At 71.3% G+C, this 43,807-nt stretch carries 36 protein-coding genes and 1 pseudogene (1 of these 37 cut by a window edge); 22 read left to right on the top strand and 15 right to left on the bottom strand.

Annotated features, from left to right (window positions below; all coding sequences use genetic code 11):
- Together ACWD26_RS35570 and ACWD26_RS35565 are read right to left on the bottom strand one after the other, a co-directional pair.
- A partial coding sequence (locus tag ACWD26_RS35570; protein WP_451276382.1) for a transposase occupies positions 1-94 on the bottom strand: 94 nt, incomplete at its 3' end.
- Between the two features lie 786 nt (positions 95-880).
- A complete protein-coding gene (locus ACWD26_RS35565; protein WP_451276370.1) occupies positions 881-1,165 on the bottom strand; it encodes a hypothetical protein in 285 nt (94 codons plus the stop codon).
- A 362-nt stretch (positions 1,166-1,527) separates the two neighbouring features.
- Here ACWD26_RS35565 and ACWD26_RS35560 point away from each other — a divergent pair, with 362 nt between their 5' ends.
- From ACWD26_RS35560 to ACWD26_RS35535, 6 genes are all read left to right on the top strand, one after another.
- Positions 1,528-2,172 carry a choice-of-anchor M domain-containing protein gene (locus ACWD26_RS35560; protein ID WP_451276368.1) on the top strand — a complete coding sequence of 215 codons (645 nt, stop codon included), beginning with the start codon at positions 1,528-1,530 and terminating at the stop codon, positions 2,170-2,172.
- Positions 2,172-3,842, top strand: coding sequence for a choice-of-anchor M domain-containing protein (locus ACWD26_RS35555; RefSeq protein ID WP_451276380.1), 1,671 nt, complete (start codon positions 2,172-2,174; stop codon positions 3,840-3,842). The genes ACWD26_RS35560 and ACWD26_RS35555 overlap by 1 nt, the downstream gene beginning before the upstream one ends.
- Positions 3,843-3,938: 96 nt before the next feature.
- A complete protein-coding gene (locus ACWD26_RS35550) occupies positions 3,939-5,474 on the top strand; it encodes an anchored repeat ABC transporter, substrate-binding protein (RefSeq protein ID WP_451276366.1) in 1,536 nt (511 codons plus the stop codon).
- An 8-nt stretch (positions 5,475-5,482) separates the two neighbouring features.
- Positions 5,483-7,006, top strand: coding sequence for a TIGR03773 family transporter-associated surface protein (locus ACWD26_RS35545; protein ID WP_451276364.1), 1,524 nt, complete (start codon positions 5,483-5,485; stop codon positions 7,004-7,006).
- Entirely contained in the window at positions 6,999-7,760 is a 762-nt protein-coding gene (locus tag ACWD26_RS35540; protein WP_451276363.1) for an anchored repeat-type ABC transporter ATP-binding subunit, read from the top strand. Before ACWD26_RS35545 ends, ACWD26_RS35540 begins: the two co-directional genes overlap by 8 nt.
- The gene (locus ACWD26_RS35535) at positions 7,757-8,638 is read left to right on the top strand and encodes an anchored repeat-type ABC transporter permease subunit (protein ID WP_451276361.1); all 882 of its coding nucleotides are present in this window, start codon (positions 7,757-7,759) and stop codon (positions 8,636-8,638) included. The genes ACWD26_RS35540 and ACWD26_RS35535 overlap by 4 nt, the downstream gene beginning before the upstream one ends.
- A 353-nt stretch (positions 8,639-8,991) precedes the next feature.
- Here the strand turns inward: ACWD26_RS35535 and ACWD26_RS35530 are convergent, their stop codons facing one another.
- Positions 8,992-9,330 carry a hypothetical protein gene (locus ACWD26_RS35530; RefSeq protein ID WP_451276359.1) on the bottom strand — a complete coding sequence of 113 codons (339 nt, stop codon included), beginning with the start codon at positions 9,328-9,330 and terminating at the stop codon, positions 8,992-8,994.
- Between the two features lie 16 nt (positions 9,331-9,346).
- Complete coding sequence (locus ACWD26_RS35525; protein WP_451276357.1) at positions 9,347-9,505, bottom strand: hypothetical protein; 159 nt, start codon at positions 9,503-9,505, stop codon at positions 9,347-9,349.
- A 402-nt stretch (positions 9,506-9,907) separates the two neighbouring features.
- Here ACWD26_RS35525 and ACWD26_RS35520 point away from each other — a divergent pair, with 402 nt between their 5' ends.
- Genes ACWD26_RS35520 through ACWD26_RS35480 form a run of 9 tightly spaced genes read left to right on the top strand, consistent with a single transcriptional unit; the run spans position 9,908 to position 24,595 of the window.
- Complete coding sequence (locus tag ACWD26_RS35520) at positions 9,908-11,695, top strand: non-ribosomal peptide synthetase (protein ID WP_451276355.1); 1,788 nt, start codon at positions 9,908-9,910, stop codon at positions 11,693-11,695.
- Positions 11,692-16,134, top strand: a complete 4,443-nt coding sequence (locus ACWD26_RS35515) for an SDR family NAD(P)-dependent oxidoreductase (RefSeq protein ID WP_451276353.1) — start codon at positions 11,692-11,694, stop codon at positions 16,132-16,134. Before ACWD26_RS35520 ends, ACWD26_RS35515 begins: the two co-directional genes overlap by 4 nt.
- Positions 16,131-16,655, top strand: coding sequence for a 6-pyruvoyl trahydropterin synthase family protein (locus ACWD26_RS35510; RefSeq protein WP_451276351.1), 525 nt, complete (start codon positions 16,131-16,133; stop codon positions 16,653-16,655). The genes ACWD26_RS35515 and ACWD26_RS35510 overlap by 4 nt, the downstream gene beginning before the upstream one ends.
- Complete coding sequence (locus ACWD26_RS35505; protein WP_451276349.1) at positions 16,652-17,491, top strand: alpha/beta fold hydrolase; 840 nt, start codon at positions 16,652-16,654, stop codon at positions 17,489-17,491. Before ACWD26_RS35510 ends, ACWD26_RS35505 begins: the two co-directional genes overlap by 4 nt.
- A 25-nt stretch (positions 17,492-17,516) precedes the next feature.
- A complete protein-coding gene (folE, locus tag ACWD26_RS35500) occupies positions 17,517-18,128 on the top strand; it encodes a GTP cyclohydrolase I FolE (RefSeq protein ID WP_451276378.1) in 612 nt (203 codons plus the stop codon).
- A gap of 12 nt (positions 18,129-18,140) precedes the next feature.
- On the top strand, positions 18,141-19,835 hold the full coding sequence (locus ACWD26_RS35495; RefSeq protein WP_451276347.1) for an ABC transporter transmembrane domain-containing protein: 1,695 nt from the start codon (positions 18,141-18,143) through the stop codon (positions 19,833-19,835).
- On the top strand, positions 19,832-21,580 hold the full coding sequence (locus tag ACWD26_RS35490; RefSeq protein ID WP_451276345.1) for an ABC transporter ATP-binding protein: 1,749 nt from the start codon (positions 19,832-19,834) through the stop codon (positions 21,578-21,580). The genes ACWD26_RS35495 and ACWD26_RS35490 overlap by 4 nt, the downstream gene beginning before the upstream one ends.
- 19 nt (positions 21,581-21,599) lie before the next feature.
- Entirely contained in the window at positions 21,600-23,441 is a 1,842-nt protein-coding gene (locus ACWD26_RS35485; RefSeq protein ID WP_451276343.1) for a condensation domain-containing protein, read from the top strand.
- A complete protein-coding gene (locus ACWD26_RS35480; protein WP_451276341.1) occupies positions 23,438-24,595 on the top strand; it encodes a tetratricopeptide repeat protein in 1,158 nt (385 codons plus the stop codon). The genes ACWD26_RS35485 and ACWD26_RS35480 overlap by 4 nt, the downstream gene beginning before the upstream one ends.
- 214 nt (positions 24,596-24,809) lie before the next feature.
- Here ACWD26_RS35480 and ACWD26_RS35475 read toward each other — a convergent pair whose 3' ends face one another.
- Both ACWD26_RS35475 and ACWD26_RS35470 read right to left on the bottom strand, forming a co-directional pair.
- A complete protein-coding gene (locus ACWD26_RS35475) occupies positions 24,810-25,148 on the bottom strand; it encodes a thioredoxin family protein (protein WP_451276339.1) in 339 nt (112 codons plus the stop codon).
- Positions 25,149-25,390: 242 nt separating this feature from the next.
- Positions 25,391-26,530, bottom strand: a complete 1,140-nt coding sequence (locus ACWD26_RS35470; RefSeq protein WP_451276337.1) for a PucR family transcriptional regulator — start codon at positions 26,528-26,530, stop codon at positions 25,391-25,393.
- An 87-nt stretch (positions 26,531-26,617) separates the two neighbouring features.
- Between ACWD26_RS35470 and ACWD26_RS35465 the strand changes: the two genes are divergently transcribed.
- The 5 genes and pseudogenes from ACWD26_RS35465 to ACWD26_RS35445 all read left to right on the top strand — a co-directional run bounded on the left by ACWD26_RS35465 (position 26,618) and on the right by ACWD26_RS35445 (position 30,261).
- A complete protein-coding gene (locus ACWD26_RS35465; protein ID WP_451276335.1) occupies positions 26,618-27,673 on the top strand; it encodes a ferredoxin reductase in 1,056 nt (351 codons plus the stop codon).
- Positions 27,674-27,680: 7 nt separating this feature from the next.
- Positions 27,681-28,799, top strand: a complete 1,119-nt coding sequence (locus ACWD26_RS35460) for a fatty acid desaturase family protein (RefSeq protein WP_451276333.1) — start codon at positions 27,681-27,683, stop codon at positions 28,797-28,799.
- 2 nt (positions 28,800-28,801) lie between these two features.
- Positions 28,802-29,063 (top strand): annotated as a pseudogene (locus tag ACWD26_RS35455) (IS256 family transposase); the annotation flags it as partial.
- Positions 29,064-29,188: 125 nt separating this feature from the next.
- Positions 29,189-29,500, top strand: a complete 312-nt coding sequence (locus tag ACWD26_RS35450; protein WP_451276331.1) for a DUF2332 family protein — start codon at positions 29,189-29,191, stop codon at positions 29,498-29,500.
- A 32-nt stretch (positions 29,501-29,532) separates the two neighbouring features.
- Entirely contained in the window at positions 29,533-30,261 is a 729-nt protein-coding gene (locus ACWD26_RS35445; RefSeq protein ID WP_451276329.1) for a DUF2332 family protein, read from the top strand.
- A gap of 191 nt (positions 30,262-30,452) precedes the next feature.
- Here the strand turns inward: ACWD26_RS35445 and ACWD26_RS35440 are convergent, their stop codons facing one another.
- Both ACWD26_RS35440 and ACWD26_RS35435 read right to left on the bottom strand, forming a co-directional pair.
- Complete coding sequence (locus ACWD26_RS35440) at positions 30,453-31,286, bottom strand: hypothetical protein (RefSeq protein ID WP_451276327.1); 834 nt, start codon at positions 31,284-31,286, stop codon at positions 30,453-30,455.
- 790 nt (positions 31,287-32,076) lie between these two features.
- Positions 32,077-34,050 (bottom strand): hypothetical protein, encoded by a 1,974-nt coding sequence (locus ACWD26_RS35435; RefSeq protein ID WP_451276325.1) that lies wholly within the window; start codon positions 34,048-34,050, stop codon positions 32,077-32,079.
- Between the two features lie 432 nt (positions 34,051-34,482).
- Between ACWD26_RS35435 and ACWD26_RS35430 the strand changes: the two genes are divergently transcribed.
- Entirely contained in the window at positions 34,483-36,546 is a 2,064-nt protein-coding gene (locus ACWD26_RS35430; protein ID WP_451276323.1) for a SpoIIE family protein phosphatase, read from the top strand.
- 74 nt (positions 36,547-36,620) lie between these two features.
- On the opposite strand, the gene ACWD26_RS35425 is transcribed toward ACWD26_RS35430, so the two are convergent.
- The gene (locus ACWD26_RS35425) at positions 36,621-38,222 is read right to left on the bottom strand and encodes a TROVE domain-containing protein (protein ID WP_451276321.1); all 1,602 of its coding nucleotides are present in this window, start codon (positions 38,220-38,222) and stop codon (positions 36,621-36,623) included.
- 403 nt (positions 38,223-38,625) lie between these two features.
- Between ACWD26_RS35425 and ACWD26_RS35420 the strand changes: the two genes are divergently transcribed.
- Complete coding sequence (locus ACWD26_RS35420) at positions 38,626-39,561, top strand: alpha/beta hydrolase (RefSeq protein WP_451276319.1); 936 nt, start codon at positions 38,626-38,628, stop codon at positions 39,559-39,561.
- Here ACWD26_RS35420 and ACWD26_RS35415 read toward each other — a convergent pair.
- The 6 genes in view from ACWD26_RS35415 to ACWD26_RS35390 are tightly spaced (at most 45 nt apart) and all read right to left on the bottom strand, a layout consistent with a single transcriptional unit that may run on beyond the window.
- Positions 39,506-40,357, bottom strand: a complete 852-nt coding sequence (locus ACWD26_RS35415; protein WP_451276317.1) for a class I SAM-dependent methyltransferase — start codon at positions 40,355-40,357, stop codon at positions 39,506-39,508. The two genes, ACWD26_RS35420 and ACWD26_RS35415, sit on opposite strands and share 56 nt — an antisense overlap.
- On the bottom strand, positions 40,354-40,545 hold the full coding sequence (locus ACWD26_RS35410) for a hypothetical protein (protein ID WP_451276315.1): 192 nt from the start codon (positions 40,543-40,545) through the stop codon (positions 40,354-40,356). The genes ACWD26_RS35415 and ACWD26_RS35410 overlap by 4 nt, the downstream gene beginning before the upstream one ends.
- A gap of 45 nt (positions 40,546-40,590) precedes the next feature.
- Positions 40,591-42,384, bottom strand: a complete 1,794-nt coding sequence (locus ACWD26_RS35405) for an ABC transporter ATP-binding protein (RefSeq protein ID WP_451276313.1) — start codon at positions 42,382-42,384, stop codon at positions 40,591-40,593.
- 38 nt (positions 42,385-42,422) lie between these two features.
- Complete coding sequence (locus ACWD26_RS35400) at positions 42,423-42,548, bottom strand: hypothetical protein (RefSeq protein ID WP_451276311.1); 126 nt, start codon at positions 42,546-42,548, stop codon at positions 42,423-42,425.
- Between the two features lie 2 nt (positions 42,549-42,550).
- Complete coding sequence (locus ACWD26_RS35395; protein ID WP_451276309.1) at positions 42,551-43,180, bottom strand: hypothetical protein; 630 nt, start codon at positions 43,178-43,180, stop codon at positions 42,551-42,553.
- Positions 43,177-43,807 carry the final stretch of an alpha/beta fold hydrolase gene (locus ACWD26_RS35390; RefSeq protein ID WP_451276307.1) on the bottom strand. Its footprint extends 1,289 nt past the window's final position, so 631 of the gene's 1,920 nt are visible here — the last part of the coding sequence; its start codon lies beyond the right edge, outside the window; it ends in the stop codon at positions 43,177-43,179. The genes ACWD26_RS35395 and ACWD26_RS35390 overlap by 4 nt, the downstream gene beginning before the upstream one ends.

The raw sequence follows: 43,807 nt of genomic DNA, 5'->3' as shown, positions 1-43,807 counted from the left end.
CCCGGGAGACCCAGCTCGCCAGGGTGGTCTCGTTGATCCCCAGGTCCTCGGCGACCTCGGCGATCGTCTTGCCGGTCTCCGTGACGATCCGCACAACCCCTCACGGAACTCCGGATCGAACTTCCGTCGCTTCTCCGCCATGACTCCCAACTTCCCCTGCAGTCACGGTCTTCACGCTACGAGGGGAGGGACAGGAGGGTCACTTGCCGCAATGCCTCCAAGTTTGATGGCTGCTTCGCCCAACGTCCCGTGTACTTGGCTCCAGCCTTCGGCGAAGGCCAGGTAGGCACTCTTGCGCGATCGCGAAGAGCACGAGTCCGTTCAGCATCTATCTGAAGGCGGGCTTGCCCTAACTGCGTCTCAGACTGGATCTTGGCCTGTTGCTCTGCTTTCCTTCCGGTGATCCACGCGGATGCCGTAGCGCCGACGGCGCCGACGGCGGCGCCGATGACACCACCGAGGAGTCCTGCAAGTCCTGCGTCCATGGCGTGATTCTGCTGGCCAAGCGGTGCGTGTTACCAGTAGGGCGCGATTGTTGTGCCTGGTCACCGGCGCCACTCAGTCAGGTCGCTGACTCAGTCAGGTCGCATGGGCCTCTGCTGCTGACATCGGCTGCGTAGGCGGCCCAGTCCCCGGGCGGCAGTTGTTGCAGCGGGGGCCGTCGGGCAGTCGTGTCGCGACGGGGCATGCGTCGGCCGCAGTCGACGCACTCCTCCAGGTTCGAGGGCTGTCTGATCATGCAGTTCGGGCACAACGGCCGGCCCTCGGCGTCGCGGGTGGCGGGCTCACGCACGGCTCCGCAGCCGAAGCAGGGGACGGCCGCGTGGCGGGCGAAGCAGGCTCGGCAGATCCTCTTGCCCTCCAGCAGTTTGGACAGCCTTCACTCCGTGCAGCGCGCGCAGGCAGGCCGGACCACCTTGGTCGCCCCGGCCTCGACGAGCTCATTGATGAACCGCAGGGCAGGCGCTGGTGGTTGTCCGGTCCGCAGCAGCGGCGTCGCGTCGTGCAGGGCCTGGGCGGGGCTTCGGCGGCCTGCTCGTGCGCGTACGACCGTGAGGACGATGTCGCGGATGTGCTCGGCGGGTAGATGCTTTTCGACATTGCCGACCCGGCGCACGACCAGGCCGACTGGATCCGCAAGGACCTCGTCGGCGAGACCAGTCACCGGTCGGCTCCGGTGATCCGGGCCCTCCGGGGACGCAGGCCGCCGACTCCTTCGGAGATTGAAGTCCCACCTGCGGCGGCCTTCTTCGGCTTCGTTGCGGAGCTGGCCACGGCGATGGGCTCAATGAGGTCGTCCATGGTGCAGTCGAGGACGTCCCCGCCTGGAACGCGGTGCTGAGCGTGCCGCCGAAGAGCCGTACCTGCAAGTGCGTGCCTGCGCTGCCGCGCTGGAGTGCCGCCGGTCAGTCGCAGGTGTGCTTGCCCCCGGATGCTGCGGCAATCTCATTGCAAACGCTTGATGAAAACGATTATCGTATTGATCTGTGCCCGAGCGGGCATGAACATGACCCATGGGGGTTTCTCTTGCGTACCCACAGACGCCTGCTGACCGTCACCGGCCTCGCCGCCGCCGCGCTCGCAACCGCCGGTCTCAACACGTCGGCCTTCGCCGCCACCACGCTGACCAGCGGTCACGTCGACGTCCTCGACGCCGAGTGGGACGGCGCCGACCTGCACCTGCACGTCCATGACGAGGAGAGCGAAACCGAGTACGAGCCGGCGGACGTGACGCTGTCCGTGCCGGCGGCCGCCAAGGTCACCAACCCCGGCTTCGGCTTCCTCGGCTCCGGCAGCCAGATCTGGCTGCTGCCGGACACCGAGGCCGAGGCCGACGCGGCAGGTGTGCTGTTCCCGGGCATCTCCACCGAGCACCTCACGACCGGCGTCTTCGCGAACAACAACGTCACCTACCGACTGGTCAGCGCCACCCGTAACGGCGCCGCCACCGAGGACTTCAGCATCTACGCGGGCAGCGGCAGCCGCTGGTTCGACAGCAACACCGCCACCACGAACTTCAAGTCCCGGACCTTCGCCGTCGCCACCCACAACCACGCCAACTGGGCCTTCGAGGAGGCCGGTACCTACCAGCTCACGTTCAGGGTCCAGGGCACGGTCGGCGGAGTGACCGAGTCGGCCACCGAGACCTACACCGTCGTCGTCAGCTCGTGATGCGAGCCCTGACGCGCGACAGACGCGCCTTCACGGCCGCGGTTCTCGCCGCGGTGACCGCGGTGCTCCTGGGCGCGGCAGGGCTGGTCGCCGGCGGCAGCGGGGCAGCCCGCGCCGCCGGCGGTGCCATCGTCCTCGACGAGGGGGAACTCGACTTCACGCCCCGGCTGGTCAACGGGAAGCTCCAACTGCAGATCGACGACCGGAGCGGCGCCTCGGCGGTGGTGCGCGAGCCGAAGGACGTGGTGCTGCACGCCGTGCAGGCGTCCCTGCAGACCACCCTCGACCCGGTGGCCACCGCGCTCGGTACCACGAACATGGACTCCTGGCAGCTCAACGGCTGGGAGGCGGAGAACATCTTCGCGCCGGAGCCCGGCTGGAACGGCTCCGAGGCGGGAGGGGACACCGAGGTCACGCTGTCCGGGTACGACGGGCCCGGGGACTTCGGTCTGGCCGCGTACACCCGCGAGATGGACAACGAGGACGCCTCGGCGATCCCGTACCTCGGCAGTGTCGCCTCCGTCCAGCGCGCCTTCACCCTGCCGGCCGACGAGGAACGGCTGCTGCCCATCTGGCAGTTCACGGCGGAGGGCGTCTACCGGCTGACGTTCACGGTGACCGGCGGCGGTCTCACCGACACCGAGACGCTGGCCGTGGTCGTCGGCGACGACGTCGACCCGGCCGACGTGCTGCCGGGCGACGGTACGACCCCGACCGCCTCTCCGCCGGACAGCGGCACGCCCACCGCGAGCACCCCCGCCGCACACGTCATCGACAACGGGCATCTCGACCTGGCCGCCCGGCCCGTGGACGGTTCGCTGCGGTTCCAGATCAAGGAGGGCACCGCACAGTCGTACAAGTGGTACGAGCCCGACGAGGTCGTGCTGCATGTGAAGCCGGCGGCCCGGCGGAAGATCACCGAGGGGCACGAGTTCCTCGGCAGGCCGGGTGGCCCCGTGTGGTGGCTGCCCATCCAGCAGATCGACGGTCTCGTCTGGCCGGGCTGGAGCACCGACCAGTTCAAGAGCTCCGAGATCGACGGCCGCGTGGCGTTCCGGCTCGACGCGCTGCGGGGCCCGGGAGGGTTGAGCATCTTCACGGAGGGCTCGGTCGGCTCCGTGAACATGCACGCCCACAGCGGGGACGGGCTGCCGGACAGCTTCGACCTGTCCGTGCCGACCCACCGCCACACCGTCTGGGCCTTCGCGGCCGAGGGCGTCTACCGCACGACCTTCACCGTCAGTGCCACCCTCGCCGACGGCACGAAGGTCAGTGACACGGAGACCCTCGCCTGGGTGGTCGGGGACGACGCGGACCCGTCGACCGTGAAGCCGGGTGAGGGGGACGAAGCCACGGCGACGCCGACGACCACCCCTTCACCGTCGGACTCGGTCTCCGGGGCGCCGACCGCGACGGCGTCCCCGTCGGACACGGTGAGCGCGCCTGCATCGGCGACGGGCTCGGGCTCCAACACCTCCGGTTCCGGCGGAACCTCGTCGACCGGCAGCAGCGGCGGCAACGGGGGCAACGGCGGCACCGCGCCGACCGGCAGCCTCGCCTCCACCGGTGCGCAGAGTGCCGTGCTCGCGGGCGTCGCCCTGGTCGCGGTGGTGCTGGGGGGCGCCGCGGTGCTCCTCGTACGGGTACGGCGTCGCCGTACCGCCCAGTGAGAGCTCCGCGTACGACGGACCGGCGCCTGGCAGCCCCCCCGGTCCGTCGTACGCGGCATTTCGTGTCCGGTCGTGTTCGAGAGAAGGAGGAGCCCCATGCGGGGCCACCCCAGACGCACCACCACCATCGCCGCGCTGGTCGCGGCGAGCGCCGCTCTGCTCTCCGGGTGCAGCGGGATGCAGACCGGCTCGTCCGACGCCGAGTTGACCGTGTCGACGACGACCGCGATCATCGCCGACCTCGTCGAGCAGGTGGGCGGCGACCGCGTCGACGTGACGTCGATCGTGCCCCACCACGGCGACCCCCACTCCTACGAGCCGAGCCCGGGCGACGCGGCCAAGGTCGCCAAGGCCGACATCGTCTTCAGCAACGGCCTGCTGCTCGAAGAGCCCGGGATCATGAAAATGGTCCACACCAATGCCAAGAAGTCCGCCCCGAAGATCGAGATCGCCGAGAAGCTGGAGCAGTACGGCGGCACGGTCATCAAGCTGGAGGAGGACCTCGGGCTCGACGTGCTGTGGCTCGGCTGGGCCGTCGAGGGCGAGGTCGCGGGAGACGGCTCCCAGGTGCGTACGACCGCCACGAAGGTGGAGGGCCCCGGCGAGCTGCGCGTCTATCTCACCGACACCCTCGGCAGGCCCAAGGTGTACATCGACTCCGCCGACGGACTCGACGACACCGACTCCTTCACCCTGCCCCCGGAAGCGCACACGCACGTCAACTGGGCGTTCAGCGAGCCCGGCACATACCGCCTGACCGTGGCGGGCCGGACCGAGACCCTCGACGGCAGGACCGAGGAGATCGGCAGCGGCACCTTCACCTTCACCGTCGGCGACGACACCGAACCGCCCCAGGGAGCGACGGTGCTCGACAGCGGCCACGCCGACGTCGCGCTCAACGCCGAGACCGGGAAGGTGTACGTCCGCGCCGACGACGACAAGAGCGGCGAACCGGCACGCCTCGCGGCCGACGACGTGGTGCTGAACGTGCCCGACCTGGCCAAGGAGGCCGTGCCCGGGGAGAAGCCGTACTCCTTCCTCGGCGAGGCGGGCGACGACGTGTGGGTCCTGCCGCAGGCCGTGATCGGCAAGCACGTGCACGGCGACATGGACCCGCACGCCTGGGCGGACGTCGCCAACGCCGAGGCGTACGTACGGCGGATCGAGGCCGAGCTGAGCAAGGCCGATCCGGAGGGGAAGGCCACGTACGAGAAGAACACCGCCGCGTACCTGAAGACGCTCGGCGCTCTCGACGAGGAGGTCGCCAAGAAGCTCGCGACCGTACCGGAGAAGAACCGCAAGCTGATCACCACGCACGACGCCTTCGGGTACCTCGCGAAGGCGTACGGCATGGAGATCGCGGGCTTCGTCGTGCCCGTGCCGAACCAGGAGCCGAGCGCGGCCGAGGTCGAGAAGCTCGGCGACACCATCCGGGAGAAACGGGTCCCGTCGGTGTTCCTGGAGCCCAACCTCGCGGCGCGCGCCGACGTGCTGCGCCGGGTCGCCGAGGACGAGGGGGTCGGCATCTGCACGATCTACGGCGACTCGTTCGACGACAAGGTCGACGACTACGTATCGATGATGCGGCACAACGCGACGGAGCTCGCCGAGTGCCTGGGGGAGGACGCCTGATGAGAGGCATGCGGAGAGTCCAACGGGTCGCTGTCGGGGTGGTCCTCGCAGTCACCCTGGCGGGGGGCGGGGTCGCCGTCGCGGACGACGGTACGGCCACCGGGCCCGGCCTCGGACGTATCGCCTACGTGGACGGGGTGTTGACCCTGGACGCGGCCGACGGCGCCCATGTGATCGAGGTCGGCGACGCGGGGGTGACGGACGCGTCGGCGCCCGGGTGGGACACCACGGGCGTGCCCTCGGGTGCCGTCGACGGGGACACCGTGCGGTGGTCGCTGACCGGGCTGGACGGGCCGGGCGAGCTGAGGGTGTACTCGGACGTGAAGGAGGACGACGGCGCCGGCGAGGCGCTGCTGTTCGACAGCGCGGACGAACTGCCCGACGAGCAGAGGCTGCCCGTCGGGCAACGGGCCGGTACGCGCTGGGAGTTCAGTGAAGAGGGCACGTACCAGGTCATCTTCACCGCCGAAGCCACGACGGCGGACGGGCGGGAGCTGTCCGTCGGGACCGTGTACACGGTCGTGGTCGGGGACACGGCGGACGGCGAGGACCCGGCTGGGGACGAGCCCGTCGCCGAGGAGACTCCCGCCGGGCGAACGGTCGAGGACGAGCAGGCCCCGACGACGGGCACCAAGGCTGTGACGGAGTCGGCCCAGGGCGAACGGCGCACCGCCCTGGCCGCCACCACGGTCTCCGCCGACGTCGCGTCCGACAAGAAGGTCCTCGACGAGGGCCACGTCGACTTCGCCGCCCGCGTCGTCGACGGCAAGCTGCAGCTCCACATCAAGGACGGCACTGTCTCGGGGAAGACCACGTGGCGCGAACCTTCCTCCGTGGTCCTGCACATCAAGCCCGCGGCCAAGAACACCCTGCCGGACAGTGACGAGTTCGCCTTCCTCGGCAAGGGCGGCGACCCGGTGTGGCTGCTCGACCAGGTGCAGCAAGAGGGGCTGCTGTGGCCCGGCTGGTCGACCGACAACATGGCGGCGGGCGCGACCAAGGGGGGCGTGAAGTTCTCACTCACCAAGGTCGAGGGTCCGGGACTCTACGCGCTCTACACATATGACGCGATGTCGGGCGCGAACGTGCTGTTCAACAGCAAGGACGGTGTGCCGGACTCCTTCGACGTCGCCCCGAACACGCACGCGCACGGCGGGTGGGCGTTCACCGAGGAGGGGACGTACCGGCTCACTTTCCAGATGAGCGGGAAGCTCGCCGACGGCAAGGCGGTGAGCGACACGGAGACGGTGACGTTCGTGGTGGGGGACACCGACCCCGGCTCGGTGACGCCGGGCGACGGTTCGGGGGGCGGTTCGGGCGACGACTCGGGGAACGGCGGATCCTCCGACTCGGGGGGCTCCTCCTCCGACTCCGGCTCCGGCAGCGACTCCTCCTCGGGCGATTCCGGCGGTTCGATGGCCTCCACCGGCGCCGGTCAGGCCGTGCTCCTGGGTTCGGCGGCCGCCGTGCTCACCGCCGTGGGCGCCGTGTCCTTCCTGGCCGCCCGGCGCAGGAGAGCCGCACATGACTGACGGTCTGCCCGAGGGCACGCACCCGCTGCTGCGGGTCACCGGCGCGACCGTCGTCCTCGGCGGGAGACCCGCCCTGGAGAAGGCCGACCTGTCCGTCGGCTCGGGCGAGCTGGTCGGCCTCATCGGCCCGAACGGCGCCGGGAAAACGACCCTCCTGCGGGCCGTCCTCGGCCTGGTTCCGCTGACGGCGGGCGAGGTGGCCGTCGAGGGCCGGACCGGCCGGCGGGCAGGTCAGCGCATCGGGTACGTGCCACAACGGCACGAGTTCGCCTGGGACTTCCCCATCGACATCGCGGGCGCGGTCCTCACCGGCCGCACCCGGCGGATGGGCTGGCTGCGCCGCCCGGCCGCGGCCGACCGGGCGGCGGTCGACGAGGCGCTGGAGCTCACCGGGCTCGCCGAGCTACGGCGACGCCCCATCGGTGAGCTGTCCGGTGGTCAGCGACAGCGCGTCCTGGTGGCCCGCGCCCTGGCCGCCGGTCCGCGCATCCTGCTCCTGGACGAGCCGTTCACCGGAGTCGACGTCCCCACCCAGGAGTTGTTGAACGAGCTGTTCGGCCGGCTGGCCGCGGAAGGCAAGGCGCTGCTGATGACCACCCATGACCTGGCGGCCGCCGCCCGCACCTGTCACCGGGTGGCGCTGATCAACCGCACGGTCGTCGCCGAGGGCGGCCCCGAACTCCTCGCCGACCCCGACCAGATGCTGCGCGCCTTCGGCCTCGACCGCGCGATCGGCACGGTGACCGCGTCATGAGCGACCTGATCGCCCTCCTCACCGATCCCTGGCAACTGCCCTTCATGCAACGGGCCTTCGCCGTGGCGGCGATCATCGGCCTGGTGTGCGGGGTGATCGGCGTGTACGTCGTGCTGCGCGGCATGGCGTTCATCGGCGACGCCGTCGCCCACTCCGCGTTCCCGGGTGTCGCGCTCGCCTACGCCTTCGAAGGCAACCTCCTCCTCGGCGGAGCCGCGGCCGGCATCACCACCGCCGTGCTCATCGCCTTCGTCTCGCAGAACAGACGGCTGAAGGAGGACACCGTCATCGGTGTGTTCTTCGCGTTCGCCTTCGGGCTCGGCATCGTGCTGGTGTCCACACGCGACAGCTGGACGACGGATCTGTCGTCGTTCCTGTTCGGGCAGGTGCTGGCGGTGAGCGCGGCGGACGTGTGGACCGTGGCCGGTATCGGGGCCGTCCTGGTCCTCGTCGTCCTGCTGATCGGCAAGGAACTGGTCGCCGTCAGTCTGGACCGCGAGACGGCACGAGCCGCGGGCCTGCCGGTGTTCCGCCTCGACCTGACCCTGTACGTCCTCGTCACCACGACGATCGTGATGTCGCTGGAGGCAGTCGGCAACATTCTCGTCCTCGCCCTGCTCATCACCCCCGCCGCCACCGCCCGCATGCTCACCGAGCGACTGTGGGCCATGACCCTGCTGGCCTCCCTCATCGGCTGCGCCGGAAGCGTCGCGGGCCTGTACGTCTCGTACACCTACGACCTCGCCGCAGGCGGCTCCGTCGTCGTCGTCCTCACCGCCCTGTTCGCCCTCACCTGGTGCCTGGCACCCCGCCACGGACTGCTCGCGAAACGCATCAGACGCCCCGATCCCACGGCGCTCGCGCCCGCCGACCGATAATCGCCCTTTGGGGCCGGCGGCCCCAAAGGGCGCGGGTATGGGCGGCACATCGCCGCGCTGTCGGCGACAGAGCGGCCGCCGCGATCAAGGAGCTCGGAGTATCGGATCGACTCACCTTCGCGGAAGCCGGACGGCACGATGACCCAGGGCTCGGTTCACGTCGCTGGTGATCCAGCGGCTCCAGCCGCGGGCCCCGCCCAGTGCCCGAGCTGCATGCCGGGCCCGAACGAGCCATGGTTTGGCCAGGTCGGTGTGGAGTTCCCTGTCGAACCGGCGAAAGTCCCGAGTGACGGTGAACAGTGTCAGTTGCGTTGATGTCGTGATCACGCGAGGCGGTTCGGGAAGCGGCGGCTTCAGCACGCGCCGCCTTGCCTTGCCGACCCGGGCCCGCCGTTCTTGGGCCGCTGGAGGTTCGCGAAGAACAGCTGCCGGCAGATCACCCGCCGTAGGTACGGCTCGATCACCGAAGCCTTGCCGCTGGCCTTGATCGCCCAGGTCGCCTGGGCCCGGCAGAGACGGCAGTAGCCGTATTTGTCGTCGACCGGGACCTGTCGTCGGCAGCCGACGCAATCGCCGACGGCGTGTTGCCGGCCGTAGGTGTAGCAGCCGCGGCAGAACCGGCCGGGCAGCTGCCCCCAGGCGAAACACCCCGAGCAGGAGGCCGCCGGCTTGTTCTCGCTGATCTTCCCCATGGTGGCGGTGACCAGGTCACATCGGCGGTAGCTCCAGGAACAGCAAGTACGTGGTCAGCGCCTGCGCGCGAGCCAGTCGGGTGCCGCTCGGCGAGCCCCGCAGCACCTTCCCGAAGTACCCGTCGGCGTCGGTCGGCTCCATGTCCCACAGCGGCCGGCCGAACCAGGCCCGCATGCCCTGAAGTTACGTCACGAGCTTGAAGAACACCCCAAGGAGACACAACACCCTGGCCACAGGGACAAAGACTCAGTAGGGCTCAGGGAGCTCGCGGGATGTCGCACAGTTAGCCCTGCGGCCAGAGTCCGCCGGACAGGGCCCCGGCGGCATTGCGTCGGGTTCTTGATCGACCTCAACTCTTGACACGTCTTTCACTCTGACACACCATCGTCGAAGCGCTTCGATCATTGGATCCGAAGATTTGAGTGTCCAGGGGGAGGGCAAAGGGGACAGGCGCAGCATTCCGCGCGAAGCACGGCATCCTCTGAAGCGCTTCATATTCGAAGCGCTTCACTCGGTGAGGTTCGTCAGAACACGTCCGAAACCCGGCTGAGGAGTTCCGTAATTTCCAACGACTTATTGGCACTCTGTCTGGGGCTGCCCCTCGAAAGCCCCGCGGCGTCGCCGGAGGCGACGGCTCTGACGGATGGAGAGACGAACCTCACCTACGCCAGGCTCCACGACCTGGTCGTCCAAGAGGCCGCCGCACTGCGCCGGAGCGGCGTGGGGCCCGGCTCCCTCGTACCGCTGTCCTTGCCGGAGCGGCGCACCGCCCGCACTATCGTGTCCCTGCTGGCGATCCTGGCCGCTGGCGCGGCGTTCACCCCGGTTCCGGCGGGAGCGGAGAGCGAGCCGGTGGTCCGCGCGATCATGTCGGACCGTTCCGCCTGGCCCGACCATCTCTCGCCGCTCTCCGCCCCGGCCTACATCCTGTCCACCTCCGGCAGCACCGGCCCGGCCAAGCACACGGTGGTCACCAGGGAAGGCCTTCGGGCGGTCTTCGCCGGCCTGTACGCCCGGTTCCGCGACCACCTGCCGCCACTGGCCACCTGGACGCAACTGCATCCGTTGACCTTCGGGTTCAGTGTCTGCGAGGTGCTCGGGTGCCTGACGTTCGGCGGGACGCTCGTCCTCGTCGAACGCGAGGAGCCGGTGACGTTCACGGCCCTGTCCCGGATGCTGTCCGAGGAGACCGGCCCACACGTGGTGTGTCTGACCCCGTCGGAACTGTCGGTCCTGGTCAGTGCGGAGAACGCGCCGCTTCCCTCGCATCTGCTCCTCAGCGGCGAACCGGCCCACCGGGCACCGCTGCGTGACGTCTTCAGACGTACGAGGGGCGTGCCGCCGGTCGTGGTGAACACCTACGCCGCCACGGAGACATCCGGACAGATCACCGCGGACCTCGTCACCGCCGAGCGGCTCGACGCGGTCCTCGCGGGCCATGCCGGGCGTCCGCTCCCGGGAGTCGAGGTCGTGCTGCTCGGCCGGGACGACGAGCCGGTTCCCCCGGGTGACACCGTCACCGAGGGGGAGATCGAGGTGCGGGGCGCCACGGTGTCGGCGGGGTATCTGGACGCCGCCGCACACGGGGCGAAGTTCGCCGCCACCGACGCGCGACGGGCGTTCCGTACGGGTGACCGGGGGCGCTGGGCCCTCGACGGCGGGCTGGTGGTCACCGGGCGCAGCGAGCGCCGGGTGAAGCTCGCCGGACGCTGGACGGCCCTCGACGAGATCGAGCGGGCTCTCACCGAAGACGGCCTCGTGGCCGAGGCGGTCGCGGCCGTCGAGGAGTACCCCGTCGACGACGACGCCTCGGCCGGACGCCTTCTGGTGGCCGTCGTCCCCGCAGGGGCGACGCCCGCCGAGACGGCGGCTCAGGTGCGGCGGCGGGTGTTGCGGCTGCTCGACGGCCCGGTCACCGTCCGTACCGTCGTGCACGAGACGATCTCCCGCACCGCCCACGGCAAGACGGACCTGGCCGCGCTGCGGCGGACGCCGCGGGCGTCGGACCGGGGCGCCGGGCTCGCCGCCACGGTGATGGGCGTGTGGACGGAGCTGCTGGGGAGCGGGTTCTCCGCCGACGCAAACCTCTTCGAGAGCGGTGTGGACTCCCTCGGCGTGGTCGCCGCGGCGGCCCGGCTCACCCGGGAGCTGGGGCGAGAGATCTCCCCGTCGTTCCTCCTTGACCACCCCCGGATCACCCTCCAGATCAAGGCTCTCTCCGACCAGTCGGACCAGGCCGCGCAAGCAGAGTCACGAGTACGTCAGGCAAGCCCCCGGGGCAGCGTCGCCGACCGACGGCGGGCGGCCCGACGCCCGGACGGCGCCCCTGTGCCGCCCGTCCCTACACAAGGAGTGATGCAGTGAACGACCGCGATGTCGTGGTCCTCGGATACGCGTGCCGGGTTCCCGGCGCATCGGACGTCGCCGCGCTGTGGAAACTTGTCGCGGAGGGCAGGGACGTGGTCACCCGTGCCGCGACCAACGTCGGCGCCACCGCTGGCGGCCGCGTCCACGCCTATGGGTTGGTGGAGGGAACGGAGCAGTTCGACGAGGACTTCTTCGGCTACTCGCCGAAGGACGCGGCCGAGATCGACCCCCAGCAGCGCCTGCTCCTCCTGTGCGCCGTGGAAACGCTGGAGGCGGCCGGGCTGAGGCCCTCCGCGTTCGACTACGACATCGGGGTGTGGGCCGCCGCCGGCCTCAGCTCCTATTTGCTCCAGACATGGGACCCGGCCCTGAACGGCACGGAGGGAATGTCGGCCCTGATGGGCGGCGACCCGCACTACGCCGCCACCCGCATCGCCTACAAGCTGGGCCTGACCGGACCGGCGATCTCGATCGGTTCCGCCTGCTCCTCCTCGCTGCTGGCGATCCACTCCGCGTCGCAGGCCATCCGGGCCGGGGAGTGTGATCTGGCCCTGGCCGGCGGAATGGACATCGAGCATCCGCAGCCCATGAGCTACCTCCACCAGGAGGGCGGCATCCTCGCCAGCGACGGCGTCTGCCGGCCTTTCGACCGGGACGCCACCGGCACGGTGTTCGGCTCCGGCGGCGGCCTGGTGCTGCTGGCCGACAGGAGCCTGGCCGAGCGGGAGGGCTGGCCGATCAGGGCGGTGCTGCTCGGGTCGGCCGCCAACAACGACGGGGCTGCCAAGGCGTCGTTCACCGCCCCGAAGTCCTCCCGTCAGGCCGATGTGATCCGGCAGGCGCTCGCCGCCGGCGGCGTGGAGCCGGGCGAGGTCACCTACGTGGAGTGCCACGGAACCGGCACCAGACTGGGCGACCGCAGCGAGCTGGACGCCATGACCGCCGCCTACGGCCCGGGGTCCCGGATCGCGCTCGGCTCGGTCAAGGCGAACGTCGGGCATCTGCGCGTCGGCGCCGGTGTGGTGGGCTTCATCAAGGCGTGCGAGATGCTGCGTCACCGGACCCTGCCGCCGGTCGCCAACCTTGCCGAGCCGTCCGGGTCGGTGGACGAGGCGGGCTTCGTCGTACCGGCCGGGGCGACCCCCATGCCCGATCCCGACTCCGCGGTCATAGGCGTCAGTTCCTTCGGCTTCGGCGGCACGAACGTCCACGCCGTCGTCGGCGGTGTCCCGGCCATGGCGGGCGGGGCCACGGACGCCCAGGAGGCCGAACACACCGAGAACACCGACAGCGCCGAGCACACTGACCACGTGGTGCTCCAGGTCTCCGCCGCCACTCCGGACTCCTGCCTCGCCACCTCCGTACGGCTGGCCGATCACCTCCGAGCCGAGCCACGGGTCCGGCTGGACGCGGTGGCCGGGACCCTGCGCCGGGGCCGGGAGCCCAAGCCGTACCGGCTGGCCGTGGTCGCCCGGGACCGGGAGGCCGCGCTCTCGGGTCTGGAGGGCGACTCCGCCTTCGCCGTCGAGGGCTGGGCCTCCGCGGCGGTGACCCCCGTCGTCCTCGTCCCGGGACAGGGCTCCGACCTCGGCCCCCTCGCCCGCGCGCTGTGGCAGTGGGAACCGGTGTTCACGGACGCGTTGTGCCGCCACTGGTCCCGGCTGGGCGAACTCCGCCCCTGCACCGCGGACGTCGAGACGGCGCTCGCCGACCCCGAGCGGCTGCCCCGGGGACAGCGTCATGCCTGGCACACCGCGGTCGCGCTGGCGGTCGTCGAGCAGTTACGGCACCGGGGGCTGCCGGACGGCCCCTGCGCCGGATACTCCCTGGGCGAGTACGCCGCGGCGGTCGCCGCCGCGGCCGTCGACGCCGACCGGGCCCTGGCCCTGCTGATCGACCGGGGCGAGGAACTCGACCGCACCGCTCCGGACGGCCGGATGCTGGTGGTCCAGGCGGGCCCGGAGCAGGCCGCCGAAGTACTCCCGGACCTGGTCCCGGCGGCCGTGCTCTCCGACGAGCGTACGGTGTTCGCGGTCGCCGCCGACGCGGCCGACGAACTGCGCGACCGGCTTGCCGCGGCCGGTCTGGCCAGCCGTGACGCCCACGTCGACCTCCCGTACCACTCGCCGCTGCTCGGCGAGTCCGCGGCCGCCTTCGCGACCCCGGCACGGTCGGCCGCGCCCGGGGAGGCGAGCCGCTGGATACCCACGCTCGGCTCCGACGGACAACTGTCCTCGTACTGGGAGCGGCACCTCGTCCAGCCGGTAGATCTTCGAGCGGTCGCCCGCTCGGTGGGCGACCTGGCGAAGGAGACCCGTCCGGCGCTCGTCGACCTGAGCCCCGACGGCTTCCTCGGACGCGCGGTGCTCACCGGCGCGTCGGACGTCGTCACCGTCCACCCCTGTCGGTCCGCCGACGACCACCGCGCCGCCTATCTGCGCGCGCTGGCCGGGCTGTGGGCGGCCGGGATCGAGCTCGACCTGAGCCGGCCCGACGAGGCCGCGACCACGGTCGACCTGCCCTCGCGGGTCTGGGATCTCCGTCCCCACCTGAAGGAACGTCCGGAGGGCAGCGAGCCGGCCGCGGTCCGCAAGGGCAAGCGCATGGTGGTGCGGGAGCGGTCCCTCGACCGCTGGATGTACCACCCCAGCTGGCGCATGCGCCGACGCTCTCCGCAGCCGGAGGACGTGGCGGGTCAGCGCTGGCTGGTGTTCGCGGGACGCGACGGGTTCAGCGACCGGGTCGTCACCGAACTGCGCGCGCTCGGCGTCGAATGCGTCCTGCTGCGCCCCTTCGACGACGTCGTCCCGGGCGACGAAGAATCCGTCAAGGCCGCACTCGCCGGGCTGGACCTGCGCTCCCGGCCCGTGCAGCGGGTCGTGCACCTGTGGTGCGCGGACGCATTGACGGACTCCGGAGAACTCGACGGCCGGCTCGCCGCTCTGGACACCGAACTGTCGCACGGCTTCTACACCCTGCTGTTCGGTTTCCAGGCCCTCACCTCCCACCAGGGCGCAGCGCCGGTGCGGCTCGACATCGTCGCCCACGGTGTGCATCCGCTCGACGGCACCGGCCCGGCCGTGTCGCCGGAGCGTTCCCTGCTCGCCGGTCCCGCGCTGGTCATCCCGCAGGACTTCCCCTTCGTCACCGCCCGCTCCATCGACATCAGTGCGGCTCCCGATGTCGCCGAGACGGTGGCGGAACTGTGCGCCCCCGCCGGGGACCACGCGGTCGCCCTCGCCCCGGGCGGGCGCTGGGTGCGCGCCTACGAACGCGACCACCTGCCCGAGGTCGAGGCGGGACAGCTGCCGCTGCGGCTGCGCGAGCGCGGCGTCTACCTGATCACCGGCGGGCTCGGCGGCATCGGCATGACCCTGGCTGACTACCTGGTCCGCACCTGCCGTGCCCGGCTGGTCCTCACCGGACTGGATGCGGTGCCGCCCACCGAGCCCGGCGCGGTCCCGCCCGACGACGATCCGGGGCTCGCGGAACGGGCCGAACGGATCCGTAAGCTGGAGGCGCTCGGCGGCGAGGTGCTCGCCGTGCGTTGTGACGCGGCCGACCGGGAACAGACGGCCGCCCTGTTCGAGGAGATCGACCGCCGCTTCGGCGGACTCGACGGAGTCGTCCACGCCGCCGGTGTCTTCGAGACCCGACGGGCCTTCCGCAGTCTGGCCGAGACCGGCCGGGAGGACTGCGAGCGGCGGCTGCGCCCCAAGGTGCAGGGCACCCTGATGCTGGCCGAGTTCCTGCGGGGCCGCCGACTGGACTTCGTCCTCATGCAGTCCTCCCTCTCCTCGCACCTGGGCGGCCTCGGCTTCTACGCCTACACCGCGGGCAACGCGTACATGGACGCGTTCGCCGAACGGCACCGCGGCGACGACATCCCGTGGATGACGGTGAACTGGGACGGCTGGATCTTCCGGGAGCGCGACGACGACGCCCCCCGCGAGTCCGTGGTCTCGCCGTCCTTCGCCTCCCCCGATTTCGGCGTCGTCGCCGAGATCGCGATCCGGCCCAGCGAGGGCGCCGAGATCTACGGCCGGTTGATGAACCTGACCACGCCCCATCAGGTCCTCGTCTCCACCGCCGACTTCGACGCCCGCATCGACCAGTGGATACGCGGCGCCGAGTCCGGTCCCTCGACCGAGCCGGCTCCCGAGCCCGCCGACATCGCCTGGGCCGACCCGGTCGCGGCACAGGTGGCCCGGGCCTGGGCCGACCTCTTGGGCGCCGACGACCTGCACCCGGACTCCAACTTCTTCGCGCTCGGCGGCGACTCGCTGCTCGGTGTCTCGCTCGCCCACCGGCTCAGCCAGGAGTTCGACACGGTGCTCAGCGCCATCACCCTGTTCGAGAACCCCACCATCACGCAGATGGCGAAGGAGATCGCCCGGGCCACCGCTCACGGCCAGGACCACGAGGGGGAAGCATGACCGACCACGCCGTACGACCGGCCACGCGGATCGACGAGTCCGGCCCGCTCCACCACGCGCCGGCCAGGTTCTCCGTCACCAAGCTCTTCGACGACCTGCCCTGCACCCACCGCTCCTGGGCGCACGACGGCAAGTGCGCCTTCCTGCACGGCTACGAGCGGAGCTTCGAGATCGAGTTCGGGTGCAGCGAACTCGAACCGAAGACCGGCTTCGTGGTCGACTTCGGCGACCTGAAGGAGGTCCGTGCGCTGCTCCAGCAGCAGTTCGACCACACGACCCTGATCGCCGTCGACGATCCTCAGCGGGAGTTGTTCGAGGAGCTCAGGCGCTCCGGGGTCATCGACCTTCGGATCATGGACCACACCGGCATGGAGGGAGCCGCCGAGTGGGTGCACGAGCGCGTCGACCGCCTGGTCCGCGAACGCACCTCCGGCCGGGTACGGGTACTGCGCGTCGTCGCTCGCGAATCACGGAAGAACGCGGTGGTCTTCCACGCTCCGGACGCCCGGGGACCGATGTGAGCGGCCGGGACGGTGCCTTCGGCGACGTGGCCGCGGCGGGCTCACTGATCACGGCGGTCGTGCCGCGGCCTGGCGGAACCACCTGGCTGCTGCTGCCCGGATGGCAGCAGTCCGCCGCGCACTGGACACCGGTCGCCCGCTGGTTGACGGGCTCGCGGATCACGCTCCTCGCGGCCGATCTGGCCGGTGCCGCGGCCGGCTGTGCCGCCCCGCGCGGCACCGCGGCGCGCACCGAGGAACTGGTGGACCGTCTGCTCGGCGAACCGGTGACCGCCGAGGTGGCGATCGTGGTGGGTCATTCGGCCGGGGCTCCGCTGGCCGCGCTCGTCGCCGCGGCCCTGCCCGGCACCCGGGGCGTGATCATGGTCGAACCCGTCGCCTCCCACTTCGGCGCCACCGAGCCGCGCCCCGCCGTCCGGGGGCCGGCCGGTGCCCTTGGCGGGCCGCGCGGCCTGCGCGAGCAGTACCCCATGGCGTCCGAGGCCACGCTCCGCAGCATCGACGCCGCGGCACGCAGGCTGCCGCACGGCGGACCGGAACCCCCCGGGCGGACGCCGTCGGACGCCGACGCCGAACGCGCGGTGCTCGCGGGCCGGGCGCTGGCCGCGACCCGCGCACCCGTCCTGGTGCTGCGCGGCCAGGCGTCGGCGCTGCTCACCGCCGAGGACGCCCGGACCCTCGCCGCCATGGCGCCCTCAGGGCGGTGCGTCACCCTCCCGGACACCGGCCACTCACCCCACATCGACCGGCCCCGGGCCACGGCGGCGCACCTGACCGCCTTCGCCACCGAGGTGACCGACCACTCCCCGACCTACGCAGGAGCATCCCGTGAGTGATCACAAGGACGTAGCGGCCGCCCGGCTGGTGAGCAGCCGGGACACGGACGTGCGCACCCGGGGCACGGTCGACCTCGCCCGTATCGAGGACGCCGTCCGCGACATCCTCGTGGCGGTGGGGGAGGACCCCGACCGCCACGGGCTGAAGGAGACCCCCAGACGGGTGGCCCACGCCTACGCGGAGCTCTTCGCCGGACTGCGCGTCGACCCGGCCGACGCGCTGGGCACCACCTTCGAGGAGGGCCACCAAGAGCTGATCATGGTGTGCGACATCGAGGTTCAGTCCTTCTGCGAGCACCATCTGCTGCCCTTCGTCGGCAAGGCCCACCTCGGCTACGTGCCGGGACCGAGCGGCTGTGTCGCGGGACTGTCCAAGCTCGCCCGGCTCGTGGAGATCTACGCCCGCCGGCCGCAGGTCCAGGAGCGGCTGACCTCGCAGATCGCCGACTGTCTGCACGCGGCGCTCGACGCCGCCGGGGTCATGGTGGTGATCGAGTGCGAACACACCTGCATGACGATGCGCGGGATACGCAAAGCGGGCGCCCGAACCGTCACCTCGGCGGTCCGGGGCACGCTGCAGAGCGACCCACGCACCCGTAACGAAGCCATGGAACTGCTGCGGCGCGGCGCGGCCTGACGGGGGAGAGCGGTGCCCGTTCCGTACCACGACACGGCGGACCTGTCCTCCGCCACGACGCCCTGGGGACTGATCGGCCGGGTCCTGCGCCCCGGGGCCGCACGCATGGTCCTGGCTGTCGTCGCCCTGGGCGCGGCGGCGGTCGTCCACATGGTGCTGCCCTGGTTCCTCGCCCGGATCGTCGACGAGGGGCTGGTCGCCAGGGACCGGGGCGCCCTGCTCGCCTGGTCGCTCGGCATGTTCGCCGTCTCCCTGATCAACCCGCTCACCTACGTCATCGGCTACCGGCAGATGGCGCTGGCCGAGGCCGAGGCCCAGCGGCGTACCGCCGACCGCCTGACCGAACGGCTCGGCGAGCGGGCCGGCCGGGAAGGGCGGCGGATCCCGGCCGGCGACATGGTCAATCTGGTCACCGGGGACAACCAGGCCACCGCGTCGATGTACTCCACGGTCGGGCACGGCGCGATGAACCTGATCGCGTTCGTGCTCGGCACGGTCCTCGTCTGGCGCATCCACCCGTGGCTCGGTGTCACCATCGGCCTGGGCGTGGTCGCCACGACGCTGATCGCCGGGCCGCTGCTGGGCCGGCTGCAGCGACGGCAGCGCGACTACCGCGACGAGCTGGCCGACCTCACCGGCCAGGCCGCCGACGTGACGGCCGGACTGCGGGTCCTGCGCGGGATCGGCGGCGAGGAGCGGTTCCTGCAGCGCTACCGCCGGCAGTCGCGGCGGCTGCGGGACTCCGCCTACCGGGTCACCGATCCCAGCTCCTGGGTGCAGGCCCTGCAACAGGCGGTGCCGCTCGGCTATCTCGCCGCGGTCACCTGGCTCGGCGCCCGGCTGGCGCTGTCCGGTGCCATCAGCGTCGGTGAGCTCAGCGCCGCCTTCGGCTACGCCACGGGGCTGATCATGTACTCCGGTTCCCTCCTGGGCAACGCGCACGCGGTGGTCGCCGCGCACGTCGGCGCCGCCCGGCTCGTGGCGGCGCTCGCCGTCGCGGACGATGCCGCAGGGGGGAGCGGTGAGCCGACCCCGTACGGCGATCTGCGCGACGCCCGTACGGGGCTGGTGATCCCTGCGGGGAGGCTCACCGTCGTCGTGGCCGACCGGACCGAGCAGGCCGCCGCGGCGCTGGAGCGGCTGGCCGGCTACGGCGGCCCGGACGCCGACGTCACCTGGGACGGGCGGCCGCTGAGCGGGGTCGAACCGCAGGAGATGCGTCGGGGGGTGATGCTGGTCGCCGACGACGACTACCTGTTCGCCGGGCCGCTCCGCGACGTGCTCAACGCCCCCGACGACGAGACGGCCCTGGCCGCCCTCGACACAGCCTCCGCCGACGACGTCCTGGCCCAGCTCGGCGGCACCCTGGAGGGCGCGGTCGCCGACCGGGGCCGCAACCTCTCCGGCGGCCAGCGCCAACGGCTCATCCTGGCCCGTGCGATCGCCGCCCGCCCCCAGGTCCTGCTGGTTGTGGAGCCCACCTCGGCCGTCGACGCGACCACGGAGTCGCGGATCGCCGAGCGCCTCGCGGCGGCGAGGCGGCACAGCACCACCGTAGTGGTCAGCTCGTCCCCGCTCTGGCTGGCCAGGGCCGATCACGTGGTGCGGCTCACCGGCGACGAGCACACCGGCGGCGACGGGCACGTGGGCGAGGCCGCGCGGTCCGGCGGGCTCGTCGCCACCCGAACGAGGAAGGGAGCACCGTGAGCGTCACGGAGTCGTTCCGGTTGCCCGTCGCCGAACCGCGCGACGTCCGCCGTACCGTCTACCGGCTGCTCGGGCACGAGAAGGGCACGGTCGCGGCGGTCGGCCTGCTCTATCTGGCCGCCGCTGGGGCTGGCGCCGCCCTGCCCGTGATGCTCGGCGGCGTCGTCGACGGCATCCGGGACGACTGGGACGCCACCCGCGTGGACGCAGTCTGCGCGGCGCTGTTCGGGTGTGTCGTGGCACAGATGACGCTGACCAGGCTCGGTCGGCGTCTCGGCCACCGCTTCGGCGACCGCTCCTCCGCCCGCATCAGGGAGCAGGCCCTCGAACGGGTCCTGAGGCTTCCGCTGCGCACCGTGGAGCGCGCGGGGACCGGAGATCTGTCCACGCGGACCACCGGGGACGTCGACACCGTCGCCGGTCTGCTGCGCTCCACCGGGCCCGAGGTGCTCGCGGCAGTCATCGAGGTGCTGGTCGTCGTCACCGCGGCGTTCTTCGTCGACCCGCTGCTCGCGCTCATGCTGGCCGTCGTACTGCCACCGCTGCTGCTGGCCGCACGGGCGTACGTACGGCAGGCGCGCCCGGCCTTCCTCGCGGAACGCGCGGCGCTCGGCGACCTCACCGAGGCCCTCACGGCGTCGGCCGTCGGCGCGCGCACGGTCGCCGCCCACGGGCTGGGGGACCGGCGCACGGCCGTCGGACACCGACTGGCGGACGCCCGGTACCGGCAGCAGCGGCGCATCATCCGGATGCAGAGCTGGTTCCTGCCCACCCTCGACCTCGCCTACGCCCTTCCGGTGTCCGTGATCCTCTGCGCGGGAGGACTCACGGCGCTCGGCGGCGGGGCCAGCGTGGGGGCGGTCGTCGCCTGCGCGATGCTCGCCTACCGGCTCTCCGGGCCGCTGGACCGGATCATGTACTCGCTCACCGAGTTCCAGGAGGCCGCCGCCGCCCTGGCCCGTGTGGAGGGCATCGGCGCGGTCGAGCCGGAGTCGCGCACTGCACGGACGGAGGGCAGCGATGTCGCCCTGCGCCAGGTCACGTTCGGCTACGGCGACGCGCCCGACATCCTCCACGGGCTCGACCTGTACGTCCGGCCCGGCGAACGTCTCGCCGTCGTCGGACCGTCCGGGGCCGGCAAGTCGACCGTGGCCTGGCTCGTCGCAGGCGTTGAGCGGCCCCGCGGCGGAACCGCGTCGATCGGAGACGTACCGAGCGCGGACATCGCGCTGGAGGACCTGCGCCGCACGGTCGTCCTGGTGACCCAGGAGCACCATGTGTTCGCCGCCAGCCTGCGTGACAACCTCGCGCTCGCTCGGGAGGAGGCCGACGACGCGGCCCTGCGGGACGTACTCGACCGCGTGGGCGCCACCTGGTTCGAGGACCTCGCCGATGGCCTCGACACCGTGCTCGGGGAGAACAACCACCCCCTCACCCTCGCCCATACCCAGCAACTGGCGTTGGCCAGAGTGCTCCTCGCCGACCCCGACGTCGTGATCCTCGACGAGGCGACCGTCGGGCTCGACACGCGTTCCGCCGGTGCGGCAGAGGCCGCCCTGGCCGCGGCCCTGGCCGGTCGGACCCTCATCACCATCACCCACCAGTTGCAGGCGGCCGAGGGAGCCGACCGCATCGCGGTGGTCGAGAAGGGCCGCGTCACTGAACTGGGCACCCACGCCGAACTCGTCGAGTCCCGGGGCACCTACGCGGAGCTGTGGGAGGCGTGGAGCGGTGGCCGTGTCTGACGACGACAGGAGTGTGTGCATGGACGTCATTCGTTCCGGCCCGGTGGGCTGGGCGCAGCACTGGTATTGGCTGCTGGACAGCGATCCGGTACGGGGCGACCGGCCGTTGGACGCCTACGCCAAGCGCATCGCCGTTCCCGCCGGGGTGACGGTCGACGAGGTGCGGCATGCGCTGCGGGCTCTGCTGGAGAGATACGAGGCACTGCGCACCACCTACGACAGCGACGCCTCCGGCGCGCCGCGCCAGCTCGTGCACGCGGGGTGCGAGCCGCAGCTGGTCGTCATGCCCTCGGACGGCACCGGGGACGACGCCTCGCTGGAACGATCCGTCCCCACGACCGGGGTGTTCGAGCGTTCCTCCTGCTTCGCCGTCGTCGGCGTGGCGGAGGAACGGGTGACGGACCTGCTCGTGGTGTTCCGGCAGATCTCCGTTGACGGGGTCGCGATCGAGAAGGTCCGCGGCGAACTGGAGCTGCTCCTGCGCCAACCGGGCACTCCGTTGCCCGCGGGTGGGCCCGGGCCGCATCCGCTGGACCATGCCGAGTGGGAGAACGCGGAAGAGCAGCGGAAGGCCAACCGGCGGGCGCTCGCCTACTGGCAGCGGCAGTTGAGGCGCGGTCCGCACACCTCGATCCCCTTCTCCTGGCCGGCGCCCGAGGGGTCCGTCAGCTACGAGACGACGGTGGTCTCCCGGCGCGGCGCCGAGCTGTGCGCCCGTATCGCGCAGACCTGCCAGGTGACCGAACCCACCGTCGTGCAGGGCGTGCTCGCGCTGCTCGTGGCGGGATGGACCGAGCACGACGTGTGCGTGCTGCTCTCGGTGTTCGCGAACCGATGGAACGAGGAGACCCAGGAGAGCGTGTGCCGCTTGGCCGGGGGCGGCCGGATCGTCTTCGACCTGCCCCGCGACCTGACGGTTCGCAAGACCCTGCGCACCTGCCATCTCTCCTTGATGGAGATGTACATGAACGCCAGGTACCACGTGGGGGACCTGGTGATGCACGAGTCACGCGAGGCACTGCGGCAGGGCGCCAAGACCGAACCCGGCATCATCTTCGAGTACCACTACGCCAACCAGGAGCCGCTGTTCGCCGACCGGTCGGCCGAGCCGGAGCGCATCACGCAGACGAGGATGGACTGGCGCGTGGCCGGCATGCTCGTGGACGCGTCCCTGTCGGACCGAGGGCTGGAGATCGCGATCAAGGCACCCACGGAAGTACTGCCGGAGAGCTCCGGAGTGCCGTGGGTGGAGACCTTCCTCGGGCTGCTGGAACGGATCGCCGAGAACCCCGACGTCGGCGTGGGTGAACTGGTCGCCGGTGTCCGGCTCGACGCCCCGTGGAAGCAGCGCGGGTGGGTGTCACTGGACAACGCCTGGGTCCACCTCGACAAGATCGCGACGCTGCTGACCGAACACCCCGGCATCGCCGACGCCGTGGTGTTCACCTCCCCCCGGGAGGACACCGACGAGCTCGTCGCACGGGTCGTGGCGAAGAGCCCGGACCTGACCGAACAGGACATCGCGGAGTACCTGCGGGACATGGCCACCGATTTCCCCTCGATCGTCCAACCGCACCGCTATGTCGTCGAGCACATCGGAACCGCCACGGCCCCGGCCCCCGGGGAGAACACCGAGAGCGCGGCGATGAGGGCGTTGAGGGAGGCCTTCGAGGCCGTCCACCCCGAGGTCGCACTCAAGACGTCCCGGACGTACGCGGAGAACGGCGGCGAATTCCTGCGCGTACCGTCCCTCATGGCGGAGGTGCGGAAGCGCGGATACTCCGGCCTCCGGCACGCCGACTTCGTTGGTACGGCACCGCTGCGCCGTGTGGCGCTCAAGATGACCAGGGCGGCGGAATGATCGTCTCCACCACCGCGTTCCTGAGAAGGAACAACGGCCACGCGATTCTTCCCGAGAGCAGGCCGTACGCGTTCAATTACCGGAGCCCGGCGGATTCCGCGAGTTCCGTGGATCCCCAGGAACTGCTCACCTCGATATTCGCCCTCGGATTCTCGGGACAGGCCCGGGCGGCGGCGCGGCTCGCGGAGGAGCGGGCGGCTGAGCTCGTGAACTCGGGGCCCGAGCACACCGGTGCCACCCCCCACCTCGCACGGGCCGGGGCGTTCTGGCTGGGTGTCGTGGGAGATGCCGAGAAGGCCGCCGATCGCCTTCAGGATCTGCTGGAGCGGCGCCGCGACGCCCTCGACGACCGCGAGGTGTTCGAACTCCGCAGCGACATCGCGTACTGGCGTGGGGAGTCCGGTGACACGGGCGGTGCCCTGGCGTCGTTCGAACAGTTGCTGGCCGATGTGGTCGCGATGCTGGGCCGCGAGGATTTCTACGCCTTGCAGGCCCGGAACAACGTCGCGTACTGGCGCGGGGTCAACGGCGACGTCAAGCGGGCCCTGGACGACTACCGCGGGCTCGTGACGGACTGCGAGAGCGTTCTCGGAGCCGACGACCGCGAAACGCTGATGATCCGCAACAACCTCGCGTACTGGCGTGGGGAGTCCGGTGACGCGGGCGGTGCCCTGGCGTCGTTCGAACAGTTGCTGGCCGATGTGGTCGCGATGCTGGGCCGCGAGGATTTCTACGCCTTGCAGGCCCGGAACAACGTCGCGTACTGGCGGGGGTTCAACGGCGACGTCCGAGGAGCCCTGGAGCAGTACCGGACCCTCCTGGAGGACTGCGTGCGCATCCTCGGCGAGCGGGACTACCACACCTTGTCCACGCGGCTCCAACTCGGGCTATGGAGCGGGGTCGCAGGAGATCTCGCCGACGCGACAGAGGCACTTGGCGAGCTGCTGCCCGACGTGGAGGACGAGTTGGGCGCCACCCATGAGCTGGGCTTCTCGGTCCGTCACCAACTGGGCCGCTGGCATGGCGCCCGTGGGAACACCCAGGACGCCGTCTCGATCCTCGCACCCCTCGTGGCCGACCAGCGACGTGTGCTCGGCGACAACGACTACCGCACCCTGGCATCCCAAGGCCTCCTGACCCGTTACACCAGATGAACCCGACCCACTGCCGGTCCCGGTACTACACGAGCCCGTCCGGGGCCGGCAGAGCGTCGACGAGCCGGCATTCGAGGGACGTCAGGAAGCTGACGAAGTTCGGCGAGAGAGGACGGCGGTGTCCGTCCTCAGGGCGAGGACGAACTCGTCGCGGTCCTGGAAGGCCTTCAGACGAGACGTGAGGGCCGCTGCGGCCATGTGCCGCAGCGGCCGCTCAGAGGTGGCCGTCCAGGAACTTCCGTAGCTCGGCGATGGTCATGGGCCCCGTGCCGTGCGCCACCGCCTCTCCCTCCTTCAGCAGGACGTAGGACGGGGCTCCGGTGATCCCGTATCGCTCGGTTGCGGCCGGACAACGCGTGATGTCGGCGCGGACGGCCGTCAGGCGGCCCGTGTAGTCGTCGGCGATGTCACCCACGACGAGGTCCATCGCCCGGCAGGGCTCGATCGCCTTGGGCCATGTCCCGGTGAAGTATGCGAGGACCGGAACTGCGCTCATCCCGAGGATGAAACTGAACTCCGCGTCCTCACGGGGTCGGTGAACCCGCTTCGCCATGCAAGCTCCTGACCTCACGTTCCGTCATTCCAGCCCCATCATCCCTCGCGCGGTGTGCCAGGCCGGCCCGGTCGGTCGTCCGGTTGACCTGTCGGAAGGGAGGCACGGGGCCGCTCCTGGTGACCCGGCCTGGCCGCCCCGCCGGTCACCCGGCTGCAGCCCGCCGCGCGCCCGGGCAGCGCCCCCGACGGGAACGATTCCGGACCGCTCACGGACGCGGTCGTGGACGGTCGAAGTACGCGTCAACTGCCCCGAAGACCGACCGCCAGCGTCAGTTCAAGGACCCGGTGCGGCGATGCGAGATCCGGAAACAGCTCCCGCAGCTGCGACATCCGGTACCGGACGGTCTGGGGATGGACGAACAACGCCGCCGCCACCTCCTCCCGCCTGCCCTGGTGCAGCAGCCACGCCCGCAACGTCTCCTCCAGCCGCCGTGCGGTCGCGACAGGCAAGGTCCGCAACGGTGCGAGGGCTCGGGCACGCAGGTCTGCGAACGCGTCCACGTCGGCGCTCAGCACCAGCTCGGGCAGGTGGTCCTCGGTGTCGCGGATATCGGAGGAGAGGGAGCGGGCGCGTACGGCTCGTGCGTACGAGGCGGACGCACGAGTCCATGGCCGGGCCGGGCCGACCACGGCGGTGCGGTCGGTCAGCTGCCGCAGGAGATGTGGTCGGTCGGCGTCGGGGACGAGCAGCACACCGGTGGCGTCCGGCAGATCGTCGAGGACGAGGGTGCTCGGGTCGAGCGCGCGGTAGGCGGGCCGGGCCTGGGCGGCGGGCAGCAGGACCGCGGTCAGCGAAACCGGAGGCTGCCACCCGGCCCGTTGAACAGAGGCCAGCAGCACGTCCGGGCTCGCGCCTGCGAGGAGGTCGCGGGCCAGGTGTTCCAGGTGGCGCTCGTGGTCCCTGCCCCGGGCGGCCAGTTCGTCGGCGTGGCCCGCGGCGCTCGCGGCGGAGAGCTCGTCGATGTAGGCGAAGGTCAGCTCGGCGAACTTGGCGACCTCGGCGGCGGGCAGACCTGCCGGTACGGCACCGGCTGCCAGGCAGCGCCAGGCCACGCGGGCGCCGACGCGGTAGGCGCTGAGGAGGGCGTCCATCGAACGGCCGTCGCGGACCTCGCCACGGCCCAGCTCGTAGGCTGCGTCACCGGCGTCGCCGCCTGTGGCGTTCCCGCTCGCGAGGTCCAGGTAGTGCCCCAGGGCGGTGCGGACGGCTCGGCGGATGGTGGCGCCCATGTGGCCCGACAGCGCGTTGGCGTAGGAAGGGACCTCGTCGATGATCGCCTGGACGACCTCGTCGGCGGTGGTCCTCAGCGCGGCCCGAAGTGCGGTGACCGTCGTCTCATCCAGGGCCAGTTCGCTGGCCCTCCGGATTGCATGGCTCACGTTTCTGTTCCCTGCGAACAATTCAGTCGACCAGATTCACGTCCTGCGGTCAGGACTTTACGCCCTGCGGCGCAGCAAGCTGGAGTCATGACGAGTGCAGCCCTCCGCAGCAGGGCGTGGAAAATGTTGGAGATGGTCACGACGCCGCTGCTGCCGTCGGACTACCTCGACCTGGTCAGCCCGCTGCGTGCGGGCGCTGAGCTGCGTGGACGCATCGAGGCCGTGCACGCCGAGACGGGTGACGCCGCGACCATCGTGATCAGGCCGGGACGGGGCTGGCGCGGCCACACAGCCGGTCAGTACGTGCGGATGGGGGTCGACGTCGACGGGGTGCGCCTGTGGCGTGCCTACTCCATCACCTCGCCGACAAACCGCCCAGACGGCCGCGTCACGATCACCGTGAAGGCGATCCCGGACGGCAAGGTCAGCAACCACCTGGTCCGCAGGGCGAAACCGGGCACGCTGATCCAGCTCGACCAGGCGACCGGTGACTTCGTGCTGCCGCAGGCCAAGCCCGCCAAGGTGCTTTATCTGACGGCTGGCAGCGGCATCACGCCCGTGATGGGCATGCTGCGCGACACCGAGTTCGACGACGTCGTCATGGTCCACTGCGCGCCACAGCCGCATGACGTGATCTTCCGCAACGAACTGCACGACCTGGTCGCGGACGGGAAGCTGCGGCTCACCGAGGTGCACACCGACACAGACGGCATGCTCGACATCGCCCGTCTCGACCAACTCGTGCCCGACTGGGCCGAGCGCGAGACCTGGGCTTGCGGGCCCGCGGGCCTGCTCGACGCCGCCGAAGAGCACTGGACCGAGCACGGCGTCCAAGAGCGCCTGCACACCGAACGCTTCCGCCCCAGCATCGCCGTCGCCGGCGACGGCGGCGAGGTCACGTTCAGCGCCAGCGGCAAGACCGTCGACGCGGACGGCGCCACGCCGTTGCTGGACGTCGGCGAGGAGGCCGGCGTGCTCATGCCCTCCGGTTGCCGCATGGGCATCTGCTTCGGCTGCGTCACGCCGCTCAAGGCGGGCGCCGTCCGCGACCTGCGCACCGGCGAGATCACCGAGGCCGAGCCGGGCGTCCTCATCCAAACCTGCGTGTCCGCCGCGGCGGGCCCCTGTGACATCGAACGGTAGGAGCACCTTGACCGCCATCGACCCCACCGCCCACCTGACCGCGGAGCAGATCGAGGAGCTCGGCCGCGAGCTGGACGCGATCCGCGACGAGGTGATCGCCGGCCGCGGCGAGAAAGACGCCGCCTACATCCGTAAGGTCATCTCGGCGCAGCGCAAGCTCGAACTGGTCAGCAGGGGCGTGCTGCTGTTCTCGATCTTCCCGCCCGCGTGGCTGCTCGGCACCGCCGGTCTGTCCGTGGCGAAGATCATGGACAACATGGAGATCGGCCACAACATCCTGCACGGCCAGTGGGACTGGATGCGGGACCCGAAGATCCACTCCACCACCTGGGAGTGGGATCACGTCTCGCCGTCCGAGCAGTGGAAGCACTCGCACAACGAGCTGCACCACACGTACACCAACGTGATCGGCAAGGACAACGACCTCGGCTACGGCATCATGCGCGTCGACGAGGACCAGAAGTGGCACCCGTTCCACCTCGGCCAGCCGCTGTGGAACTTCATCAACGCCTGCTTCTTCGAGTACGGCATCGCGGCGTACGACCTGGAACTCGGCAAGAACCTGCACAAGCGCCGCCGCAAGAACCCCGAGTTCCGTGCGCGGGCCAAGGCCGTGGGCCGCAAGATCCGCAAGCAGGTGCTCAAGGACTACGTGATCCATCCGCTGCTGTCCGGCCCCTCGTTCCTCCCCACGCTCGCCGCCACCTTCACCGCCAACCTTGTCCGCAACCTCTGGTCCCACTCGGTGATCATGTGCGGGCACTTCCCCGAGGGCGTGCAGGTCTTCGAGCGCCGGTCGATCAAGGGCGAGACGCGCGGCCAGTGGTACCTGCGCCAGATGATGGGCTCGGCGAACATCAGCGGCAGCAAGGCCATGCACTTCATGACCGGCAACCTGTCGCACCAGATCGAGCACCACCTGTTCCCGGACCTGCCGAGCAACCGGTACGCCGAGGTCGCGGTGAAGGTGCGCGCACTGTTCGAGAAGTACGAGCTGGAGTACGTCACCGGGCCGCTGCCCAAGCAGGTGTTCTCCGCGTGGCGCAAGGTCTTCCGGCTCTCGCTGCCGAACAAGAAGCCCAAGGTCAAGACACCGGACCGCGAGCAGGAGCTCGTCGCGGCCTGATCCATGACTTTCCGGCCGAACACTGGATCCACCTGCGGACCACGAACCCCATCGAGTCGACCTTCCACCGTCCGGCTGCGGACCGATGTCACCCGCGGCGCCGGCTCCCGCACCGCCGCCCTCGCCGTGGTCTTCGAGCTCGTCGAGTCCGCCCAACAGCGGTGGCGGGCGGTAAAGCGCGCCCCTCTCGTCGCCCTCGTCCGCGCCGGAGCCCGCTTCGAACGCGGAGTCCTGGTGGAACGCGAGCAGCGCACCGCAGCCTGATTGTCTGGCGCACATGTGCAAGAACGAGGCCGACCGGCCCGCCACTGTGTCTCTCGCAACACCCTCTCGCCGCGTCCCGGCCCTCAACACCGGGCCGGAACGTGATCACCAGAGGAGAAGAGCGAATGAGGAGCCAGGGGAGCAGCACCCCCACCCCGGACATCGACCTGGGAACGATCGCGCGCGAATACCGGCTCTTCGCCGAGCGCCAGGCGAAAGGCCACTCGCCCGTCTACGAGGCGTTGAGCGTCGCGGTTGCCGGCGACGAGAGGCTCCTGCGGCTGCTCCACACACTTCCGCCCGTCAAGCGCCAGCTCAACCTGCTGCTCGCTGCCGCACGCCGCCTCGGCGCACCCCTCGACTCGACCAGCGAGTTCTTGACATGGGTGGTGACCCGCTGGGACGAGTTGAGCTCCCTCATGCTCGTCGGCGACTGACGCAAACGAACGAAAGCGCCCGGTGCGCCACCTTGCTGCCGGTTCTGGCCGCACTGCCGCAGCCGCTGGCGCTGACAGAGGTCGGAGCCTCGGCCGGGCTCTGTCTTTACCCGGACCGGTACCGCTACCTCCATGACCAGAGTCAGCCGTTCGGCCCTGCGGACAGCCCGGTCACCCTTCCTTGCCGTACCACCGGGCCGGTGCCGATCCCGCGTCAGGTGCCCGTCGTCGTCTGGCGGAGTCAGGTGCCCGTCGTCGTCTGGCGGACTGGGGTCGACCTCAACCCACTCGACCCCTGCGACCCCGAAGACACCAGCTGGCTGGAGAGCCTGGTCTCGCCGGATCAGACCGAGCGCCTGCAACGGCTGGGCGGTGCCCTCAATGTGGCACGGGCCGAACCCGCGCACATAGTCCGCGGCGACCTGAACGAGGCAGTGAGCAGCCTGGTGGCTCAGGCTCCCACGGGGGCTACGCCCGTGGTCTTCCACAGCGCGGTACTGGCCTACCTCTCCTACGACGCACGCGCCCGGTTCGCGCGGACGATGCGAAATCTCCCATGCCGCTGGATCTCGAACGAGTCCCCGAGCGTCTTTCCCGCGCTGCTCGATCTCCTGCCTGAACCGGCCCCCACCGACCGCGCCACTTTCGTGATGGCCCTCGACGAACGTCCGATCGCATTCACAGGACCCCACGGCGAGCGTCTCCACTGGCTCAGCGATGCCGGCCTGCCTGTTTCCGGCGAATGGAGAGCCACCTTCTGACCGAGTTTCGGTGGCTTGCGACGTCGCAGAGGGGCTTGCAATCGGGTGAGGCGGGGTGTGTCACCGCCACTGGGGTGTATGGGGAACCGACGAAATGCGGTGCTCGGGGTGACGGAATACGTGGGGCGCAAGATCGGTCGGCTGGGCGGCTTTGGCTCTCGTGGGACTCGCAGTGATGGGTCGGTGCCCCGCTAGCCGAGCTTCCGCAGCACCTCGGCGATGGTGGCCCGGTACGTCCGCAGAGCCTGCAGCCCGGCGGCGTAGCGGTCACGGTGCCTGATGATGTCCACGGCCTGTTTCCGCGCCCGGACAGCGTGCCAGAGCTCGGCCGTATGGTGGCGGCGCTTGCAGATGACGTCCGCGGCGGCGGTGGCCCGCTCCCGCGGCGTATGCCGGGTGTTGCCGTCACTGCCCCGCTGCCAGGCGGTGTCCGTGTACGCCGCCACGGGGTCGGGATAGCGCGTGAATCCTTGTTCTGCCACACAGCGGGACCACACATCCCACGCCGCACGGAGCCGCGGGTCGCGCCTGACGGCCTTGTCGACCTCGATCGCCCGTGTACTTGCGTAGAGCCAGTCCCGCTTGACGTCGATGCCGCGCATCAGCCGCCGGTTCGACTCCGCGTTACAGGCGGGGAAGTCCGCATACTCGGCGTGAGTCATCCGGCGGCCCTTCGGCCGCAGAGCCCGGGACTCTGCCGGGTCCCAGCCGTATCCCCAGCGGCGGGCGGCGGCGAGATCCAGGGCACCGTAGTCGGTGCTGACCGCGGTGGCGACGATGGGATCGCCGGGGTAGCGGGGGTCGAGCGGGAAGTCCGGGTGGCCGTGCTCCGCCATGCACTGCCGGACCAGCAACGCCGATGCCCGTTGCCATCGCTGGTAGTCCTGCGGCGTGTAGTCGTAGCGGTCGGCCGGGAGGGGGCCAAGGTCCGACGCCGTACGGATGACCTCCGGCCGTCCTGGACCGGAGACACAGAGCGCCGCCAGCACCGCCACGACACCCAGTCGCCACCCCCGCATTGTCATGCACAGGAATGGTAGCGAACATCGTGCAACGGCCGACCATGGCCACAGCAACTCATCCACGCCCGCCAGGACTCCCCACGACAGTCCTGCGCCGCTACTCCCGGGAGGAGAACATCAAACTCCGCGAGGTCGCCGCGGTTCGCCTGGAGTGACGCGCCGGCCATGGCCGACCGGCAAACTCGATGGATCGGGTTCGTGTCTGGCTAAGGCTTCGTCAGTGGTTCATGGGCGAGTGCGCTCCCTGGCCGGTTTCAAGCATGTTCGGCACGGTCGGCGGCCCACGCGGAAGGCCCGCCGAGCCGGACGCCGCGGCGCGGCGGGGGCGGTGGCGGTTCAGGCGACCGACGCCTACGAGGCAGCGGCACCGGGCCGGCGGTCAGCCCGGTGCGGTCGGTCAACGGCGGTGCGATTAGGAGTACGCGGCCAGGACGCCTCCGGTGGCGGTGGCGGTCAGGACCGCTGGCGCGGGTGGCGGCCACGTTGGCCACGGCCCTGAGGGCGCCGTTGGCGATCGCGGTCAGGAAGGCGCAAAGTGTTGCTGTTCGGGTCGCGCGTGACTGCCCATCATGAGGTGGGGGCCGCTCCGGTGGGCGGCCTCGTCACCACCGCGGCCAACGTCAACGACGTCACCCAGACGCTCGGCCGGTCGACGGCATCCCATCCGTGGCCGGACGGCCCGGCCGCCCGTGCCGCCGCCTCGAATCCCGCCTCGGCTGCAGGTGCTACGACTCCACCCCCCACCGCCGAGAGCCGCACAAGCGCACCCGTTGAGGGCCGCGGCTGACCTGTGTCACGGCTGCGAGCGCAGCAGCAGGGCCAGCGCCCAGTCCTGGTCGTTCATGAGCGGGTCCGGGCGGTGCGCGGGACGTCCGTCCACGCAGCTGGGCATGATGAAGGCACAGGTCGCCAGGCCGTGCGGGGTGAAGTCGACGAGGTTGGCCGCGAAGATCGCCTCGGCGACCCGCTCGGTGTCATCGTCCCGCAGGGCCTCGGGGAGCTGCCGGAGCGCTATCGCCGTGAGCACGCTCCAGTGGTGCGGGAACGTGTCCCCCCACAGTCGCTCGATCCCGAACCAGTACCCGTCCCAGTGCCGGATGCCGATGTCCCGGAGCCGGACGTGCGGCTGCGGCCCACCGAAGGCGCGCAGCCACCGCACGGCCGGCCCCAGGGCCGTCGACAGCCGCTCGTCGGGCGCCACTTCATACGCCGTCGCGAGCAGGGTGACCAGCGGCGCGACCATCGACTGCTCATAGCTCACCTCGTGGCGCGGCAACGCGGTGCCCCGGTCGGCGAACCGCAGCGCGTGCTCGACCAGCGTCTCCCGCAGGCGCTTCGCCCGCCCCGTATGGCCCTGCTCGTCGAGTGAGGCGGCCACGGCGGTCATCGCCTCGGGCTGCCCTATGAGCAGGTGGTCACGGGCGCCTAGGGAGTACGACGCCTCCAGCAGCCGGGCCGCGAGATCGAGGTCGGCCGGGTCGCCGTAGAGGACGAACTGGTCGTGGAAGAAGTGCGCCAGCCAGGGGGTGTTGTAGAGGCGCTGCGTCTGGGGGGCCGGGCGGCTGCCACGGCGGACCGAGCCGTCGGAATCGACCAGGCGTTCCCGTGCGAAGCGGGCGAAGCCCCGCAGGGCCTCGTCGATCGGGCCCGAACCACCCCAACCGCGCATCCGGGCCTGCTGGAGCAGCACGGCCATGCCCAGGCGCTCCGCCCCGTCGGTCCAGTCCGGCCACCCGTTCTCGGTATGGCGCAGGCCGGTGCGCGCGTCCACCGGCACGAACGCGTACCGCTCCGGCTCCGGCCGCTCGTGGGGCCGGTGCTCACCGACGATGCGTGCGACTCTCGCCTCCGCCAAGTCCCGTATCGGGGCGAGGAAGGCGACGGCGGTCCTGCTCCGGCGGCCGTCACGGTCAAGGTCGATGTGCTGGATCCCGTGGGTGGTGTACGACGAGACGGCGTCGTCGGCGAGTGCCACACCCTCGGCGAGGCGAAGCTCCAGGGCGCTGCCCACCGGGGCGGTCAGGGACGGCAGTTCGGCAGGGGCGTCGGTGGCGGCGAGGAAGGCCTCCCGGGCGTCGTACCAGCCGAGCTCCCAGGCGAGGACGTACTCCTCTGCGGGGGCGAGGTCCACAACCGGCTGGCCGCCGAACGCCTCGGGGTTGCGTGCGTGGTCGGTCGGGTGGACGACGAGGTGACCGCGGATGTCGGACCAGGTGACGGAGTTGCGGGACTCGATCGAGTACGCCCACAGCGCGCCCGTCCGGACGATCGCGCCGAGCAGCGGGGGAGTGCCGGCCATCGGCTCGGCCAGCAGCCACGACCACGCCCCGCCGGTGAAGACGTGCGCGTGACAGCTCCGCGCGAGCGCGCCCGCCGCACCGTCGTACACATCCCGGATCGGTACGTTCAGCCCGAGGCCGGTGATCCGCAGTGGCTCGTCGCCGGTGTTCGTCCAGGTGTAGGACTCGGTGTAGCGGTCCCCGGTGACCTGGCGCCGGACCGTCAACTCCAGTCCGGGCACCGGCCGGTGCCGAGCGGTCGCGCCGTCGGCCCGCCATTCCGTCTCGTACGGCGTCTGCCAGCGGCCGGAGCCGCGCGAGGTGATCGCGAAGCCCGTGCCCCAGGCGTGGTCCGGCCCGTGCCAGGTGTCCACGGACTCGTCGAGCAGGTAGAGCCGGTCCGGGTCGCACGCGTGCTCGAAGGCTGCGGGGGAGGCGTCGGCGCCGAGTACCGCCCATCCGCCGCCGAATGCGAACCGCCGTGTCATGTGCGCTCCTTCGTCCGGTGATGCGGACATGATCGCGCCCTCCGCCTCACGCGGGCAGGGGCATCCCGCCGCAGATGACGGACGTACGAGGGACGTGGGTGGTCATCGACACCAAGGGGCTCCGACCCCGGCCGGACCATGACCGGCTGCGCTTCCCCTGCGGTCCGGACCGGCCCGCGGTCGCCTGCCCGCACCCTGCGCCCACCGCGCGACCGGACCGCACGCCCGCCCGCGCGCCAAGGGGACGGGGTACCAGGTCCCGCAACCTGGATGATCGCCCGCCGGTCCCGGCCGGCCGAGTCCTTGCGAACCGCGTCGCGTGGCACAGGCGGCCATGGCGTGCGGCGTCGCCTCGGTAGAGGTAAGACTGGCAGGGACCCCGGCGGACGGGCCCAGAGCGCATCCTGCGCTGCCGCCGGAAGGAGCCCCGCTATGCCTGAGCGAGAGACCCGGACGGGGAGCGGCCGGCAGGACCGCGCCACCGCCGCGCCTGGTGGGCTCCTGGACGTGCTGAAAGTAGCGGCGCTGGTCCTGGCAGGCGACGGCCGGATCGCGCTGTGGAGCCCTGAAGCCGAGTCGTTGCTCGGTTTCTCCGCCGCCGAAGCGCTGGGCCGGGACGCGGGCGCGCTGCTCGTGGCCCCCGAGAACCGGACGCGGGCTCACGAGCTGTTCGACCGCGTGCGCACGGGGGCGCGGTGGGCCGGCGTCTTCCCGGTGCGGCACAAGGACGGCTCCATGCGCCGGGTGGAGTTCCGCACCATGCAGCTGCGCGATGCCCAGGGCGACGTCCACGCCCTCGGCCTGGGCACCGATGCCGAGACCGTACGGAACGTGGAGCGGGACCTTGCTCTGTCCCACATCCTCGTCAGCCAGTCGCCGGTGGGCATCGCGGTCTTCGACACCGACCTGCGATGGGTGCGTGTCAATCCGTCCCTGGAACGCATCAACGGCGTCCCCGAGGAGGCCGTGCTGGGCCGCCGCGTCGGTGAGGTGCTGCCGGCCCTCGACGTTCAGGCCATCGAGTCGCGGATGCGGCAGGTCCTCCGGACCGGTGAGCCGCTGCTGGACCAGCAGACGATCGGCCGGACGGCAGCCGACAGCGAGGATCGCGCCTACTCCGAGTCGTACCACCGGATCGAGGACGCGAGCGGGCGTGTGCTGGGTCTGGCGATCTCGGTGCTCGACATCTCCGAACGGCAGCGGGCGGCGGCCGAGGTCGCGCAGGCGCGGGAGCGTCTGGCGTTGATAGCCGACGCCGGCATCCGCATCGGTACCACCCTCGACCTGCGCCAGACGGCACGTGAGCTCGCGGACGTGGCTGTTCCGGAGCTTGCCGACCTCGTGGCCGTCGACGTGCTCGACTCGGTGGTCAACCCTGGCGGCACGGCCCCACCCCGCACGGACGGTTCCCTCGACTTCTGGGCGCTCGCCCTCAAAGCAAGCCGTCCCACCGATGCGATCCCAGCCGCGGACCCCGGCCGGGAGCCCGTCCTGTACGGCTCGTCCCGGATGGTCACCCAGTGCGTACGCGAGGCACGGCCGATCCTGCTGGAACACGTGGACGACACAACGATGCGGCGTATCGCCGGGGACGACTCCGCGGCCGAGGCGCTGCGGCGCGCCGGCGTCCACTCCTACCTGGCCGCTCCGCTTAGGGCCCGCGGCGATGTACTGGGTGCGCTCAGCCTGTGCCGTACGGTCAACCCCCGGCCGTTCGACGACCAGGACCTCACCCTTGCCACGGAGCTGGCCGCGCGTGCCGCCATCTGCATCGACAACGCGCGGCTGTACGGACGTGAACGCGACACCGCCCTCACCCTCCAGCGCAGCCTGCTGTCCCAGAAACCGCCACCACATCACGGCGGCATCGAGGTCGCCTCCCGCTATCTGCCCGCCATCAGCGAGGTGGGCGGGGACTGGTTCGACGTGCTCCCGCTCAAGGACGACAAGGTCGGACTCGTCGTCGGCGACGTCATGGGCAAGGGCGTGCACGCCGCGGCGATCATGGGCCAGCTCCGCACAGCCACCCGCGCCCTCACCCGGCTCGACCTGCCTCCGACCGAGCTGCTGCACCACCTCGACGACCTCGCCACCTCCCTCGGCGACTCCGACACGCTGGCCACCTGCCTCTACGTCGTCTGCGACCCACGGCACAACCGATGCGAAGTCTCCCGCGCGGGCCACCTGCCGCCCGTCCTGGTGAACCCGGGCGGGAAAGCCACCTTCCTCGACATCGCCGGCGGTGTGCCGCTCGGGGTGGGTGGCGTGCCGTTCACCGTGGAGGAGCGGGAATTCGCCGAAGGGGCGGTGCTCGCGCTGTTCACGGACGGCCTGGTGGAAAGCCACACGACGCCCGTCGGAGCGGGACTGCGGCGCCTGCTCCGCCTGCTGGACAACACCAGCCTCCCCCTGGAAGAGACGTGCGACATGCTGCTCGGCCTGAACCGCCGGCCGGACGACGACGTGGCGCTGCTCCTCGCCCGGCACGCGAGCTGATGCCGTCCCGTGTTCCGGGCGATGGGGCGACACCCCACACCGGTCGCCACTCCGGTCCGGGCGTGCCTTTCGGATCAGGCCGGCTCGGCCGTCCACGGCCAAGCGGCCTCGCGGCCGGCCTCGACGAGGCCGACCATCCGGAACGCGGCGTCCGTGAGGCCGCCGAAGGTGTGCCGGTGAGGGCCCGTGGGGCCGTGGGCGGGCCGGTACCCCGCCAGGTTCCACGTGTAGACCGGGATGTCGGCCGGGACCGGTTCGGCCGGGTCGCCGGGGCCGTGGGGGGCGGCCTGCTCGTCGGTGACGATCAGGACCCGGTCGTGCTCCCGGTAATGGGTCCGCACCGCCTTCGTGGTGTGGGTGCCTCCGAGACGGTGGAACCGTTTCAGCACCTCCAGCACCGGCTCGCCCGGCCCGAACGGGACCTCTGCGCTGCTCCAGCCGAACTCCACCAGATCCGCCCGCTCGGCACGCATCGCCAACGCGGTGCCGAACACGGCCGCCGCGTCCGCCCGAGTCAGCCTGGACCGCTCGGAGAGCGTGTCCCAGAACATGGAGTCGGACCGGTCCACCAGGATCAGGGTCCGCCCTGGCAGGGGCGGTACGTTGGCCAGCGAGTGGCCCAGCGCCCGTTCCAGCGCGTCCGCCCAGCGCTGCGAGGGCGCGTGCCGGTGGGCGGCCAGGTAGCGGAAGGGGAACTGCCGGGACCGGGCGACCTCGGCGGCGTCCGAGAGCCGTGCGGCGACCCGGGCCGCGACCTCGTCCGAGACCCCCGCCTCGTCGAAGTTCCGCAGGTTCCGCAGGAGCGCCATCGGCGCCATCGTGGGGATCACGGCTTCCCAGACGGCGGCGTCCAGCGGGCCGTGGAGCCAGCCCGCCAGCGCCTCCCACGTCATGCCCGACGCGGCCAGCCGCTCGGCGCCGCCCGGCCCGGTCACCACCGCCCGCCGCTCGTCCACAGCCGACTCCATCAGCGCTCGGTGGGCCGTCAGCAGATGGTCGGAGGCCGGCGGAACCGCCTGCTCCGGGTGGTGGCGGCGGTCCAGGGCGTACCGGAAGAGCGCGCCCTGCCAGGGCTTGTCCGGGTCGGGGGAGGCGTGCACCAGGTTGAGCACGTCGCCGAAGCGGAAGCCCTTGGAGGCGGTGTCGTACTTGAGCAGGGACCGCGACGTGTAGAGGCGGCGTACGCCGTCGGCGATGCCCCGCTTCACGGGCTGCGGCATGTTCCGCCCGTACGCCGAGATCCAGTGGGCGAGCAGCTCGCCGGGCTCGTCGGCCCGCTGGAGCACCGAGTCGATCACGGACCGGTTGGACGGACCTCCGGACGCCCCGGCGTCGATCCGGGCCCGCACGTACGCGGCGGCGCCCACCAGGGACGCCGTGCGCATGTTGCCCTCGCCGCGAAGCCAGCGCAGCAGGCCGGCCGTCCACACGGGGTCCTGGACAGCGAGTTCACCGACGAGACGGGCGTACCGGTCGTCCCGTTCCGCACCGGTCTCGTAAAAGGTCCGCTGGGAGACGAAGTTGCCGACCGCCAGGAGGAAGAGCTCCTCGCGGGGCTCCCGGACGAAGGCCGGGCCGTTCTCGTAGGTGCGGAAGTCCGGCCTGACGGGCTCGTGTTGGGCTCGTGGTGGGGTCAGGGAGCGGGCGGTCGCCGAGATGTGCGGGGCCACGAGCATCTCGGGCCAGATCTTGGAGACGCGTGGGGTGTGACGAGGCAGTGAATCCCCCCGGATTCAAAGGATGGGACGGCCCCGGCCACAAGGTCCGACGGGGCGAAGACGCCCGCGCCTGCCGAGATCAAAGGGGCGGCGGCGTCACTTGTTTGTCGTAGGAAGTAGCCGCAGCCGAGCGCATCGGAAGGCGCGGTCGCGATGCCAACCTACAAGCGCCACCGGGCCGCACACCAGCGATTAAATCGCGTGGCGCCGCAGGTGCGGGGATCGGCCGGGCGGGAGAGCCTTGCTGCACGTAGACGTGGTGTCCATGGGCGTCGTGGCCGATCCCGCCGGGATGGGCGATGCCGCTCGCGTCGCACCCGGCCCCGCTGACGGCGCGGCCACCACCCGGAGGAGAACGACCATGACCTCACCGGCCGACGAATCCACGCGCGGGGTGCGCCGGATCATCCTGGACGCCGCCGGGGTGCGGCTGTCCGCACTGCTCAGCGAGCCGGCCGGCGGGCCCGCCCGTGCCGTCGTCGTCGCCGTGCACGGCGGCGGCATGAACGCCGGCTACTTCGACTGCCGTGCCCACCCCCAGCAGTCGCTGCTGACACTGGGGGCGGACCTCGGCTACACCGTCCTGGCCGTGGACCGGCCGGGCTACCGCCACTCCGCCGCCCGGCTGCCCCAGGGGCAGAACCTGGCGGAGCAGGCCGTCGCGCTGTGCGCCGCTCTGCGTGACTTCACCTCCCGCCACGCCACGGGCGCGGGCCTGTTCCTGCTCGCCCACTCCTACGGCGGCAAGGTGGCGCTCACCGCCGCCGCGGACCCCGGTCTGCCGCACCTGCTCGGGGTGGACGTCTCCGGCTGCGGCCACAGGTACGCCGTCGAGCCGGACGAACTGCCCACCGCCCACGACGACGGTGGCCGACTGCGCAGGTGCTGGGGGCCGCTGCGGCTGTATCCGCCGGGCACCTTCGCCGCGAGCGGCCCCATCGTCGAGCCGGCACCCGCCCGGGAGCGGGCCGAGCTGGCCCGCTGGCCGCTGGTCTTCCGGGCCACGGCGTCCCGCGTCCGCGTACCCGTACGGCTGACGTTCGCCGAGCACGAGGAGTGGTGGCGGCACGACGACCAGGCACTCGCCGAACTGGCCGCGCACTTCACGGCGGCCCCGCGCGTGAGCGTCGACCGCCAGCCGGAGGCCGGGCACAACATCAGCCTCGGCTGGGCCGCCCGCTCCTACCACCTGCGCGCCCTCGCGTTCCTCGAAGACTGCCTGACCGCCCGCGAGACGACCCTCACCCCACGTCCCGCCGTCCACCCCCTCCCGTCCGCGGCCGCAGCGAGGGCTTGACGTACGTGCAGATCACCAGCGGGGAGTGCGGGGCGTACGGCTCGGCGTCGGTGGGCCAGTCGCCGAAGCGGCTCTCCGGTTCGAGGCCCGCGGCACGGGCGTACGCGTCGATCTCCTCCGGTGCGGTCAGCCGGGAGACCTCGGTGCCGACGCGGGTGCTGCCGTCGGCCTCGTACCAGACGTGCGAGAGGTGCCACAGCGACTCGGGCAGCAGTTGGGAGTGGCTCTGCAGTCCGGTGCCGGGTTCCGGGTAGGGCGTGAAGTAGGTGGCGCGGGTGCGGCCCTCGTGCAGGTCGAGGACGGCGGGCTTGTTGTGGGTCTCCACGACCAGCCTGCCACCGGGGGTCAGCAGCTCGGCGGCGCGTCGTATCGCCTGCTGCTGCTCCTCGGGCGTGAGCAGCATCGACAGGGTGGCGCAGATGCAGTACACGAGCCCCACCGTCCGGTCGGCGGTGTAGGTGCAGATGTCGGCGTGCACGGGCTCGACGGGGGTCTCGTCGGTCAGGTTCCGGCGCAGGACGTCGAGCATCTCGGGCGAGGAGTCGACGCCGGTGATCCCGCCCACGAGGCGGGACAGCGGGAGCGCGATCCGCCCGGTGCCGACGCCGAACTCGACGGTGCCTGAGGCCGGGTCGGGGTGGAGGGAGGCCAGCAGCCCCACCTCGGCGACGACGGACGCGTCGTCGGGGAACAGTCGGTGGTACCAGCCGTCGAACTGCCGGCCGTAACCGATGTCGTCGACGATGCCGGCCGACGTGGTGGAGGTGGTCGTCGTGGGCTCGGTGGACGTGCTCATGGGTGCTGCCTCCGCTTCTTGGGTGGGGTGTTCCTCGGATGGGTGTTCCGCATGGCCTGTGAGCACACGCCGAAAAGCAGTACGAGGGCGGCGCCGATGACGGCGGGAGCACTGACGGCCCGGGTGGCGATCAGGAAGCCGACGATGCCGAGGGCCACCACCAGCGGGGTCAGCAGGAAGTCGTTCATCTGGTTCTCCTGTCGGGATGTTGTTCTCCTGTCGGGATCTCTGGATCAGGACGCCACGTCGCTGAGCGCCTGGAGACGGGCGAGGCGGCGGTAGAGGTCGCTGTGCCGGTGGAGTTCGTCGTGGGTGCCGATGCCGTGCACCTGGCCGTGGTCGAGCACGACGATCTGCTGGGCCTCGGTGACGGTGGACAGCCGGTGGGCGATGGCGATGACCGCGCAGAACTCGGAGATCATGGAGATGCTGTCGCGCAGCGCGTTCTCCGACTCGCTGTCGAGGTTGGCGGTGGCCTCGTCCAGCAGCAGGAACCGGGGCGCCTGCAGCAACGTACGGGCGATGGCGAGGCGTTGCCGCTGACCGCCCGACAGACCGGCACCCCGGTCGCCGAGTTCGGTGTCGAGGCCGTGCGGCAGCGCCGCTGTCACCTCGGTCAGGTTGGCCATGCGCAGCGCCTCGGCGATGTCCTTGTCGCCGGCGTCCGGCGCGCTGTAGGTGAGGTTCTCCCGGACGGTGCCGCGCAGCAGGGTGTGGTCCTGGTCGACGTACCCGACGATGGACCTGAGCTGGTTCAGCGGCATGTGGGTGATGTCCGTGCCGTCGATGCGGATGGCCCCGGACACCGGGTCGAAGAGCCGCTCGATGAGCTGGAAGACGGTGCTCTTGCCGGCGCCGGACGGGCCGACGACGGCGGTGAGCCCGGTGGCGGGGATCCGGAAGGAGACATCGTCGAGGACGACCTTGCTGCTGCCGGGGTAGGCGAAGGCCACCCGGTCGAAGGCGAGACCGCTGTCGTACGCGCCCCTGGGGGCACGGGTGCCGCGCTGGCGCTGGGCCGGGGGCTCCGGCGGACGCTCGCCCTCCACCTCGATCTTGCCGAGCTCCGCCAGGCGGTCGATGGACGCCCTGCCGACCTGGAACTGCGCGATCGACGTGAACAGCGTCAGCAGCGGGGCCACCAGATAGAAGAGGTAGAGGATGAACGCCGTCAGGTCGGCGGCGGTCATCTCGCCGGTCGCCGTACGGGCCGCGCCCAGGGCGATGACGACGGTGAGGGCGAGTTGAGTGCCGATGCTCATGGTGGGGTCGAGGAGCGACGACAGCACCGTCACCTTGATCCCGGACTTACGGGCCTGTTTGGCGATGTCCGCGATGCCCTCGGCCTCCCGGGCCTCGGCACGGGACGCCTTCACCGTCGGCATCGCGCCGAGCACCCGCATCAGCGCGGAGCCGAAGTTGCCGGTGTCGGCCTGGTTGGTGATCGACACCTTCCGCACCCCGCGCGCCAGCCACAGCGAGATGACGCTGGTGACGCCGAGACAGCCGAGCGTGGCGAGGAGCAGTACCTCGTCGACCCACGCCATCAGCGCGATGCCGCCGATCACCAGGAACCCGTTCTGGATGATGCTGTCGATGGCGTGCGTCATCGTGGTGCGGGCGAGGAGTGTGTCGCTGACCATCCGGGCGAACACATCGCCCTGCTTCCAGCCGCTGTACGCCCGGAACCGGGAGCGCAGCAGCCGGGAGGCGAGGGTGCTGCGGATGTCGTAGACGATGTTCTCGCCGGCCAGCCCGATGACGTACGAGTGGAGGGCGCCGAGGACGGCGTCGGCGAGGAACAGGGCCGCGGCGATCAGGATGGGGCCGGTCACCGGTTGCCCCTGCTCCACGGAGGCGACCAGGGCGCCGATGACCGCCGGCTGGGCCAGGGACGCCGCGGCGCCCAGCAGGCCCAGCAGGATGCCGAGGCCGATCAGGCCGCGGTGGCGGCCGAGGGCCCGCCACGGCTTGGCGCCCTTGCCCCACAGCAGATGCAGATGGAGCTGGGGAACCGCCCGGTGCACGGCGCGCGGCCTGCTGGGAGGCCGCGTGCCGCCGGGCTTCACTCGGCGTCACTCCCCTCGTGCTTGCGCTGCCGCACCACCTGGACGTACAGGAGGGCCGCCTTGACGAAGCCGAGGCCGATCATCACGAGGCCGCTGATGAAGAAGGGGTTGTCGAGACTCATGGTCAGGTCCTCACTTCGGTCTTGGCGGAGGCGGGCGGAGCGGACGGGGTGAGCGGAGTGCTCGGGGCGTGCGGGTCGAGCGGCACGAACGGGGAGACGAACATGAGCTGGGGGCCCTGGCGCATGTCGTATCCGGTGCCGGAGGCCAGGGCGAACTGGAAGCCCCTGACGTCGTGGTGCGGCGTTCCCCCGGCCGCGATACGGGTGCGGACGTGCTCGGAGATCAGCCGGTAGCCGGGGGTGTGCGCGGCGGCCGCGAAACCCTGGTCGAGGCGGGGCAGGATCTCCTGGCACGCGTCGAAGACGGACTTGTCGGCGCGGCGGGTCGGGAACCAGAACAGGTGCAGCGGCTTGCGGTCCTCGATGCCGCTGGCGTCCTGCCAGCCGGAGGCCGTGCCGTCGCCGCTCACCGTGCGGTACAGGAAGTGGAAGTCGAACATGGCCGGGTGCGGCGCGAAGAACCGCCAGTTCGGCAGCAGGGAGAAGTGGTCCCGGGAGCGGACCCGGCCGAAGTGCTGGTGGGGGTGCTGGCCGGCGAGGGTCATCAGGAGCACGGCGGCTCCGGCGATCCGCCAGGGGGCTCCCTCACCGGTGAAGACGTTCTTCAGCCGGAGGCGGGGCAGGGCGGTCATCGGGTGGCCTCCTTGCGCGGGGCGGGGCGGGACGGCCGGGAGGGGCCCGAGCCGGGGGAGCGGCGGTCGGGGGCGCCGAAGAACGCGACGACGCGGTCCGTCACCTGGTGCGCGAAGCGGCTGTTGATCAGCATGGTCTCGTGGGTGGCGCCCTCGATGACCACGGCCTCGCTGCGCGCGCCGACGTGCGCCTCGGCGAGCTCCCTGTGGAGGAGGAGCTGTTCGGGGTTGGTGTCCACGGTCCGCTGGGCGGAGAGCACGAGCGCGGGTACGCCCTCGATCGGGTCGAGCGCGCCCTCGAAGGACGCGAAGTCGGCGCGTATCGCCTTCCATTCGCGGCGTGCGGCCTCCCACATGCGGGCGTCCGCGTACTGCGCGAAGACCTTCTTCCGGTAGGCGTACGGCAGTTCGGTGATCCAGAGGGGGCGGGTGAGGAGGGCGCCGGTGCCCAGGCGCAGTGCCCGGCTGACAGAGGCGAAGTGGCCCGAGAGGCCCTTCTCCACCTGGCTCAGTCCGCCGCCGAACTGGCCGGGGTGGGAGGAGTCGAGGTAGACGACGCCCTGGAGCCGGTCGCCCAGGTGACGGGCGGCGCGGCGGGCGATCTCGCCGCCGATGGAGTGGCCGACG

The sequence above is a fragment of the Streptomyces sp. NPDC002787 genome (assembly GCF_053592095.1).
This window is presented reverse-complemented; position numbering and strand designations above follow the sequence as displayed.

What these genes read in the sequence shown, in the direction of transcription:
- ACWD26_RS35410 (WP_451276315.1), bottom strand. Translation starts at nt 40,545, where the DNA reads ATGAACGACTTCCTGCTGACCCCGCTGGTGGTGGCCCTCGGCATCGTC.
- ACWD26_RS35480 (WP_451276341.1), top strand. Translation starts at nt 23,438, where the DNA reads ATGATCGTCTCCACCACCGCGTTCCTGAGAAGGAACAACGGCCACGCG.
- ACWD26_RS35545 (WP_451276364.1), top strand. Translation starts at nt 5,483, where the DNA reads ATGCGGAGAGTCCAACGGGTCGCTGTCGGGGTGGTCCTCGCAGTCACC.
- ACWD26_RS35510 (WP_451276351.1), top strand. Translation starts at nt 16,131, where the DNA reads ATGACCGACCACGCCGTACGACCGGCCACGCGGATCGACGAGTCCGGC.
- ACWD26_RS35420 (WP_451276319.1), top strand. Translation starts at nt 38,626, where the DNA reads ATGACCTCACCGGCCGACGAATCCACGCGCGGGGTGCGCCGGATCATC.
- ACWD26_RS35440 (WP_451276327.1), bottom strand. Translation starts at nt 31,286, where the DNA reads ATGACAATGCGGGGGTGGCGACTGGGTGTCGTGGCGGTGCTGGCGGCG.
- ACWD26_RS35425 (WP_451276321.1), bottom strand. Translation starts at nt 38,222, where the DNA reads ATGCTCGTGGCCCCGCACATCTCGGCGACCGCCCGCTCCCTGACCCCA.
- ACWD26_RS35485 (WP_451276343.1), top strand. Translation starts at nt 21,600, where the DNA reads ATGGACGTCATTCGTTCCGGCCCGGTGGGCTGGGCGCAGCACTGGTAT.
- ACWD26_RS35530 (WP_451276359.1), bottom strand. Translation starts at nt 9,330, where the DNA reads ATGGGGAAGATCAGCGAGAACAAGCCGGCGGCCTCCTGCTCGGGGTGT.
- ACWD26_RS35395 (WP_451276309.1), bottom strand. Translation starts at nt 43,180, where the DNA reads ATGACCGCCCTGCCCCGCCTCCGGCTGAAGAACGTCTTCACCGGTGAG.
- ACWD26_RS35450 (WP_451276331.1), top strand. Translation starts at nt 29,189, where the DNA reads ATGAGGAGCCAGGGGAGCAGCACCCCCACCCCGGACATCGACCTGGGA.
- ACWD26_RS35525 (WP_451276357.1), bottom strand. Translation starts at nt 9,505, where the DNA reads ATGCGGGCCTGGTTCGGCCGGCCGCTGTGGGACATGGAGCCGACCGAC.
- ACWD26_RS35435 (WP_451276325.1), bottom strand. Translation starts at nt 34,050, where the DNA reads ATGACACGGCGGTTCGCATTCGGCGGCGGATGGGCGGTACTCGGCGCC.
- ACWD26_RS35465 (WP_451276335.1), top strand. Translation starts at nt 26,618, where the DNA reads ATGACGAGTGCAGCCCTCCGCAGCAGGGCGTGGAAAATGTTGGAGATG.
- ACWD26_RS35400 (WP_451276311.1), bottom strand. Translation starts at nt 42,548, where the DNA reads ATGAGTCTCGACAACCCCTTCTTCATCAGCGGCCTCGTGATGATCGGC.
- ACWD26_RS35550 (WP_451276366.1), top strand. Translation starts at nt 3,939, where the DNA reads ATGCGGGGCCACCCCAGACGCACCACCACCATCGCCGCGCTGGTCGCG.
- ACWD26_RS35475 (WP_451276339.1), bottom strand. Translation starts at nt 25,148, where the DNA reads ATGGCGAAGCGGGTTCACCGACCCCGTGAGGACGCGGAGTTCAGTTTC.
- ACWD26_RS35540 (WP_451276363.1), top strand. Translation starts at nt 6,999, where the DNA reads ATGACTGACGGTCTGCCCGAGGGCACGCACCCGCTGCTGCGGGTCACC.
- ACWD26_RS35555 (WP_451276380.1), top strand. Translation starts at nt 2,172, where the DNA reads ATGCGAGCCCTGACGCGCGACAGACGCGCCTTCACGGCCGCGGTTCTC.
- ACWD26_RS35430 (WP_451276323.1), top strand. Translation starts at nt 34,483, where the DNA reads ATGCCTGAGCGAGAGACCCGGACGGGGAGCGGCCGGCAGGACCGCGCC.
- ACWD26_RS35415 (WP_451276317.1), bottom strand. Translation starts at nt 40,357, where the DNA reads ATGAGCACGTCCACCGAGCCCACGACGACCACCTCCACCACGTCGGCC.
- ACWD26_RS35535 (WP_451276361.1), top strand. Translation starts at nt 7,757, where the DNA reads ATGAGCGACCTGATCGCCCTCCTCACCGATCCCTGGCAACTGCCCTTC.